General features: G+C 67.9%; 49 protein-coding genes and 1 pseudogene (1 of these 50 cut by a window edge). 27 read left to right on the top strand and 23 right to left on the bottom strand.

From position 1 onward, the window contains the following. Window positions 1-340: 340 nt before the first annotated feature. Both IPI67_14150 and IPI67_14155 read right to left on the bottom strand, forming a co-directional pair. Window positions 341-631 carry an SEC-C domain-containing protein gene (locus IPI67_14150; protein MBK7581341.1) on the bottom strand — a complete coding sequence of 97 codons (291 nt, stop codon included), beginning with the start codon at window positions 629-631 and terminating at the stop codon, window positions 341-343. A gap of 279 nt (window positions 632-910) precedes the next feature. Further along, window positions 911-1,879, bottom strand: coding sequence for a tyrosine-type recombinase/integrase (locus tag IPI67_14155; GenBank protein MBK7581342.1), 969 nt, complete (start codon window positions 1,877-1,879; stop codon window positions 911-913). A 661-nt stretch (window positions 1,880-2,540) separates the two neighbouring features. Between IPI67_14155 and IPI67_14160 the strand changes: the two genes are divergently transcribed. Beyond that, window positions 2,541-3,260, top strand: a complete 720-nt coding sequence (locus IPI67_14160) for a DUF4325 domain-containing protein (GenBank protein ID MBK7581343.1) — start codon at window positions 2,541-2,543, stop codon at window positions 3,258-3,260. A 130-nt stretch (window positions 3,261-3,390) separates the two neighbouring features. On the opposite strand, the gene IPI67_14165 is transcribed toward IPI67_14160, so the two are convergent. After that, a complete protein-coding gene (locus IPI67_14165) occupies window positions 3,391-3,873 on the bottom strand; it encodes a hypothetical protein (GenBank protein ID MBK7581344.1) in 483 nt (160 codons plus the stop codon). A 347-nt stretch (window positions 3,874-4,220) separates the two neighbouring features. On the opposite strand from IPI67_14165, the gene IPI67_14170 reads away from it, so the two are divergent. The 4 genes from IPI67_14170 (at window position 4,221) to IPI67_14185 (ending at window position 9,302) form a co-directional block, all read left to right on the top strand. Then, complete coding sequence (locus IPI67_14170) at window positions 4,221-5,030, top strand: hypothetical protein (protein MBK7581345.1); 810 nt, start codon at window positions 4,221-4,223, stop codon at window positions 5,028-5,030. A gap of 97 nt (window positions 5,031-5,127) precedes the next feature. Continuing rightward, window positions 5,128-5,298: a hypothetical protein gene (locus tag IPI67_14175; protein ID MBK7581346.1), complete on the top strand. Its 171-nt coding sequence runs from the start codon at window positions 5,128-5,130 to the stop codon at window positions 5,296-5,298. 1,283 nt (window positions 5,299-6,581) lie between these two features. Then, window positions 6,582-7,175, top strand: a complete 594-nt coding sequence (locus IPI67_14180; protein MBK7581347.1) for a CBS domain-containing protein — start codon at window positions 6,582-6,584, stop codon at window positions 7,173-7,175. 12 nt (window positions 7,176-7,187) lie between these two features. Further along, window positions 7,188-9,302, top strand: coding sequence for a protein kinase (locus tag IPI67_14185; protein MBK7581348.1), 2,115 nt, complete (start codon window positions 7,188-7,190; stop codon window positions 9,300-9,302). Window positions 9,303-9,486: 184 nt separating this feature from the next. On the opposite strand, the gene IPI67_14190 is transcribed toward IPI67_14185, so the two are convergent. Next, window positions 9,487-10,632, bottom strand: coding sequence for a hypothetical protein (locus IPI67_14190; protein MBK7581349.1), 1,146 nt, complete (start codon window positions 10,630-10,632; stop codon window positions 9,487-9,489). A 121-nt stretch (window positions 10,633-10,753) separates the two neighbouring features. Here IPI67_14190 and IPI67_14195 point away from each other — a divergent pair, with 121 nt between their 5' ends. After that, window positions 10,754-11,365 (top strand): TetR/AcrR family transcriptional regulator, encoded by a 612-nt coding sequence (locus IPI67_14195; protein ID MBK7581350.1) that lies wholly within the window; start codon window positions 10,754-10,756, stop codon window positions 11,363-11,365. A gap of 194 nt (window positions 11,366-11,559) precedes the next feature. Continuing rightward, window positions 11,560-11,859, top strand: a complete 300-nt coding sequence (locus IPI67_14200; protein MBK7581351.1) for a DksA/TraR family C4-type zinc finger protein — start codon at window positions 11,560-11,562, stop codon at window positions 11,857-11,859. Between the two features lie 47 nt (window positions 11,860-11,906). On the opposite strand, the gene IPI67_14205 is transcribed toward IPI67_14200, so the two are convergent. Beyond that, window positions 11,907-13,370, bottom strand: coding sequence for a phosphodiester glycosidase family protein (locus IPI67_14205; GenBank protein ID MBK7581352.1), 1,464 nt, complete (start codon window positions 13,368-13,370; stop codon window positions 11,907-11,909). 544 nt (window positions 13,371-13,914) lie between these two features. Between IPI67_14205 and IPI67_14210 the strand changes: the two genes are divergently transcribed. From IPI67_14210 to IPI67_14230, 5 genes are all read left to right on the top strand, one after another. Further along, window positions 13,915-15,108, top strand: coding sequence for a hypothetical protein (locus IPI67_14210; protein MBK7581353.1), 1,194 nt, complete (start codon window positions 13,915-13,917; stop codon window positions 15,106-15,108). Between the two features lie 1,783 nt (window positions 15,109-16,891). Continuing rightward, the gene (locus IPI67_14215) at window positions 16,892-18,436 is read left to right on the top strand and encodes a hypothetical protein (protein MBK7581354.1); all 1,545 of its coding nucleotides are present in this window, start codon (window positions 16,892-16,894) and stop codon (window positions 18,434-18,436) included. Window positions 18,437-18,652: 216 nt separating this feature from the next. Then, entirely contained in the window at window positions 18,653-19,123 is a 471-nt protein-coding gene (locus IPI67_14220; GenBank protein MBK7581355.1) for a hypothetical protein, read from the top strand. Next, complete coding sequence (locus IPI67_14225) at window positions 19,120-19,551, top strand: hypothetical protein (protein MBK7581356.1); 432 nt, start codon at window positions 19,120-19,122, stop codon at window positions 19,549-19,551. The genes IPI67_14220 and IPI67_14225 overlap by 4 nt, the downstream gene beginning before the upstream one ends. 199 nt (window positions 19,552-19,750) lie before the next feature. Next, on the top strand, window positions 19,751-21,106 hold the full coding sequence (locus IPI67_14230; GenBank protein ID MBK7581357.1) for a hypothetical protein: 1,356 nt from the start codon (window positions 19,751-19,753) through the stop codon (window positions 21,104-21,106). A 107-nt stretch (window positions 21,107-21,213) separates the two neighbouring features. Here the strand turns inward: IPI67_14230 and IPI67_14235 are convergent, their stop codons facing one another. Further along, the gene (locus IPI67_14235; GenBank protein MBK7581358.1) at window positions 21,214-21,633 is read right to left on the bottom strand and encodes a hypothetical protein; all 420 of its coding nucleotides are present in this window, start codon (window positions 21,631-21,633) and stop codon (window positions 21,214-21,216) included. 170 nt (window positions 21,634-21,803) lie between these two features. On the opposite strand from IPI67_14235, the gene IPI67_14240 reads away from it, so the two are divergent. Together IPI67_14240 and IPI67_14245 are read left to right on the top strand one after the other, a co-directional pair. After that, window positions 21,804-22,226: a hypothetical protein gene (locus tag IPI67_14240; protein MBK7581359.1), complete on the top strand. Its 423-nt coding sequence runs from the start codon at window positions 21,804-21,806 to the stop codon at window positions 22,224-22,226. A gap of 315 nt (window positions 22,227-22,541) precedes the next feature. After that, window positions 22,542-23,195, top strand: a complete 654-nt coding sequence (locus tag IPI67_14245; protein MBK7581360.1) for a hypothetical protein — start codon at window positions 22,542-22,544, stop codon at window positions 23,193-23,195. Between the two features lie 85 nt (window positions 23,196-23,280). Here IPI67_14245 and IPI67_14250 read toward each other — a convergent pair whose 3' ends face one another. The 5 genes from IPI67_14250 to IPI67_14270 form a co-directional block, all read right to left on the bottom strand. Then, window positions 23,281-24,300 carry a hypothetical protein gene (locus tag IPI67_14250; GenBank protein ID MBK7581361.1) on the bottom strand — a complete coding sequence of 340 codons (1,020 nt, stop codon included), beginning with the start codon at window positions 24,298-24,300 and terminating at the stop codon, window positions 23,281-23,283. Beyond that, window positions 24,297-25,046 (bottom strand): hypothetical protein, encoded by a 750-nt coding sequence (locus IPI67_14255; protein ID MBK7581362.1) that lies wholly within the window; start codon window positions 25,044-25,046, stop codon window positions 24,297-24,299. Before IPI67_14255 ends, IPI67_14250 begins: the two co-directional genes overlap by 4 nt. Beyond that, window positions 25,043-25,627 carry a sigma-70 family RNA polymerase sigma factor gene (locus IPI67_14260; protein ID MBK7581363.1) on the bottom strand — a complete coding sequence of 195 codons (585 nt, stop codon included), beginning with the start codon at window positions 25,625-25,627 and terminating at the stop codon, window positions 25,043-25,045. Before IPI67_14260 ends, IPI67_14255 begins: the two co-directional genes overlap by 4 nt. A 48-nt stretch (window positions 25,628-25,675) precedes the next feature. Then, on the bottom strand, window positions 25,676-26,641 hold the full coding sequence (locus IPI67_14265) for a hypothetical protein (GenBank protein ID MBK7581364.1): 966 nt from the start codon (window positions 26,639-26,641) through the stop codon (window positions 25,676-25,678). A gap of 175 nt (window positions 26,642-26,816) precedes the next feature. Next, entirely contained in the window at window positions 26,817-27,392 is a 576-nt protein-coding gene (locus IPI67_14270) for a hypothetical protein (protein ID MBK7581365.1), read from the bottom strand. Between the two features lie 225 nt (window positions 27,393-27,617). On the opposite strand from IPI67_14270, the gene IPI67_14275 reads away from it, so the two are divergent. Next, window positions 27,618-28,409 carry a hypothetical protein gene (locus IPI67_14275; GenBank protein ID MBK7581366.1) on the top strand — a complete coding sequence of 264 codons (792 nt, stop codon included), beginning with the start codon at window positions 27,618-27,620 and terminating at the stop codon, window positions 28,407-28,409. A gap of 7 nt (window positions 28,410-28,416) precedes the next feature. Here IPI67_14275 and IPI67_14280 read toward each other — a convergent pair whose 3' ends face one another. Further along, entirely contained in the window at window positions 28,417-29,298 is an 882-nt protein-coding gene (locus IPI67_14280; GenBank protein MBK7581367.1) for a hypothetical protein, read from the bottom strand. Window positions 29,299-29,559: 261 nt separating this feature from the next. Here IPI67_14280 and IPI67_14285 point away from each other — a divergent pair, with 261 nt between their 5' ends. Beyond that, entirely contained in the window at window positions 29,560-30,195 is a 636-nt protein-coding gene (locus IPI67_14285) for a hypothetical protein (GenBank protein ID MBK7581368.1), read from the top strand. Window positions 30,196-30,386: 191 nt separating this feature from the next. On the opposite strand, the gene IPI67_14290 is transcribed toward IPI67_14285, so the two are convergent. Beyond that, entirely contained in the window at window positions 30,387-30,854 is a 468-nt protein-coding gene (locus IPI67_14290) for a nucleotidyltransferase (protein MBK7581369.1), read from the bottom strand. Window positions 30,855-31,397: 543 nt separating this feature from the next. On the opposite strand from IPI67_14290, the gene IPI67_14295 reads away from it, so the two are divergent. Continuing rightward, window positions 31,398-32,732, top strand: coding sequence for a hypothetical protein (locus tag IPI67_14295; protein ID MBK7581370.1), 1,335 nt, complete (start codon window positions 31,398-31,400; stop codon window positions 32,730-32,732). Further along, window positions 32,729-33,883 (top strand): hypothetical protein, encoded by a 1,155-nt coding sequence (locus tag IPI67_14300; protein ID MBK7581371.1) that lies wholly within the window; start codon window positions 32,729-32,731, stop codon window positions 33,881-33,883. The genes IPI67_14295 and IPI67_14300 overlap by 4 nt, the downstream gene beginning before the upstream one ends. A gap of 58 nt (window positions 33,884-33,941) precedes the next feature. Here IPI67_14300 and IPI67_14305 read toward each other — a convergent pair whose 3' ends face one another. Together IPI67_14305 and IPI67_14310 are read right to left on the bottom strand one after the other, a co-directional pair. Further along, complete coding sequence (locus tag IPI67_14305) at window positions 33,942-34,370, bottom strand: hypothetical protein (GenBank protein MBK7581372.1); 429 nt, start codon at window positions 34,368-34,370, stop codon at window positions 33,942-33,944. Further along, window positions 34,367-34,816 (bottom strand): SRPBCC family protein, encoded by a 450-nt coding sequence (locus IPI67_14310; GenBank protein ID MBK7581373.1) that lies wholly within the window; start codon window positions 34,814-34,816, stop codon window positions 34,367-34,369. The genes IPI67_14305 and IPI67_14310 overlap by 4 nt, the downstream gene beginning before the upstream one ends. 115 nt (window positions 34,817-34,931) lie before the next feature. Between IPI67_14310 and IPI67_14315 the strand changes: the two genes are divergently transcribed. Then, window positions 34,932-36,704, top strand: a complete 1,773-nt coding sequence (locus tag IPI67_14315; protein ID MBK7581374.1) for a hypothetical protein — start codon at window positions 34,932-34,934, stop codon at window positions 36,702-36,704. Between the two features lie 46 nt (window positions 36,705-36,750). On the opposite strand, the gene IPI67_14320 is transcribed toward IPI67_14315, so the two are convergent. Beyond that, the gene (locus IPI67_14320) at window positions 36,751-39,090 is read right to left on the bottom strand and encodes a hypothetical protein (GenBank protein MBK7581375.1); all 2,340 of its coding nucleotides are present in this window, start codon (window positions 39,088-39,090) and stop codon (window positions 36,751-36,753) included. Window positions 39,091-39,212: 122 nt separating this feature from the next. Here IPI67_14320 and recC point away from each other — a divergent pair, with 122 nt between their 5' ends. Together recC and IPI67_14330 are read left to right on the top strand one after the other, a co-directional pair. After that, window positions 39,213-42,539 carry an exodeoxyribonuclease V subunit gamma gene (recC, locus tag IPI67_14325; GenBank protein ID MBK7581376.1) on the top strand — a complete coding sequence of 1,109 codons (3,327 nt, stop codon included), beginning with the start codon at window positions 39,213-39,215 and terminating at the stop codon, window positions 42,537-42,539. After that, window positions 42,536-42,955 (top strand): annotated as a pseudogene (locus tag IPI67_14330) (UvrD-helicase domain-containing protein). Before recC ends, IPI67_14330 begins: the two are co-directional and overlap by 4 nt. Window positions 42,956-43,120: 165 nt before the next feature. Here the strand turns inward: IPI67_14330 and IPI67_14335 are convergent. Then, window positions 43,121-43,660, bottom strand: coding sequence for a hypothetical protein (locus IPI67_14335; GenBank protein MBK7581377.1), 540 nt, complete (start codon window positions 43,658-43,660; stop codon window positions 43,121-43,123). On the opposite strand from IPI67_14335, the gene IPI67_14340 reads away from it, so the two are divergent. The 4 genes from IPI67_14340 to IPI67_14355 all read left to right on the top strand — a co-directional run bounded on the left by IPI67_14340 (window position 43,602) and on the right by IPI67_14355 (window position 48,865). Further along, complete coding sequence (locus IPI67_14340) at window positions 43,602-44,243, top strand: UvrD-helicase domain-containing protein (GenBank protein MBK7581378.1); 642 nt, start codon at window positions 43,602-43,604, stop codon at window positions 44,241-44,243. The genes IPI67_14335 and IPI67_14340 overlap by 59 nt on opposite strands. After that, complete coding sequence (locus tag IPI67_14345; GenBank protein ID MBK7581379.1) at window positions 44,164-46,269, top strand: PD-(D/E)XK nuclease family protein; 2,106 nt, start codon at window positions 44,164-44,166, stop codon at window positions 46,267-46,269. Before IPI67_14340 ends, IPI67_14345 begins: the two co-directional genes overlap by 80 nt. Further along, window positions 46,266-48,197 (top strand): exodeoxyribonuclease V subunit alpha, encoded by a 1,932-nt coding sequence (gene recD / locus IPI67_14350; protein MBK7581380.1) that lies wholly within the window; start codon window positions 46,266-46,268, stop codon window positions 48,195-48,197. Before IPI67_14345 ends, recD begins: the two co-directional genes overlap by 4 nt. Before the next feature lie 119 nt (window positions 48,198-48,316). Next, a complete protein-coding gene (locus IPI67_14355) occupies window positions 48,317-48,865 on the top strand; it encodes a right-handed parallel beta-helix repeat-containing protein (GenBank protein ID MBK7581381.1) in 549 nt (182 codons plus the stop codon). Between the two features lie 14 nt (window positions 48,866-48,879). Here the strand turns inward: IPI67_14355 and IPI67_14360 are convergent, their stop codons facing one another. The 3 genes from IPI67_14360 to IPI67_14370 form a co-directional block, all read right to left on the bottom strand. Further along, window positions 48,880-52,659 (bottom strand): DUF4215 domain-containing protein, encoded by a 3,780-nt coding sequence (locus tag IPI67_14360; GenBank protein MBK7581382.1) that lies wholly within the window; start codon window positions 52,657-52,659, stop codon window positions 48,880-48,882. A 185-nt stretch (window positions 52,660-52,844) separates the two neighbouring features. Then, window positions 52,845-53,936, bottom strand: a complete 1,092-nt coding sequence (locus IPI67_14365; protein MBK7581383.1) for a hypothetical protein — start codon at window positions 53,934-53,936, stop codon at window positions 52,845-52,847. A 14-nt stretch (window positions 53,937-53,950) separates the two neighbouring features. Next, entirely contained in the window at window positions 53,951-54,586 is a 636-nt protein-coding gene (locus tag IPI67_14370) for a hypothetical protein (GenBank protein ID MBK7581384.1), read from the bottom strand. A gap of 237 nt (window positions 54,587-54,823) precedes the next feature. Here IPI67_14370 and IPI67_14375 point away from each other — a divergent pair, with 237 nt between their 5' ends. Then, window positions 54,824-55,570: a hypothetical protein gene (locus IPI67_14375; GenBank protein MBK7581385.1), complete on the top strand. Its 747-nt coding sequence runs from the start codon at window positions 54,824-54,826 to the stop codon at window positions 55,568-55,570. A 9-nt stretch (window positions 55,571-55,579) separates the two neighbouring features. On the opposite strand, the gene IPI67_14380 is transcribed toward IPI67_14375, so the two are convergent. The 3 genes from IPI67_14380 to IPI67_14390 all read right to left on the bottom strand — a co-directional run bounded on the left by IPI67_14380 (window position 55,580) and on the right by IPI67_14390 (window position 57,175). Next, a complete protein-coding gene (locus tag IPI67_14380) occupies window positions 55,580-55,981 on the bottom strand; it encodes a CBS domain-containing protein (GenBank protein ID MBK7581386.1) in 402 nt (133 codons plus the stop codon). Between the two features lie 298 nt (window positions 55,982-56,279). Continuing rightward, complete coding sequence (locus IPI67_14385; GenBank protein MBK7581387.1) at window positions 56,280-56,441, bottom strand: hypothetical protein; 162 nt, start codon at window positions 56,439-56,441, stop codon at window positions 56,280-56,282. Beyond that, window positions 56,438-57,175: an endonuclease/exonuclease/phosphatase family protein gene (locus IPI67_14390; protein ID MBK7581388.1), complete on the bottom strand. Its 738-nt coding sequence runs from the start codon at window positions 57,173-57,175 to the stop codon at window positions 56,438-56,440. Before IPI67_14390 ends, IPI67_14385 begins: the two co-directional genes overlap by 4 nt. A gap of 106 nt (window positions 57,176-57,281) precedes the next feature. On the opposite strand from IPI67_14390, the gene IPI67_14395 reads away from it, so the two are divergent. Then, window positions 57,282-57,373, top strand: partial view of a serine/threonine protein kinase gene (locus IPI67_14395; protein ID MBK7581389.1) — the 5' portion only. Its footprint extends 1,135 nt past the window's final position; the window shows 92 of its 1,227 coding nt (coding positions 1-92); it begins with the start codon at window positions 57,282-57,284; its stop codon lies beyond the right edge, outside the window.

Genomic DNA, 57,373 nt, shown 5'->3' on the forward strand with positions numbered 1-57,373 from the left:
GAGGCTTTCGAGCAGCGCGGTGGTGCGCTTCTGAGAACCTAAGCCCGCCAGCGGACGACGTAGCGTGCGATCGTCGGGTACGATGATGCGCTCGGCCGAAGAACTCGGAGGGCAGTGCATCCAGCGCCCATGCCCGGAGTCGGGTCGAAAGCTCGTTTGACAGCGCCAGGAGCGCGTGCGCACGGTTGGTCGAAGCCCCGACCGCAGAGCGGCGCGCAACAAAGCCGAAGGGCGAAGCAGGCTTCGTATCCTGGCCCGGATGTACGAGGTAATCGCCCCTACGAAAGGAATCGCCTCGGTGAACAGTGACTCAGGCGGGTCATCAAGGCGTAGCGCTTGCCTAACTTCCCGGGACGCGCGTAGCGCTTCCCGTAGGTCTTGCACCTGGTAGGATGTCGTTGTGCCTTTGGACGCCGTGGCAGCCACTCGGATCGCATGTTCCAAGCTCGAAACGTGATGGCAGTTCTCCGGGTGCGCGAGCAGGCCACCCAAAGCGCTTAGGGCGGTGATGGGCGAAAGCGGCGAGGCCCAACGCACCAGCGCGTCCGGTGCTTCGGGCGCGCCGCAGCACTTTGTACTTGCGACCTGATCCGCAGGTGCACGGGTGGTTCCGGCTTTTCCCCGAAGGCATCCTCTTCTCAGCGCACCGCTTCTATGTGGAGGCGGGTTTCGAGCGCCAGGGACCCGCGACCCCGAGCCGCAACGCGAGCCCCGTGCACACCACCCCGCACAGCCACCCGCGAAACGGGAGGGAACATCCAGGCCGCGTCCTCGCTAACCTGTGGATTTGTAACGGGTCGACACGACCGTCACCGCTCGACGTCACCTTGCCAAGGTGGACGTCGAGAGTTCGAATCTCTTCTCCCGCTCAAGCAAAGCAGAAAAGAATCAGCCGGTTGGCGTGGATGCGCTAGCCGGCTTTTTCGTTTTTGGCACCACCTCCACGATCCGAAGCACCACCTGAAGCACCACCTACTGTGGGAAACGCACCACTTTGGTGCACTCGATCACTACCCGAGTCGACCCCGCGCGCTCCGAACAAGCTGATGACGCGCCCGATGCTCTCCCGCTGCTCGTCGGGTTGGACCGTCGAGTAGTGGTGCTGCATCCGCTCCGTGAGGTGCCCCGAAATGCTGCGCGTAACGAGTGACTCGACCTTTGCAGCTCGAGCCAGATCGTTGAACGTGCGGCGCATCCCGCTCTGCGTGAACGAGTACCCCAGGCCGATGGCTTCCGAGACCTCGGCGAAGGGCTTGTTGAGCACCGTCGGTGACCGATAGCCACCCGTTACGGACGGAAAGAGCAGCTCGGACTCCGCTTGCTGCGGGGTGACGAGCTGCGTGCCCACGTGCCACTCCAGGACGTCCAGAACTTCCTGCGGCAGATCGATGGTGTAACGGGTCTTCTGCTTGGTGGTGTTCAGGGGCGTATCGCCGAGCGTTTGTGAGCGGCGGACCAGGAGCCGGCGCTGCTCCCACAGGACGTCCGGGGTCGGCCCCGTGCGCCTGAGGGGTCGCAGTGACGACGGGCGCAGGCCCGTCGCCAGCCCGAGGTAGGTCATGGCGTAGTGCGCCGGGTGGAGCTCCCGGAGCGCTGCCATGAACTGCGGCACCTGCTCGCGGTTGAGCGAGTTCGGTGCCTCCTCGGGGTAGGTGACGTGCTCGGAGGTATCGAAGTCCGGCACGCCCTCCGTGAAGGCCTCGGGGAGCTTGAACCGGCGCTTGGCCTCCTGCGCAATGACGCGCAGGACCGAGAGCCAGCCGTTGGTCGTGTTGGGCGAGTAGTCGCCCGCGACGATCAGCTCCACGACGCCCTCGCGCCACTCCAGCACGTGCTCGCTCCGGATTTGATCGACGAAGCAGTCGCCGAAGCCGGGCACGTGCCGAGACTCGTCGGCGGTAACGGTCCCTGTGGAGACAGCGAACCCGGTCGAGCTTCATCTCTTCGAGGTCTACGCGGCGCTGGCAATGGCACGCCGAGGTGGAACACGTTCCGGACGCACGAGACCCACGGTCGAGACCTCATTCCGTGGGACGCTGTGGAACGGCAGGGAAATACGCGGCAGCTTCGGGACAGGTTAGATGACCGAAGTCGTTGAGCTCCAATGCGTTCGACCACTCCCTTTCCCCGATCAGTTGCCTGGTGGCTTCCTTGCGCGACGATTCGGGCATGGTCGATTGCGGAGTGGCCGACGCCGGAATCGGGATCCCTGGCGCCCTGCGCCAGAGCCTTCGGCCCGACATCCCGGGCGGTCAACAGACCGACACGGAACTGCTCGTGCAAGCCGTCACCAGCGGGTTGACGTCCAGGAGAGAGCGAAGCGGCGGGCTCGGCCTCGGAAACGTCCGGCAACAAGTGGTGATGAGGGATGACGTGATGACGAAACGAAGCCTTTCGGCCGCAGCATCGTTCGGGCCGGGTCTTCGCGTTCGGGGCGAGGAACCAGGATCCCGGCTCAGAGGGACGACCGTTCACGCACGCTTCGACCCGAGGCGACCCTTGCATGCCGCGACGGGCCACGAGCTGGTGGAGGTGTTCTAGTGCCGCGCCTCGAAGTGGAAGCAATCTGCGGTGCAACGCGCGTGTCCCGTGCGGATGGTGCCAAGCTGCGCCGGGCCATCGAGAGTGTGTGGGACACCGGCGAGATCATCGACGTTGATTTCGGCGGAAGTGCGATCGCATCCGTCTCGTTTCTCGATGAAGGCGTTGGCCTTTTGGCAAGACGGTTTCCGCTGGAAGTGCTGAAGCGTCGGCTGCGCATGATCAGGCTGTCGGAGCCTGACCGAGCGCTATTGAATTCGATCTTGGTCTCACGAGCCAGGGAGCGAGACACTCATCTGTGGCGCGGAGCTCTCGGGGCGGAGGAATGGGTCGCTGACGTGCTTTGGGATGACGGTGCGCTGCTTGGGCTTCGCATCTGCCGCGCGGCCGGCGACGCCACCGGTGGAGACGAGAACGCCTGGTGGGACTACCAAGCGAAGCACTTCGCGGGCTGGGATGCCCCGCCACAACTGCGTCCGGAGATCGAACGGGCTCTCGAGGCGCGTGAGGTCGCGATTGAAAACGCTCGTCGTCGGTTGCTGGCGTTGGCCGCAGAGGCCGCATCATCGAGTGGCAGTACGAGCGCGGAGCAGATCGTAACGCTCGAGCTCGAGACCTTGGACGATGTCGAAGCAGCCAGGCGCCTCGCGCGACAGGGCGCGGCGATGGTCACGGGGCACAGCTGCGTCATCCGAGTGAAGGCTTCCGCGGCAGAGTGATCGCCACACTGGTGGTCGGTAGATGGGCTCAAATCAGACATCTGAAGCGCCGGGGCGACCGCGGGTCGGGCCGCCGCTCTGGCCGCGGGGGCCAGGCCAATCTCATGGAGGCAGTGGCCGCCATGCGCGGTCAAAGCTTTTTCGATGTGGAGGAAGTGGCGGTGCTGGCCCGCGCGCACTCGATCTGCGCACGTAGCTCGTCGGGGCGACGCACCATCACCGCGATCGAATCCGCGCCGGCGTCGCCCTCGAATCGCACCTTGACCAGACGGAAGGGCGTCGCCTTGCCCAGGTGCGTCCGCGTGAACGAGACCTCGACGATGCGCTCGAGCGGGATGACGACATCCCGTTCCGGCAAGTACTGGAAGAAACAAAGTTCGGCCGGTGCGAGCGCCAGCGCTCCGTTGCCCCGGAGCTGGGCGCGCCCCCAGGACTCCACGCCGAAGCTGTTGGCGGAGTAGTCGCAGCTGACCAGCGCGTGCTCGTCTGGGTACCGCGCGCGGACGCGCTTGGACAGCGGCGCTCGCATGGCCCCCACGACCAAACGCGGGATGAGCGCCAGCATGGCGAACAGCGCGGCGACGGCGCCGACGATGACCAGGGCGATCCACATCAGATGAAGTCGAAGACGCGGGGGTTCGGGGGTTCCTGACAGCTCGACCCCGGGGCCAGCCGCCGCGAAAGCAGAGCATGAGCCAGTTCGTGCGCGCACGGTGGAAAAAGTGAAGGGGAGAGTGCAGCTGCGCGCCGCCGACCTGCACCGACGGGCTGAAGAACGGCGAGGATACCGTGGCAACGTCGACTTCGGCAGCGGTAGCAAGACGACGGGCGAGGGAGGCTCGGGCCTCCGACGCAATTCCTGCCCACGGCACGAGCGCCCGGAAACAGTCGACCCCCTCGCGCCAGGCAAGTAGCCTCGTCCGCGTCGTGGCGTTTGTCGCGAGCAGAACAGGAGGGGCCATGGCCAGCGAAGACGGAAAAGAGCGACGCGATTCGAAGCCGGACGCGGACGAACCGGATCAGACAGAAGCCAAAGCCGACCCTGCCAAGGCTGACGAGCCCAAGGCTGACGAGGCTGACAAGCCTGTCAAAGCCGACAAGCCTGTCAAAGCCGACGAGCCTGACAAAGCCGACGAGCCTGACAAAGCCGACAAGCCTGACAGAGCCGACGAGCCTGTCAAAGCCGACAAGCCTGTCAAAGCCGACGAGCCTGACAAAGCCGACGAGCCTGACAAAGCCGACGAGGCTGACGAAGCTGAAAACACCGACAAGGCTGACGCGCACGAGAACGAGGCCATCGACGGCGGCAACGGTGAAACGAAACCCGCGCCCGCGAAGCAGGCGAACAAGTCCAAGTCCAAGGGCAGCAAAGCGGCCGTCGCGCGCAAGGCTGAGCCAAAGCCGGAGCGCTCCAGCGAGGAACGACCTGTCGACGCGCGCCCAAAGCAGGACGAGCCGGCGGCGTCGTCGAGCATGTTCTGGATCGCGGCCATCGGTGTGGCAGTCCTCGCAGGTTGGTACTTTCTGCGAGACCCGGAGCGACCGGCGAGCTCGACCCCGACGGCCACGCCCACGGCCGAGCCAAGCCCGGCGCCGGAGCGTCCGACGCTGGCACCGGCTGAAGCGCCCCCGTCGAAGCCGACGCTCGACGTGTCACCAACCGCTAGCGCGCCCCCTCCGGCCGCTCCTGACGCCGCGGCCGCCGTCGCCATCGACGCTGCGGCGGCAAAGGCGGAGGAACCTGCCCCCAGCGCAGCCGGCCGGAGGTGAGGAGTTCGATCGCAGGGCCGCGTTGAAGGCGCTGGCCGCGAACGGTGTGAAGGCCGGACGGTGTCGGTCGGCGGAAGCCCCCTCCGGCGCCGCAACGGTGAGCGTCGTATTCGACCCGAACGGCCAGGTTCAGAGCGCGAAGATCAACGCCGCCCCCTACGCCGGAACCCTGACCGCCAAGTGCGTCACCACGAAGATCGCCGAAACCACGGTGACACCGTTCAGCGGTGGGCCTCAGACCGTGTCGATTCAGGTTCAGCTCTACTAGCCAAACCACGGCGAACCGTGCGCCCTGTTCGAGGCGAGCTGACGTTACGCATCTGGCGCGTCGGCTCGTTCGCGACTCGACGGGTGGTGGAGGCGGAAGCACCGACGGTCGCCTCGCCCGGGCGCGTCCATCGCGTGACCTCGCTCACGGCACAAGCGTGAAACCGTACTCGAAATCGCGCGAAGCTTGAGCGACCTCGACGTTCTCGATCTTCACCTTGTCTCGCCGCCAATCGCGCGCGACGCGAAGGCCGGCACGCCGACCGTCCATTGGCTGAAGGTCGAAGGCACCAGTCCTCGCCCAGAGTGGCCGTCACCGGGCTCGGTTCGCTGGACCGAGCCCGTGCATGCCGCGCGATCTGCGAGCATGACGCGAGCCGTCGCCAGCACGCGGGCAGCGGAAGGTCGCTCGTGAGTGGCCGCGGCGCTAAGGCGCGCAGACGCCTTGGCGTATGGTCATGGGGCCGATGGAGGGCATGCACGCACGTGCGCCGGGCGCGTGCGCGACCGGCCAAATCTGCGTCGGCGGCGTCTGCGGCATCCAGTGCGCGGGAGGAACGAGCAAGTGCGCCGGTACGGTGCTGGACCTCTCCGCTGTCGTAGCTCCCCTTCTTTTTGCCGCGCGCTTGGCGCGCTAACCCGCGTAGCCTCAGCCGATAAAACTCAAACGCCGACCCAGACCAGACCGACGTCGTGCCGCAGCAAAGCCGTCGTTCACAGCAGGGGGAAGCGGGGAGGGCGCGCGGCATCGGGGGCTCGTCTGCGAGATGCTTAGCATGACAAGCTTTGCGTGGCTCGCGGGCGGCGCCTTCGCCGTTCGTTTTTATTCATGAGGCTCGCGGCGCACCCGGACGCCAACCCCGCGCCGAGTCGAACCCTCAGCGGGGCGTCATGCCAGCGACGAGGCTCTGCCCGAAGACGCTGTAGCCGCTGGCATGCAGCCGCCTCGCGCGCGGCAGCTTCGACACACGCGCCCGCGCGACCGGCACGATCGTTGCTGCGATGTGCTCATGATCTCCGTATCTGCGCGAAGACAGGAAGAGAGCTGGGGAAATTCGCCCCGAAGCGTCGCCCGTGTGAACCAGAGCGCCCCCCCGCCGTCCGTGCACCCGTGAGCAAACGACGCTCGTGTCGACACGCGAAATCCGGTCAGTTCTTTTCGCTCGGGGTTGCGTGGCCCGCGCGAAGTTCTAGACTTACTGAGCGCGCTTGCTCAGCCAAGTGCCTTCGAGAATCGCTTCACATCAACCTGGCTCGATGGTGCCAGCCACTAAAGGGGTGGTGATGGATAACGCGATACGACCAAGGGCGGAGCACGCCCGCCAAGTTCAGCTCGCCCGAGCGTCGCAGCCCGCGACCGAGAGCGGGCCCAGCGTCTCTCGTCTGATGTGCCGCGATCCGGTGCTGGTCGACTTCCGCATGCGAGCCGACGTCGCGCGCCGACTGCTCCGGGCTCGCGGCGTACACTTTGCGCTGGTTGCCCGGGACCGCCGCTTGTTCGGCGTGGTGTTCGGGGAAGCGCTGGAGGCTGCTCGTCCGTTCTCGTCACTGGAAGAGATCGCGAACCGCAATCCGCCGCGGCTGCTCGAAACCGACACGCTGGAAAGGGCGGCGAAGTTCGCCCTCGAAACCGGCGCGGATGGTCTGCCCGTGATGGCGGAGAACGGGGAGCTCGTGGGGGTCTTGACCCGGCGTCAGCTGCGGACTGCCGGGTTTTTGCCGGGCGAGCGCGGAATCGATTTGTGCTCGTCGTGCGGCAGCACCCACGACTTGGACGCGTCCACGGAGGGCGCGCCCGCGTTCTGTTTGGAGTGCCTGCGGGCAATCCCGAGCGACACGCTCAACGAGGTGTACGGGACGCTCGGCGGCAGCGGCTGAGGGGACCCCGCGATGAAGCCTGTTGTCGCCCAAGCCACACCCTTCCGGGTCATTCAAGGAGGTGCCGCCACCGGGGCGGAAGTGTCGGGCGGACTGGTCGGCAGCTACCTCGGAGAATACCGGCTGGTCGAGTACATCGGCCGCGGCGGCATGGCGGACGTCTACGCCGCGGTGCGACAGGTCGCGCCGGGGGTCACCGGGCGCTTCGCGCTCAAGCTGTTCCTGCGCAAGCTCGGAGAAAAGGAGCGCCTGACAGACCTGTTCTTTCACGAGGCCAGGCTCAGCACGATGCTGTCCCATCCGAATCTGGTGAAGGGCTTCGACCTCGGAGTCGCGGATGGCTCTCCCTACCTGGTGATGGAGCTCGTCGATGGCGTAGCGTGCGACGTGTTTCAAAGCTGGGGCGGCGCGCATCCGCTCCCGGCACCGCTCGCGCTGATGATCGTCAGCCGTGTGCTTGGTGCCCTCGACTTCGTCCACAACGCCGCGGATCCCGCGGGTCGGCCCCTCGGCATCGTTCATCAAGACGTGTCCCCGGACAATGTTTTGGTCGGGCGCTTGGGAGAGGTGAAGCTCGGCGATTTTGGCGTCGCGAAGAGCGCGCTCGGCCCCAGCCTGCCGGCTCCGCGGCTGTTCGGAAAGATCGGCTACATGTCGCCGGAGCAGGTCGGCGGCCAGCCCACGGACGCGCGAAGTGATCTGTTCTCCGCCGGCGTCGTGATGGCGGAGTTGCTGCTGGGCCATCGGCTGTTCGACCGCGACAGCGAGCTGGAGCTCCTGGTCCAGGCGTTCGATTGCGAGGTGGACGACTCCCTGGCCGAGCTGCAGCCGCGCGTCCGTGCAGCCACTACCGACGTCCTGCGACGAGCGTTGGCTCGCGATCCCGCCGCGCGCTTCCAGACCGCCAAAGAGTTCGAGCGAGCCGTTCGCGAGGCCGCGATCCAGCTGGGTGACCTCCCGACCGAAGTGGACTTGATCGTGTGGTTGTTGGAGCGCGGTCTGGTCGGCAAGGCCAGCGGAGTGCGAATCGCCGCCAATGCCCGGGGCCGAACGGCAGCGGATGTCGAAGGGAAGATCGACGCCGCACGGCTGATGGTGATGACCGCGCGCGCGAATCCAACCCTCGGGTGCGCCCCCGAGCGGCTGACCCTCCGCGTCAGTCCCTCGACATTCACGGTGCTCGAACCCAACGGCAGGGTTGCGGGCGGTCTCTCCCTGGCCCAATTGCTGGGCCACCTGGCGACTGGCCGCTTCCGCGCGGGCGCGGAGGTCTGCGAGCTCGGTGGGCCACCCAAACCAGCCCGCTCCGTGGCAGCACTCCGCTTCACCGCCAACGCCCCTGCTTATCAGTTCGACGATGCGGCGGAGCAACGCGTGGCGTGGCGCATGCCCTTCGAGCGCACGCGCTTGCCGTCGCTGCTCTTCAGCTTGGCGCGCACCCGCGCCACCGGGCTCTTGGCCCTGAAGGCCGGGCCGCGGCACAAGCGGGTTTATTACCAGGACGGCTCGCCTTGTTTCGTTGCCAGCACCGAGCCTTCGGAGCTGTTCGGCAGGGCGGTGCTCGCGGCCGGGATCTTGGATGAAGACCAGCTGGACGAGGTCGTGGCCTGGGCGGCGCAGCAAGGTCGACGCCTCGGAGACGCCCTCGTTGCGAGCGGGCTCGCGGCGGCAGGTCCAGTCCTCCGACTCTTGGTCGCGCAGTTCGAGCAGCGCTTCATCGAGATTGGGAACTGGGTCGAGGGCAGCATCTCGTTCACGCCCGGCTTGCGGCCGGGGCTGCGGGCTCCCAGACGGATCGGCTCAGCGGGGTCGTGGCCTGCTGCCGTCGTCCGACGCTGCTACTCCGACGCGGAGGTCGAAGCGTTGGTGAACCCGCTCCGGGGGCTGCCGCTGGTTTTGTCGGGGAAGCCCGAGGAGCACGACCTCGGGCTGTTGGCGCATGAGCATACCGTACTCGCGCGGCTCGAGGAGCCGTGCGAGCTCGAAGCTCTCGAACAGAGTCTGTGTAGAGACGGAACGGCAACCCGCAGCCAGGCCCAGCGCGCGCTATTTTGGGGACTCAGCGCGGGACTGGTCGTGTCGACGAGCCCCAGCGAAAATGTGGGGTTCATCACCAGCTCCTCGTGACGGCCTCTCCCTGCGCGAGCGCTCGCAACCAGGCCCGCGTACCCTCGACGCATGTCCCGCGTTCTCTTCGCCGTGGCGTGCTCGGCCATCTTTGCGATACGCCCGCGTTCGACCGTCGCTGCGCTCGCCAAGGCCCAAGGCGACGCCACCACGGTCGCGGCGCGAAATTCGCCGGGGCGCCGCGTCAGCGCGCCGCCCGCCGCCGCCCCAATGCCACGAGCCCGAGGCCGCCGAGCAGCAGCCATGGGTTGCTGGCGTCACCCCGAGCTCCGCGCACGCTGCAGCCGCCGTCGGGCTCCGGTGAAAATACACCCTCCTCGGTCGCGCCATCGCCTTCTTCCTCGACGCCCTCGGCCGGATCTCCGCCAGAGCCGGCCGCCGCACTGTCGCCCGCGCTGCCGCCGGATTCGCTACCGCCCGACCCGGCTCCAGCGTTGTCGCCGCCAACAGAACCGCTTCCGCCCGAGTCGCTTCCACCAGACCCGGCTCCACCCGACCCGCTTCCACCCGTGCCGCCCAGTGTGTCCTTCGGCGCCGGTGCGACCAGGGCGTCGTGCATCACCAGATAGATGGACGGGTTGTAGAAGAACTCGAAGTGACCGACGAAGCCATTGCACAGGCCGATGTTCTTGGCGCCGGGAATGATCGACGACTCGTACGGTTGGATGTACTCGTCGGTGCAGCTGTAGATGGAAGTGAAGGACACATCCTGGGGCAGGGGAGCATTGTTGACCGCGTTCAGGAACTTGCTGCCCGGTGATAGGTCGTGGAGCGCGGGCCACCCGGCGATGGTCGCTGCCATCGGCGCTTTGGCCACGCCGTGCTGCGGCGAGATGAAAGTCACCATTCGCGATACGTTCTTGTTGCCGCCAAGCGATTGAATGTAGTGGCGGGCGATCACGCCTCCGGTGCACTCAGCAAGAATGTCGATGGTGTCTTGCTTGTAGTTCACCTTGAGCTTTTCGATCACTTCACCGAGCCACTTGGTATTCTGCTCCAAGTCCCCGCTCAGCAGATCCGGTGGCTCGTAGACGACCGGAACGAAGCCATCGCGCTGGAGCCTTGCCTCGATCGGCTCGAACCATTTCGCCGGAATCGTCACTCCGGTGATCAGCAGCACCACGCGCGGCGTGGTGAGCTTGGGCGGGCCCGGCTCGAGCTGGTCGATCACGAGCTCGCTCTCGTATTTCTTCAGGAAGGCGTTGCCCCAATAGTGGGGGTCTTTGACGTTGCCCGGGGGCAGGTCGTCGCAGGCAGTCGAGGCGAAAATCATCATCGTGGCGGCTAGAATCTGCTGTCCGGTCTTCATGGTGTTGCTCTCATCTTTCATGAATGAATATTCAGTCAGGAATTGTGAGAGGTCTCTTTATGGATGAAAAACATCCATGTCAAACCGATTTTGTGCCGCCTGTTGACAAGTTTTTAAAATCATTCGAATATTCATTCAAGAAATGTCTACCCCAGCCAAGCGCGGTCGGCCCCCCGACCGCCCGGACCGACGCGAGTCGGTGCTCGACGCGGCTCTGCATTGCTTCGTGGATCGCGGCTTCTACGGCACGGCGATCCCCGAAATTGCCAAGCGCGCTGGCGTGGCCGCCGGCACCATCTATCACTACTTCGACAGTAAAGAAGTGCTGGTCAACACGCTCTTTCGCACCTGGAAGATGGCGATAGCTCAGCGCGTCTTCACGAAGTTCCCCCACGAGGCCGGCGCGCGCGAGCAGTTCCGCGTCATGTGGCACGAGATGATCGCCTTCGCACGCGAGAACCCCAGCGCCTTCGCCTTCATCGAGCTACACAACCATGCGTCGTACCTCGACGACGAGAGTCGCGCCGTCGATGGCACCCTGAAAGGCTTCGCTCGCAGCGTAATCCAGCAGGCACAGACCGACGGCCTGCTCAAGCCGCTCGACGCGACCGTGCTGATGGAGCTCGTGTTCGGCGCTTTTGTGGGCATGATGCGGGCGCACTGGGAAGGTCGCTTCGAGTTGAACGATGACGTGATCGCTCAGGCCGAACAAGCCTGCTGGGACACGGTGCGCGCGCCGCGCACCCCGGAGTAAGCCGGCACCCCTGCGGGGCCGGGTTTCGGATCAATCATGGGCTGTCTTGTCGGGCCCGGCGCTCGGCCTCGAGTCTCGGTCGGTCTCCTCGGCGCGGCCTTCGTCACCGCGCCAGCGGATGGCGCCGCAGCGGCAGTGAACGGAGCGGCCACGTGCTACGTTTCCTGCTCACGACGAGCAGAGAGGAGTGTGCCATGGCTGTTGGCTGGGCTCGCGACGGGGCAGTTCAGGAGCAGATCGACGCGACGGTGGAGAGTGAGATCGCTCGCGTCCGGAGCCGGCGACCGGTGACCGAGAGCCTCACTCACTGTGAGGACTGTGGCGAGGAGATCCCGAGGGCGCGGCGCGAAGCCGTTGCGGGCGTGCGCCGCTGCGTTCAGTGCCAGACTGACCACGACAACCAGCAAGTTGCGCTGAGCCCGTACAACCGGCGCGGCAGCCTGGCCACTTCGCGCGTCCGCGCGATGATCACGGGCCGGCACGGCCGCACGTGAAGTGTCGCGGCCGGCGTCGGTGCTGCCGGGTTTGGCAGTCGATGCGCTCAGAGCGTGTCGCGAGCTGATGCTCGAGAACGCCCTGCTGCCCGGCGGCCTGATCTCCGCCACGCCATCAGCGCGAGCACGAACGACAGCAGGCCTTGCCCCGGTTGCGTCGAGCGGGGCAGGGGGCGCGTCGCGCAACCTTCACTGCCATCGCTCATCAGCTTCGTGCGCTGGCCGCTGCTCGGAGTAGTGGCGTCGCCGCCCTCCCCGAGCGACGGCTCGCCAGCCCAGCCGCCCGCACCCCCCGTCTCCGACTGTGGCGGCTCGGCGAGGTCGACGACCGTGACCTTCAGCCAGTTGACGTCGTCCTTGGGCCCGCCGGAGTCGGAGAACCACGTGACCGCTTCCTGTACCAAGTTCAGGTGTTCGACATACTCGCCAGGCTCGTCCGGCGCCTGCAAGGTGAAGCTGAAGCGGCCGACTGCGCTCGGTAACACGTCCTGGTCCAGCACCGCGAGGCGGTTCGGGCTCGGCCAGCTCGAGTGGGCGAACACAGCCTCGTGATCCCGCGGCTCGCTCGTGCCGAGCTTGGTCACGCCGGCCTTCCAGGTGGCTTTGCCGGTGTTCTTGTATTCGAGATATCCGGTGGCCTCTTCTCCCGGTGAGAGCGTCATTTTGGTGCCCCCTGGCCAGCCTCCGGCGCCCACGAACTCTGCGCGATAGTCCGGGACAGGACAGTGCGCCGCGGCGCCGTTGCCCCCGGCGAAGAGGGCCAGGTGGTTCCCCACCGTGCGCTCGCCGGTGCTGTCCGACGGTTGACTGATCACGCTGCCACCCAGCCACATCGTCGACGATCCCCCGCCATCGAGGTTCATTCCGTCGTTGGCCCCCAGCTCTTTGAGCAGCGCCGAGAGCTCGTCACAGGTGTAGCCGAGCTGGTTCGCCTTGCGACCATCGACCACGGTCATGACCAGCTTGCGTCGGTCGGCGGACAAGCCGACCGCGGTGCGCGGGTGGCGCGCGGTACACAATGGGTCTCCGTTGTTGTCGCGCTTCACGCCGCCCCAGAGCACGGTGGGGTGACCGCTCACCAGCTCTTGGGCCCACGCTTCGGGACCTCCGCCGGCTTCGTGCGGGTAGATTTCGGCGCGATTCGCGCCGAAGGCGAGCGGCGCGACGTAGCCGTGGTCGCTTCCGCCCCAGACTTGGCCGGCATGCGCCGCCGGACCGTTGGTCGAGTAGTCGGTGAAGCTGAAGAAGTCGCCGTTGATGGCGGCTTGCGCGCCCACCGCCGCGCCAAAGCTGGACGTCTTCTTCTTGCGTTCGCCGGAGGCGGTGCCGCGCAACGAGATGCCCGGCGTGCAGAGATCGACCACGAGCGCGTTGATGTTCTGCGTACTGGTCTGCCGGTGGAGGCGCTTCACACCCGGGAACGGCTCAGACCAGGAGTCGGCGGCGACTGCGGGCGAGCGCACGAGCACCACGCAGGCGACGGCAAGGAGAGCGCGGAGCCACTGGGTCACGCAGAGCACACGAAGCAGATCCCATGCCCACGGTGGTTCGCGCGGATTTGCCCGCAAGCCTTGGGTTCGGCCCGCCAGCTTCTGGTTGGCAGGTGCCAAGCGCGAGTTGCGCTTCCGCGCGACATGCCCTGGCGGCGGCCCTCGTGGACGACACCAGGTCCGTCGCTTGGTCGAGGGTCCATTGACGCGGTGGCCCGCCGATCACGTCGGCGCTGCGGTTCGCTCTCGGCAGCGCCGGAGTTCTCGCCTAGGAAGGGTGTCACACTCGGCCGGGGACCTGCGATGAGACCTGGTTCGACGGCTGAGCCACCGCGCTGATAGGAGATTGGGGACCTTGATGAGAACGACAGGGCTCATGCTGTGTTGCGCGCCGGCACTCTTCGCCGTCGGTTGGGTCTACGCTTGCGCTCCATCGCGCCCTCCCAGCCCGGGCGCGTCTCGGCAAGCGGTGCGTACGGAAGCCGCTGGTAGCCCCACGGCAGTGCGGGAGCCGCCGCCCTCGCCGCCGGTCGCCGAGCAGCAGCCGCCTGAGCCACCCGACCGCGTGCAATTTCTCGCTGATGGCACGCTGGTCGTGACGAGCAAACACTTCCTGTCGGCCCGCACGCCCCGGGGCGAGTCGAAGCACGTGGAGCTGCCCGAGGGTGAGGTCAATGTCGTGGCCTCGCCGGAGCTCGCGGGAGTCATCCTCGCCCGCGCCGAGCGCCTCACTTTCCTGACGACGCCCGACCTCGTCGTGGCCTATCAGGGCCCCGGCACGCTCGTGAGCGATCGGCCCGCAATCCACCTCGAGAAGGAACGTGCGGTGCTCGTGCAAGGTAGCTCGTCGCTGCTGCGACTCGACGCTTCCCGGGTACCGGCGGATGCCCGGCTGGAAACAGTCGTGGCAGTGGCGGACGGGAAACGCCTGAGCCTGACGTTCGTGAGCGACGGACCGAACGACGTCGAAGTGGTGACCGCGTTGCTGTTCGACGCGCAGCGCGGCACCGCGGTGGGCCCTGGCTTACCATTGCGCTTGTACCCGACGACCGCGCCCCGGGCGGCGTACACTCACGATCTCGGCTTCACGCTCGGCAAGGCGGAGGTCGTGCGCTGGGATCTGCTCACCGCTACCGCCCAGCTCCGCGCAAAGGTACGCTGCGCGCCCGATCTCGAGCTCGGCAACCCGACACCGAACTCGACCGGGGACCTGCTCCTCGTGACGTGCGGTGATGAGGGCATCGTACTGAACGGAAAGACGCTCAAGACTCAGCGGCGCATTCCCCGCATCCTCCCCGGATGCGACCAAGGCCCGATGCTGGCCGGCAGTGTTCTGCCGGATGGAAAGACGCTGTTCCTGGAGGGTTGCGGGGGTGTGGCCAAGCTCGATCTCAGGTCGGGTAAGTACGGATGTGCCGACTCTCCGGGTCTGCTCGGCGCGCCCTACCTCGATTTTTCTCCCTCGCCGGGGCACTCGTTGCCGCGCCTGCCCAAGGGTCGCGAAAAAGTGCGCGCGTGCAGCCCCGACGGCGCCGCGCAGCTTGCGCCGCTCGGGCACTCCTCGCGCTATCACGTCGCGCTGGCCGAACGCATGAGCGTCGTCTACGACGGCGGAAAGATCGAGCTCGAGGCAGACAGCCAGATGCCGGTCATCTCCCCGGACGAGGCTTCGATCGCCTACGCACGGGGTGACCGGGTCGTGGTCCGTGCGCTGCCGGCCGGCGGGGTGCAGGCGGAGATCAGGATGAGCGGCCCGTGAAGGCGCCGACCCTCACGCCGGCCAGTCCCGCCGATGCGACTACGAGTCCCGAGCTCTCGACACGCCGCCGCGAGCACCTCCACGACGTGACACTGACCGCAGGCGAAGCCGGTTGGGTTCGCGGTGCTCGCCCCGCCGGGGGCGGCGCCCCGCGCGGCGGGGGGGGGCCAAAGGCCCGCCGCGGGGGCGGGGGGCCGGCGCGCCCCCCCGGGCGGCGGGGGGGGCGCGACAAAAACCGCCGCCCAGCCGGGGGGGCGCCCGCGCCGCGTGGGGGGGGCGGGGGAAGGGGCGGGGGTTTTCCCGGGCCCGGGGGGCGGCCGGGGGGGCCCCCGCCCGGGGCCCGGGGGGGGCCGGGGGGCCCGGGCCCCCCCCCCGCCGCCCCCCCTCCCCCCCCCCCCCCCCCCAGGGAACCGCCCCCCACCCCCCCCCCCCCCCCCCCGGCGGGGGGGGGCCCGGGGGGCCCCCCGGGGCCCCCCCGCCCCGCCCCCCCCCGGCCCCCCCGCCGCCCCCCCCCCGGGCCGCCCCGGGGGGGGGGCGGGGGGGGGGGGGGGCGGGGCGGGGGCGGGGGGGGGGGGGGCGGCGGCGCCCCCCCCCCCCCCCCCGGGCCGCCCCCGGGGCGCCCGGGGGCGCCCCGGGGCCCGGGGGCGGGGGGGGGGGGCCGGGGGGGCCCGGCCGGGGCCGGGGGGGGGGGGGGGGGGGGGGGGCGGGGGGGGGCCGCCCCCCGGGGGGGCGCGGCCCGCCCCCCCCCCCCCCCCCCCCGGGGCCCCGGGGGGCCGCCCGGCGGCCCCCCCCCCCCCCCCGGCCCGGGGGGGGGGGGGGGGGGGGGGGGGGGGGGGGGGGGGGGGGGGGGGGGGGGGGGGGGGGGGGGGGGGGGGGGGGGGGGGGGGGGCCCGGGCCCCGGGGGGGGGGGGGGGGGGGGGGGGGGGAGAGAGCGAAGCCGTCAGGACGGCCGCCGCCCAGGGGGGGGGTGGCCCGGCGGGCCGGGGGGGGGGGGGGGGGGGGGGGGGGCGGGGGGGGGGGGGGGGGGGGGGGGGGGGGGGGGGGGGGGGGGGGGGGGGGGGGGGGGGGGGGGGGGGGGGGGGGGGGGGGGGGGGGGGGGGGGGGGGGGGGGGGGGGGGGGTTGGGGGGGGGGGGGGGGGGGGGGGGGGGGGGGGGGGGCGGGCCCCGGCGGGGGGGGGGGGGGGGGGGGGGGGGGGGGTTGGGGGGGGGGGGGGGGGGGGGGGGGCCGGGGGGGGGGGCCGGGGGGGCCGCCCGGGGGGGGGGGGGGGGGGGGGGGGGGGGGGGGGGGGGGGGGGGGGGCGCCGGGGGGGGGGTGGGGGGGGGGGGGGATCGGGGCGGTGGGGGGGCGGGGGGGGGGGCGGGGGGGGGGGGGGGGGGGGGGCGCGCGGGGCGGGGGGGGGGGGGGGGGGGGGGGGGGGGGGGGGGGGGGGGGGGGGGGGGGGGGGGGGGGGGGGGGGGGGGGGGGGGGGGGGGGGGGGGGGGGGGGGGGGGGCGGGGCCGGGGGGGGGGGGGGGGGGGGGGGGGGGGGGGGGGGGGGGGGGGGGGGGGGGGGGGGGTGTGCTGCTCCGCCGTGGCTGCTTGCTCGCGCCCCACCCGCCATGCCGGCGTCGTGTATCCGGCACTCACCAGCGACCGAGACGCGAGCTGAGCCCCGCTGTGTGTTCCGCAACCACCCATGGCCCCCGGGCGCCCGGGCCACCCGCCCGAAGGCCCTGGGGCCGGGATCTGCGCTCGAGCTGGATGAATTGCGCCGCCGAGGCGTTCGGGCGTAGGCAGGTAGAGCATGCTGAGAAGTATTTCCCGCCGGCGCTTCGGCTTCGCGGTCTTGGCCCCGCTGCTGCCCGTGAGCGTCTCGGGTTGCCGGCGACGCGGCTCCGCACCGGAGTTCCACGACGCAAAGCCTCGACCACCTGACGCGATCGAAATCGACGCGGCCATCGGGGTTGGACCGTTTCAGCGCTTGTCCGGCGTGCAAGGCTCCCCGGCGCCCATCTTGGACGGCGAGCCCACGCGCGTGATCGAGTTTCGCACCGCGGGCATCCAACGTTCGCGCTTCCCGCAGGACTGCTTCCCGAACACGCTCACCCTGGGAGGGATCTTCCCCGACGAAAACGCCGATCCCGACAGCGAAGCGAGCTACCATTTCGAGGCCATCGACAATCACGTGCGCGCGGCGCGGGACGCCGGCGTCCACGTCTTGTGGCAATCGTCCTACGACGTCGGTCGCACCGATCGCTGGGAGGGCGTGAACCTCGGTGGACGTCCGCCCGCCAATCTCGAGCGCTGGGGCAGGGTCGTCGCGCGCTGCCTCGAGCACTTCAACAATGGTTGGGGAAGCGGCTTCGAGCGTTGCGTGGACGCGGTCGAGTTCGTGAACGAACCAAGCGGGCTCGGTGGCTTCACCGGCCCCGACGCCAAGCGTCTCGGGTCGGCCTTCCTGGCGTTCCTGGACACTATCGAGCGCTACAACCGCGCTCACCCGGACAGCGCCGTGCGCGCCGTGGGGCCGGGGATCCCGCTGTCGCTCGCGGAGTGGCCGGACTGGCAGCCACGCTTCGACAAATCGCTCGCCGAGATCACGAAGGCCGGCAAGAGCTGGCCCGTGTTCAGCTTCCACACCTACGGCGACGACGTCTCACCCAAAGCCAACGAGGGCCTGGCGCGGGCCTTCCGTACGATGCTCGATCGGCACGGCATGCGCCAAACCGAGCTCTGGAACACGGAGTGGCAGGCGGGAGATTTTGTAAAAAAGCACCTCTCGGTGACCCCGGCCCGAGCGGCGAGGGCCACCGAGCTCGAGAAGAAGCAGTTCGCCAGCGCTCTGGCTGCCTACGTCGTCGCGTGCAAGCTCCGCTGGCAGGGTGTCGTGAGCGGGTCCTGCTACTACCGGGCGAATGAGCGAGCGTTTCCTCCGGGGCACAAGTCGCCGTTTGCAAACGCTCGATCCGGCCGGGGCGGCTTCTTCGGTTCCGATGGGCAGCCGGGCACCCTCGCCCTTCAGGAGCGACTGATGGGGCTGGTCGCCGATGCGACGCCGGAGCGCTGCAAGACCCAATTCGCCGACGACGGGCTCCTGGCGGTGGCCGGTCTTCGCTCAGCGGACGGCAAGAAGCTGTCGATTCTGGCGTCGAGCTTGGCGGTGCAGTCTCGCGAGCTGGCCATCCACGTGCGGGGACACGCGACGCCCGCCGGTGCGCCGGCGCGCCTGACTTTGCTCGACGGAGATCTCGGCAGCCGCGATCTCCCGGCGTCACCGTCCAAAGACGGCAGCGTCTCCCTCGCCGTGACCATGCCGCCTCTCAGCACGATCTGGATCACGATCGGCTGAGCCGGTAGTGTACGAAAACTGGTCCGCCGCGAAATCAAGCCGCGCCCCGGTAGTAGTGGCTGAGGGTTCCGCCGAGCCGGTCCCGACATCGAATCGTCCGCGCGCCCCCAAATCGCCGGCAATTTCCTGGGCTGGGTTTTCGAACACTACGCGGTGGCGCAAAATATCGCGCAACCCAGCGAGCGCGGTGTCCGAGCACCTCGCATGCCAAATCCAGTGGGATCCCGCGCTGTCGATCAGTTCCGGCTCCGCCCCGAAGCGGAGCCACTTCCCCGAAAAAAACCGGACGCCAAGCAGGAACAGGCTCCCGTCCTGCCGAAGGCCGTGCAGCTGCTCGTCGATCAGAACCGGAAGGCGAGCCGCGCCGCGAAACCGGTTTCCGACGCTTCGGCGATCGCTCGGGAGCTCTCGCGGCAGGCTGGCATCGAAGCCCGTGCCGAAGCTCCCAAGCCCAAGCTGCAACCAATGCCAGCGGGGGCGCGGCCGCCCGCGGCCGCAACACCGGCACAGCCCGACTGTTACCTTCAGGGTGCGAAGGCCAGCGGAACGTGCGGCACGGCGGTGCTCGTCACCGGTGCGGGCGTTGCCACCGGGCCTGCCGATCTCGTCGCGCTCGGAATCGGTGGCTTCATGTGTGGGAATGAGCTGCTCGACTACTATCGTTGCTTGCAGGTCATCAAGCCATGAGCTCTACGATTCAATTTCTGATTGGCGTTGCGCTGGGAGTTGGCTTGGTCGAGCTCCGTGAGCGCCTCCCCCGCGGGGACATCGCGGAGGTGCTCGTCATGGCGTCCGTCGTCGCCCTCGTCGGGGGTCCGTCGGACGGGATCCCGGTGGGCTGGCTTCGAATTGCGCTCTTCATCTACGTCGTCGCACGCTTGCTCACAGCGAGCGCGCCCAGCACATCTCCGGGCCAGTCCGACGGACGTCAGCACTTGGTCCCGTTCCTGCCGAGCCTGGCGGTGGGCGCGAGTGGCGTGTTCACGGTGGCCGCCTGGGGCAAGCTGGCGATGGGGCTGGGCCTGGCTGGCGCTTTCATCGTGTACGGCGGCCCGCGTGTGCGTTCGGCGGTCGCGTTGTTGATGCTCGTCCAAATACTCGATCGGTTCGTGTGAGCCGCCGGCGGTGACACGGTGGTTGTTCGCCCGCGGAAGCGCGATGGACGGTGAAGTTGGCAGGGCTGGCGTGCGCTGGGCGCGAGGACTTCGAAGAAGGCGTGGCGACGTTGTCGACACTCGAACGCGCCCGTGGGCCGCGCTCTCAAATCGGCGCCGACCGTGACCAAAGCGCACCGCGTGCTACGCTCGATGTGGGATGCGGGAGGCGCTGTTGCTCTTTGCCGGGGTCTGCGGAGTCGGGTGTTCGTGCGACATGGGCGGGAACCAAGGTGACAGCGGTTGCGGTGCCGGATTTCCTGGCGCCGACTCGAGTAGCTATGGGGGCTACGGGGCGAGCGGCGGCAGTTTTGGCGGTTTTGGCGGCTCGTTTGGGGGTACTTCCGCGAGCGGTGGGGACGCCAGCACTTGTTCGCCGGACGCCGGCGTGGCGTTCACGACCGACCCGGACGGGGGGTGTGTGCCCAATGGCTGCGTCTTCGGCTTCGGAGACTGCAACGCGGGCGCCGCCACCGACGGCTGTGAGACAGACCTGAGTTCGAGCTCTGTTCACTGCGGCGCCTGCGGGCAGAGCTGCGAAGAAGAAACCTGCTCGTTCGGCTCATGTCATCAACCCGAACAGATACTCTGGGAGGTGGCCTCCGAGGTCACGGCCATGGCCGTGCTGGCTGGGGATCTCTACTTCGCATCGACCGGCAAGTGGCCACGGCTCGGCGTCGTGAAGGCAAGCGGCTCCGAGTCGTATCTCGCCCCGCTCAGCGAGCCGGTAGTCCGAATCGAAGTGCATGGTGAGCTGCTCATTTTCGAGTCCGAGTGGGGTCTGGAGACCTTTGACCTCGCCCAACACAACCAGGCACACGTCCTCCCGAGTCCGCTGTTCGACGCTTGGGCGAGCGACGGCTCGAGCCTCTTCACTGCAACCGAGCTGGGCGGGGCGACCGCGTGGGATGGCGGTTACATCGCGTCCGATGCCGCGTTGGGCGATGCGTCTGTAGAGGACGCGGACGTTGATGCGCCTGCGTCCGATGCTGCCTCGGACGCACAGACTGAAACCCACGTGGTGTTCGAGACCCGTCCAGTCGCCGGCGGCCAAGCGCAGGCGTTCTGGGAGGAGGGCGGTCATGCCGGGGCGATGACCGTCCACGACGACACGCTGTTTGCTGCCCTCGGTTCACCAGGAAGGTTGCTTGCTTTCTCCACGAGCAATCTTCAACCCGCGCTGCTCGCTACCGGCGACTTTCAAGCGTCTGCGATCGGAGTAGACGCCGGCTACGTGTATCTGGCCGACCAACCCGGCTCGCGCATTCTGCGCGTCAGTACGTCCGGAGGTTCCGTCGAGACGCTGACGAACCTCCCCCGCGCCGCGTTCGACCTGCGCGTTGATACCGGTACGCTGTGGTTCGTGCTGCCTTCGCCCGCGGAGCTCTGGGAGCAGCGCACGGTCAGCCCGAAGTTGCTCGCGGGCCTCTTGCGTGAGCAGACGCCGTTCGCCGTCGACGCCACTCACGTCTACTGGTCGTCGCCCGGGGTCGGCGTCTTTCGGATCGCGCGCTGAACATCCGCGCGCCCGCGAGCGCCTCGACCGAGAGCGCTCTTCGTGTGATTGTCGAGGGCACCCCTGACGAGCACGCATGTGCGATGCATTGGGGGCGGTGAGGGACACTACGCTTGCGTCGAGTGGCGCGGTCGCCGCCGCGTGCGGAGCTCCTGCGCGGTCGAGCGCACGGCGATGGCCCAGGCGGATCGGTACGCGGACTCGAACGGCAGGTCGCCGTCGACCGCGGCCTCCACCACCTCCTCGAGCAGCGCGGCTTCGAGGTCGGGCGAAGCGACCGGCAGGCTGACCTGCACGAACACGCCCACAGCGGGTCCCACCAGGTCGACGCACACGCGGGTCTCGCCGGAGCCTCGCTCGACGCTGAGCAGCGCATGCGCCCCGTCACGCAGCCAGATCATCCAGCGGTCGCGTTGGGGAGACACGAGCCATCCCAAACCCGAGCTACCGCGAACGATGGAGCGGGGCTCACCCATGCTGCGCCAGATTGCCAGCTCGCGTACGGCAGGCCGAGCGAGCGTGGCCACGAGAAGTAAGAGACGAAGGCCGCCGGCGCGTCGCCGCCCCGGCTGCAAGGCCAAAGCTTACCTCTCGGTCCCGCGGGCGCCACCCGAGGTAACCCGCCTCCACACGGAGACCCGAGCCTGCCGGGTGTCGGGCGGATTTGTGCGCGCGCGTGATAGGCTGGTTGCCCGCGATGGCGTTGTGGCGGTCGTTTCTTGCTGTGGTGGTTGTCTCGGCATCCGCTGCGGCCTGTGGCAGCGCGTCTGCTGTCGCAGTCGAGCATGCCGCGCGGGACTTCGGCTGTCCGGCGCGGTCGGTTCGCGCTCAAGAGCTGGAGAGCGACCGCTACAAGGTCGCGGGGTGCGGTGACTCCGCGATCTACGAATGCCACGTTGACCAAGGGTGTTGGCGCGAAGGGTACCAGGCCGGTGCGGCCAAGGAGCGCGCGGCGCGTGAGCTGGATTGCCCCGCAAGCGCAATCAACGTGCGGTGGGTTCAAGAGGAGACCTTCCGCGTTGACGGTTGCGGACAATCCCGCGTGTACTCCTGCGACGATGGGTCGTGTGTGCCAGAAGGCAGCCAGAAGCGCGACCTGACCGTCATCGTCGTGCACTAGCCGGCGAATCGAACAGCCGTCCTTCCCGTGTTCGATGGCGCTGACGGTCGACGTGACCGCGATGCCAGCGGCCGGCATGAAGGTCTTGGGGACGGAGAGCGCCGTCGTTCGAGGAACCTTGACCATAGGGACTCCGTCCATCACCTTCTGCACGAGATGGCCCGGCTGCGAAGTCGATCTGCGGGATTGATGCTGGCGTTCGGCGCAATTTGGCTACTCCGGTGCAGCGGGAACACGAGCCCCGATCACCGCGACACGGGGACGGACGCGAACGTTTCGGATGCTCCCGACGACGCGCACTGCGAGTGTTCAGCGATGAACGCCCTGTCCTGTTATTGCCAGGAGCTGTGGTGCCCGGTGTACGAAGCCGCCAAGGAATGCAGCGGGGCGCGGATCTCGATTCGGACTGGTTGCGGCCACGAATGGGTCCAGCGGGGGCATCCGAAGTGGGGATATGGGTACGGTATCTACGCCTTCGACGCGATCTCGCACGAGCTCGTTGGCGTGAAGTCCGAGAACGAGTCGCCGGTCGGACCGTGCAAGAAAACCGCGTATCAAACCGACGGGTTCATCGACCCATGCAGCGCCGCAACGGAGTGCATCCTGTGCGGGCCAACCTACGACGAAATTCCGCCTTGTGCGGATGCCGGCACGCCGGACGGTTCTACCGATGTCGACGCCAGCGCGGTGTGCAAGGGTCTCGACGAAGAAGCGTGCCTGAGCGCCGCGGGGCCGGGAAAGTGTACTGCGCTCTACGGTGCGAAAGTCCCGGGTGGCACCAAACAGTTCGTGGCGTGTCGGTCCGAATGCATGGGCGGAGCGGTCGTTTCGTGCGGGATCGATCCAGCAGGTAGCTGCTGGGTTTTCCCGGACACCTGCGTCCCCGAAGGTTGGACGTCGGTCTTCGAGTGCAATCCCGACGGCGCGCCCGCGTGTGTGGGCGCGCTCGATGCTGGATGGGCCGGTTAGTTCCGGCGGTCACGTTGCTGGTGCGGTGGCGTCGTCGACTCGGCGAGAGCTCTCGCACTTCGTGCACTGCGGCTGTGCCCGATTGCTACTGACACGGTGGAGGCCAGCAGTTGCCCCCCGTGGGGAGATATTGCGAACAGATGTCCACGACCTTGCCGCCCGCGAACTCCGCCAGAGCCTGACAGGTGGGCTGGCCCAGGAGCTTTGGATCAGACCCGCATAAACACACGTCCTTTCCGCCATTGGTGTACTGGAAGCAGCACTCCAACCGGTTCGTGCATTCTCCGTCAGCCGCCCGCTTCGCGGCGTCCGCGCAGTCCGTCGCGTAGGAGTTCCCGTACCAGCCCAAGCCGTCGAATTCCTGGATGAGCTCACCGTTGACCATGCAACTGCACTCCAGGGGAAGGCCCGGATTTGCAGAGCAGCTGATACCGAAATGGTTCTTTCCCACCGTGCAGAACAGCTCGCAGGGTCCGGAGATCAGGGTGTTATAGCTGCAGGTGGTGTAGGTGCCAGTCACGTCCTTCCAGGGGCCTTTCGTATGAACACAGTCACCGAACGCGAGCTTCTCCGCATGGCACTGAATCACCTCGCCGCCGTTGAATTGCCCGATGCCCACGGCTGAGCACTCCGGAAGCGTGTCGTAGGTCGCGTTCGTTCCGCAGATTACCCATTTCTTCCACTCGGCGTCGCAGGCTGCGCCAAGAACGAGATACCCTTGGAGCAGGTCTTGTTCGCATCCGAGGACGAGCTCTGCAGGAGAACATATCCCGCCGGCGTGCCAGCGAGGGCTTGCGTCGCCGCACTGCTTGACCACGTTGGTACAGAAATCGTGGATCAGCTTCGTGCGCTCCACCTGCTCGGGGGTCGGATTGGCGATCGGTACTGCGGGAACCACGTCGCACGTCGACGTTGCGGCGGAGCTACCACCTGATCCGCTCGAGCCAGCGCCTGCGCCCCCCCCGAAACCCGCTCCGGTGCCAGCGTCGGCTGCCGCACCGCCTTGACCCGCGTTGCCGCCGCCTTTTTGGTTTCCCAACGAGGTGACTTGTCCGCACGCAAGTCCCAACAACGAGAGTGCGAGCAGAGCCCGGTGCCAATTCACGGTTGCCGTCCTTTCAGAACCTCGCGAGCGCGGTCGGCGCTCGGCGTCGTGCCGTCTGCCAGGGAAGCCGCAATGCCCTGAGCGGCAGCGCGGTTGCCGCTGGCGAGCTCGGCTTCCATCTCGAGGTACGACGCTTCCTGTCCAAGCTCACCCCGTGGGAAACGCGCCCGGTAAGCGCGCAGTGTGGCGAGCGCTTCGCCAGCCGAGCGCCGGTCGAGCGCAGCCTTGGCGGCGGCGAGAGTGGCCGCTTCGGCGCCCAAGGTGCTCTGCGCCGGAACCGCGGTCGTGCTGCTCGCCGGGACGACGGGATCAGACGCCGCGATGCGCGCGAATCGGCGCACCGGTCGAGGCGGTGGGGTCGGCGCCGCGAACGGCTCGGGGGTCGAAGAGGCAGACACCTCCGGCGCGCCTCCGGGAAGCACCGGGATCGCCTCCGGCGCTTCGCGGGGCAGCGACACCGCGGGCGCGGCGGCAGTGCTCGCTTCCGGTGGATGCTCGAGGGAAAAGAGCGCCGAGGTCGCGACGACGCCTCCAATGGCTCCAGCCGCCAGCCACTGCGCAATGCTCCAGGTGGAGAGCGCAGTCGCTCCGCCAGCACCCGAAACGAGAGCACCGCCAGCGCCGACTAGCCCGGCAAAGATGCGGTCGACCCGTTTGCGATCGGGAAGGTCTTGTCGTCCGCCCCGGAGCAAGCGTGCGCCGAGCGAACTCGGGTCGCCGTCGATCAGGCGCTTGGGTTCTCTCATTTGTGACCTCCGCGGCCCGGACGTTTCGCCTCTAGTCTGGTCAGGCGTGCCGTGAAGTCCTCACGTGCTCGCCGCAACCGCGACGCCACCGTGCCTCTCGGGAGCTCCAGCACCTGCGCGATCTCCTTCGTGGAGAGCTCCTCGATCTCGAACAACACGAACACCGCGCGCAGATCGAACGGCATCCGTTCCAGGAGCTCGTCGAGCAACTCACGGGCCCGGTGGCGCTCCACCAGGTCCTCGGTGTGGGGCAGCTCGATGTCAGGCATCTCGTGCTCGTCCACATCGACGGATGGCTGTCGCCGCCTCGCAACTTCTCGGGCTACGCGCAGCGCTGTCCCGTAGAGAAAGGCGCGCCTCCGGCCCGGGCGGATCGAGGTTTGGCGCTCGATCGCAACGAGCAGGACTTGCTGGGTCGCATCGTCGACGTCGGCCTCGGCCACCCCGAGGCGGCGCAGCAGGCGCCACACGCCCGCCAATTCGTCCCGATCTTGCGCGGTGGCCAGAGCGGCAGCGCCCTCCGCCTTCGCGTCGGCGTCGCCAGACTCGGCCGGGAGCAGGACGTCCGCGCTAGTCACCATGCTTAATGAGGTTCAGCCCTCCCCCTGATCACAAAAAGCGCCGGGCGCTCAGTCGAGGCGCAGCGCGAGATTGACTCCACCGAGCCACCCGACCCACGGGACCCGATGAAACTCGGTTCCGCCGTCCGGTCCCTCGAACACGAAGCTACGGGTGCCTGCGAAAGGGATCCATGGGCCGCCAAAGGCCTCGACTCGCAGCGTCTCGAGCTCGCCTTGGACGCGCAGCAGGGGCCCTGCGGCTCCCCAGGTTGTGTCGCGACGAACGGGTGCGTAGCCGACCGTGTCGAGCCCTTCGCTCTCGACGCGGCCGAGCTCGCCCGCCGCGCACGGTTGCACCGCCCAACGCTGCCCACTCACGAGCGGCCAGACACAGACATCGAGACCCCCGGCGAGCAGGCTGAAGCGCGCTTGCTGCTCCCCGTTGACGACGACCCCGCTGCGCGCATACGCGACGCGGCCCCGCAGGTTCCAGGCGGCGCTCTTGTCACCGAGTCCGAAGAAAGCGTTGCCTCCGAGCAATGGGTCCGGCGCGACGGCCTGCTCCGCAAATCCGCCGGCACCCAGCTCGAGGTACACGTCGCGGCGCTTCGGCGTACGCCGGACCCTGTCTCTTGGTGGCAGCCCGGTCGGCGACGCCCGGACGGTGAGCGGAGCCGCCGTCGGCACAGGTGTGGGAGTCGGCGTCAGCGCTGACGCCGGCGGAGCGGCATGCTGCGTGTCGATGGCCAGCGCAACGACCAACGCGGCCGCGGCGGCTACCTCGCCACACGTCGGTGCATGGAGCTCACGGATCGACTTTACGCCAACGCTGTCCACGAACTCGATCCGGGCCGTCGAACCCGACTCGTCCTGCACGACCTCCACGACGGTCGGCAGATCCAGACCACTGGAATCGCCCCGCAGATGGCTCGCCACTACCGCGAAGAACTGCCGCTCGTCTGGACAACCCTGTGGCGCAGAGTATTCGATCGCGGGTGACGGCTTGGCCAGGGCGACTCCGGGAAAGAACAGCACGCCGGCAAGCAGCCGAGAACGCCAACCGATCCGCGCGTGCGTTCGTGCTCGGTGGCCCATCCCGTCGTGTTTCTACCGCCTTGGGTATGAATGCGAAAGTGGGTCAGCCCGGCGGTCCGTCCGAGGGCGCCGACTTCGTTGCCGCCGGCCTGTTCCAGTTGCGAAACCGGCGCACTCAAGGGGACGGGCCGGCGGAGAGCACGCGATTCAGGTGCACCGGGTAGTCCCCCCACCAGGCGGCGGTCATGCTCCCGTCGAGCTGTCCACCCTGAAGTTCGAGGTCGAAATGGACGTCCGAGACCTCGTTCGCTCTGCACCCGGACACGCTACACGCACAGGCCTGGAAGCCGCCCATGCACAGCCCAAACTGGGCGCAGCTGACCTGCATCGTCTGGTGCGTGTCCGGATGCTCCAGGGAGCAGCTGCCCATCGAGGCGTGCCCCGTCCAGTTAGGCAAGCAGCCGCAACCGCCCGGAGTGCCCGAGTAGGATTCCTGGAGCGGACACCAATCCCGCCACCCGAGATCCACGTGGCCCCACCAGTCGGTACTGCGCCGCCCGATCCGTACGACGAAGCGGAACTCTGCGTGTCCGGGCGCATGCTCGGCGTTCCGCGCTCGCGCCGAGATTTGCGCCACAAATCCCGCAATATCAGGGCAGCCGTCTGCGGCTTCATAGTCGAGCTCGTAGCTCGCGGGCGCCGCGAGCGCGACGTTGGTCACGCCGACCAGGCCCAGCGCGACAGTCAGCAAGGCTGCTCGGTGCCGCAAGACCCACGCAATCTCGCTCGCTCGCGGACCCAGGTCAAATTGAACCCAGCGTGACCAGGAGGACAGCTCCTCCCGAAGAGATGGTCGCGACTGCGCGCTGTTCCGAGCGGCGCTGTGCCGGTTCGCGACATGCCGCTCCGCGTGAAGGCGACGGCTGGCGTGTCCCGTTGCCCGGGCGTATCCTCCGGGCGAGGCGCGAGAATCGCCATGAGAAACGCAGTCGCGATCTTGATCACGCTCGGGCTCTTCGGTTGCGCCGAGCCGCCCGACGCGCCCGCGAGTACCGCAGGCGCGAGCACTGCCGATGGGTACCTGCATCTATTCAGCCGTTCGCGTTTCGCCATTGGTCCGACGGTGACCGAGACGAAGAGCGAGTTCGGAATGGACAAAGTGATCGGTCCGTGGGGCGTCTTCGCCACGAATCACAACACCGGCAGCGTGCTTGCACTGCCGAATGCTGACGCCCCGTCGCGGGCACGGCCCCCGCTGCCGGGGGGTGCGGACGCGCACAATGCCGAAGTTCGATCGTACTTCGTCGGTACCGGCCTGCCTGCCGCCGAAATCGACAAGGTGACGGTCAACACAACGGCGAGCGCCGCGGGCTCAGGGACCGAGCCGCCGGATTGGAAGCTCGTGGCGTACACGTCGACGCTCAGCAGGCAGTACCAAGCGATCCCGATCGTGGACTCGTTCGCGTGGGCGCAGGTCAATGATCTGGGCGAGGTCGTGACCGAGTCCGTCCACTGGCCCGGGATCCCGAAGAGCGTTCTCACCGAGGCCTCCGCGTTCGCCGCCCAGATCGAGGACCCGGCCTCGAGCCAGGCGTTCTTCGCGACCGTGCCGCCCGGGGGACGGCTGGTGATCCATCACACGCCGGGGACCTGGCCCGGCACGTTCGAGGCCGCCGTCGCGTACGACATCACCACGTTCGGCAAGACCACCCACTACGATTCCGGCGGGGCGAAGTTCGATCTGTCCCAGGAGTCGGGTTCGTTGTAGGGCAACGTCACTTTGAAGCGCCACAGCTCGCCCCGTTCCATGTGAACGACGTCTCGGTCAGCTCGGTGGGTGAGCACAGCTCGTTGGCGCAGACCGCAGCGGGGTTGCAGTGGATCTTCAGTTCGGTGGAAGGCGAACCGCCGGCCATCACAATGCGTCCGGTGCAACCGCTGCTCTCTTGCGACTCCATCTGGAAGTTCACGGACTCCCAACCGGGTTTCCCGCAGGTGAACCAGGGATGCTCGCAGACCGCGCAGGCGGCTTGCGGGCCCGTGGGGTTCGCCGCCACGTACTCCGTCGGCACGCCGGGGTACGCGCTCAGGTTGAGCTTCATCGGCTCGACCGCGAAGCGCACGAAGGCCGGGATGCCACCGCCCTGGAAGCTGTCGATGTTCAGCTGAACCGAGTTGGGCCCGGGGCCATTCATGCTCGACGTATCGACCAGATCCCAGACGCCCCCGCCCGAGAAGTCTTCACGCCGCACGAGCTTTCCCAGCTTCAGGTCCAAGAAGTACCAGTGCCCGTCTTCCGCGAACTCGAGTCCATCGTGAGGCGAATCGAAGATCGAACCACCGCTGCAGAAGAACCAGCTCCTCACGAGCCAAGCGCGGACGCCCGGGAGATCGAAGACGTCAGTCACCGTGCCTGGCGCGGAGCAGCTCGCCGCTGCGACGTTCGGCGCGGGAAATGGTCCTTCGGGCGGCTTGGGGCTCGTCGACACGGCGCCGCTCCCACCGCTCGCCGCCCCGCCCGCTGCGCCGGTCCCGGACGAACCTCCGTACGCGTGGCTGCAGTCGGTGACGGCCTCGTTGCAGTTGCGATCTGTCTTGCCGGAGCAGGCGACGATGCCCACTGCAAGACCGAGCAGCACCACGCGCTTTGCGCTCATGTGTCCATTCTATCTGGGCCCTCGGCGCAGCGCCATGCGATGCGGCGCGAAGGCCGGGGTCCATGCGCCGCGCCCCGCGGAGTTGCTGCGCCGAAACTGCACAGGCGGACCGGCTCCTCCTCGCTCTCGGGACTGCCGTCGACGGGCGTGCCCGGATCGGCGGCGAGTGCACTCCAGGGGCGACGTTCGGCTACACGGAGTACGGACTCAGTCCGCGCGCTCGGGCCCGTGGCACGTGTTGCCTGGTGCTACGCTCTCCGCGTGAGTCGCGAAGCATCGAGTTTGGCAGTTGCGCTGGTCCTGTGCTCGTTGCCGGCCTGCGACGAAACCTCGTCCGCACCGCAAGGCGGCGACGGGGCGGTGACAGGTGGCGCCGGCGCGGCGGCGGGTGGGGCCAGTGCAGGGACGGGCGGTGCGGGCGGGACCGCTGGGACCGGCGGCGGGACCGCCGGGATCGGCGGCGGGACCGCTGGGATCGGCGGGACAACTTGCCTCGACTTCGGTCAATCGTGCAGCACGACCGACCTCTGTTGTTGGGGAGCGCAGTGTCTCGGTGGCCATTGTGAGGCGGACCCGGGGTGCGCGACGGACGGTCAGGAGTGCAGCAATTTCATCACCACGTGCTGCAATGGGTCGGCCTGCGAGGCCGGCGCAAAGTGCGCGTGCAAAAAGCTGGGTACTTCAAGTTGCGGGAGTTGTTTGAGCCAAGGCTGCTGCGGAGATGTCTCGACTTGCACTGGGGCGGTTCCGTGTGTTTCTGACTATGTCTGCATTGCACAATGTCTCACCGATGGCACTCCATTCGTGAGCTGTGTCGCACAGTGCGACCACGGCTCGCCCGAACTCCAGCCCTTCATCAAGTGTGCGGAGACGATTTGCACACAGCAGTGTCAGTGAGCTCAGCTGACCGCCTCGCGTGGCGCGTCCTTGGTCCAACGCGCTGCCTAGTCCCCGTCGAAGCCACCATCTCGGTCAGCTCGGTGGGTGAGCACAGCTCGTTGGCGCAGACCGCAGCGGGGTTGCAGTGGATCTTCAGCCCTAGCTGTCGGCAGCCGCTCGGGCAACCGTGGTGGTGGCGTGCCGGCGCGTCAGATCTGGTCTCGAGACGCGGCGAGCGCGGCCTGGAGCGCGGGCAACACGGCGACATCCTTTGCGCGACCGGCGGCGCGCTTCGAGACGATGATGCGTTCGAGAGGCAGCACTGGGACCGACAAGCCGTCGACTTCGATCCTCTTGGCCGTGAGCGCCTCGGTTTCAAAATCCTCGAGACCCGACAAGGTGAGAACGACATCGAACCGGTCGCCCAAATTTTCGCCCCCCAACATCGGCGGCATCATGCCGAAATTCCCAGGAACCCAAACTCCGCCTGCGCGGCGCGCGGCCTCCCCGATGCCCGCGTCCGCCTTGTCTGCGAACCATAAGTCGACGTCCGCTGTAACGGTGTCCGCTCCCTGCAGCACCGCAGCGCTGACGCCGACGATCATGTAGCGGACGCCATGATCCTCGAGCGCCTCGAGAAAGGTGCGTTCAGCGGCCGTGAACGCGAGGTCGACCATAGGTCAGGGCGCGACGTAGACGCTCTGTCGGGCTGCGCTGGAGGTTACGGAGCGCGTGGAAAACGTCCGAAACGTCGAGCTCAGGCCGTGTTTTCACGATGTGGTAGGCGCGCCGCCACAGCGGTTCCATCTCAGTCACGAGCTGGCGTTGCTCCGGGGTCAACTCGTCGAACTCCACGCTACGTAGCTTCGCACACACCCCGCCCCCGGACAACGGCCCAGGAGACTCGCTGAGCCCCTGTCCTTGTGGGTGGTGAAACCCCAGTCTCGCCGGCAGAGCGTGAACATCCGGCGGCCAGCGTGCCGAGCGCAGCGCGGCGACGTGATGCGCTCGCTGGCGCCCGTGAGGGTACGGCTGCCGGCGCGATCCCGCGTCCATTCGCGAAGTGGGGCCCGTAAGGGGGTTCGATTACGGTGTGCCGGTCAGTGGCCTGGATCGCCGAGCGAGTCACCCAGTTGTCGCACAGGCAGCCACTGACGCCGGCCGAAACGTGCGGGCAGGCGGCGCCAGTACGGAGTGCTACACTCGAACGCGGGTGTGTCGTGGCGTGGGTGCGACGGACGTGTGTGTTTCTGGCGGTCGCGGGGCTCGCGCTCGCGTTGGTGCCCGCGGGTTGTGGCGCTAAGACGGGGTTGCCGGTCTCGGCTCTCGGCGAGTGCGCCGTGCTCACCGCCGATGCGGAGGCGGCCAGCCTCGACGCATTCGTGATGCTGGATTCCTCCGGCTCGATGGCGTTCAAGACCGCCGACGGTGTGTCGAAGGCCGTGGCCATGCGCGATGCACTCGCCGCGTTCATGGATGACCCAGAGTCCCAGGGCATCGGGATCTCGCTGGACTTTTTTCCGGAGATCCACCCAGAGGTCCCCGCTCGCTGTGTGAGCGATGCCGCTTGCGGGCAGATCGGCGCCTGTTACGCCTTCGACAAGCTGTGTTTGCCCAGTCAGGAGAAGAGCTGCGACACCAACGCCGACTGCGCGGGCACGAGCGATCCGAGTGACGCGTGTTACCAGCTCGGGGGTTGCGCGAGCGACGCGGACGCGCTCTGCCTCGCCGGCTTCGACCCATCGGCGTACTGCAAACCCGGCGAGGCCTGCCTGCCGCTCGGCGCCTGCCTCAATCGAGCGTCCTGCGACGTCGCGAGTTACACCACGCCGGTCGTGAGCGGCACACTCCCTGCGGTCCGGACGAAGCTCCTGATCGCGCTGGACACTCGGGACACGGATGGCGCGACCCCCACCTGGCCGGCCCTCGATGGCGTTCACCGCGCCGCCCGCGAATGGAGCGCGAAGCACCCCAAACACAAGGTGATCGTGCTGCTCGCCACCGACGGCTTCCCCACGGTTTGTGATCCCGAAATCGATCCGAAGCAAAAGGAGCCCGCCGCGGGGATCCCGCGCCTGAGCGAGGTTGCCGCCGCCGGACTCGACGCTGGCATCGCGACCTTCGTGATTGGAGTGTTTTCGCCCAAAGAAGAACAAGACGCGCTGATCAATCTGGGAAAGATGGCGCAAGCCGGCGGGACGGAGCAGGCGTTCATCGTCACCACGGACGAACCGGTCGCGACCGAATTGCTCGGCTCTTTGAACGCGATCCGCAAAGCTGCGAGCGCCTGTGAGTACGCCATCCCGTGGCCCGACAACCCGCCCGACCCGGCGGGTGTGGCGGTGCGTGCGGTGAACAACGGCGCTCCGCTCGCGTTGCAGCGCGTCGCGACGCACGCTGACTGCCCGGTTGCGGGGTTCGCTTTCCACTTCGATCAGCAGCTTGCCCCCGGCACATTACCGGGCCGCATCATCCTGTGCCCAGCGACGTGCAGCGCCCTCGGCGGGAGCAGCATCGAGATCCGGGCCAACTGTGTGGATGGGGGCGCAGCATGAGGCGAGGTGTGGGTTTGCTGTGTCTGCTCGTGGTGGGATGCGGCGACGCAACGCAGGACCGCGATTCGGCGTGCCCCGGCTGCCCGCCGAAAGGCGGCACCCCTGAAGCACTGCCGGCGTGCGTGACCCCGCGCGTCTGCGAGCTCCCGGTGGCGATTCAGGCCGAGGGAGCGATCGACCTCGCGGCCATCGCGGGCAACGTCCAGATTGGCACGGGCTTCCTGTCGCAGTACGGCCCGCTCGTTCCTTGGGGAAGCCGAACCTGTTGCAGCGGCGACATCCAGCTGGTCGCCGGCGTGGCGCTCCTCAATGACTCGCTGAGCATCACCGCATCGGGTCCGCTTCCCGCGGGCGCACCGGACAACGAGATGCCGCTGCCGATCTTCGAGCGCGAGGACAAGGTGCGCGGCGTGGTGGTCGATGCCAACCTCGACAAGGTCGTGGAGCTGAACCTCGAGACACAGGAGGTGAGCGCGCCGATGCCTGCGCCGATCGGCGGCACCAACCGCGTCCCCCCTGCGGTGGTCGGAGTTGGACGCGCGCTAGCGGCGTTGATCGGCCCGACGCCGCGCTTCGTGCTGGTCGACCAGACCCTGAGCGAGCGCTTGGTGGATGTTCCGCTCACGGACGCACCGGCCACGGGGCTCACGCTCACGAGGACCTGCAGCGGACTCGTTGCGACCTGGCTGACCAGCAACGGACAGATGCAGGCGGTGGCCCTCGACGACTTCGGCGAGCTTCGCTCCCCCGTGCGCACGCACGGTGGGAACTGGAACAACGACACCCCGCAGCGCACTGCGGCTTGGGATGGCGCGCACGTCGTCGTCGTAGGGCAGCAGGTCGTGGGTGAGCTCGACGTCAACGCGGAGCTCGTCGCGACCACGCCGCTTTCGCGCCCGGTTTTCGCCGCCGTGGGCAGCCGCGACGGCATCGTCGCGCTCGTTGGGGACACGGGGCTCGCTTCGCCGCCGGAGGTAGTCGTCGTCACGCGGGGCTCGGGGGCGTTCATCGTCGCGCTCGGTGCGCTCCCGACCACGGATTCACCGATCACCGGCGGAGTCGCCGCCTACCCGAACACGGTGTACTTCGCGTCGTCGACCTACCTCGATCGCGATCGGATCATCTGGTCGCGTGTGGGGTGCGAGAAGTAGCGAGCCGCCGCCCGCGGCATCAGCGCGAGCCGAGCGCGGCCTCGTCCGTCCTCGGCCGCTACGCGGCCTGCGGGTGGCCGCGGGGGGGGGCTCGGCGCCGAGCGGCCGCTTCGCGAGGGCGGCTCGGCTCGAACGTCGTGATGCTGATCTCATTCGTCAGCCAATCGGGATGGTCGAGCAAGGCCTGCGTGAAAGCGAGCTGCGGCAATCGCGCCAGCGTCGGTTCGTCGGCGGGGCCGGGGGCGTCTGAAAATCCAGCAACCAGCAGCGCGCACGCGCTCGACGCGCCCAGAACGACGTCCGCCACCTGTCGATGACGCTGCAGCAGCTCCGCGCGTTCCTCCGGCGAATCGGCGTAGCGCTTCGAGCCCGGCAGGCTGTGGATGCGCAGCCAACGCGTCCGCAACGACTCTTGGAATGCAAGGCCAGCCGGCGCGAGCTCGGGGAAGTGCGCTTGCCAGTACTCGTCGAAGCGAGACGTCGTCACCCAGCGCTCCGCGCTTCGAGGATCGACTTGAGCCGCGCCAGATCTTTCTGGTTCGCGCGTCGCATCGCGGCCGCCATCATCGGCGCTGCGAGCCTGGAGAAGCCCGACGGCTCACCGCGGTTCCGCAGGGTCATTCGGGTGCTCCGCTCGCCGCTCGCTTCCCAGGTGTAGGTCGTCTCCATCGGAAACGGGCCCTCCGCCGTGCGCATGACCAGCCGCTCGCCAGCGACGAGCTCGACGACCTCGTAGGTGTAGGCGAGGCGTCGGCCGAGGAAAAGGGCGACGAACGCGACTCGCGCGCCTACGCCGACCGGCGGCGGGGTCTGCCACTCCACCGACTTGATGTTTTCGTACCACTCCGGCGCCGTGTCGGGATTGCTCGCGAAGGCGGCGACCTCGTCGCGCGGCAGGGCGATGGTGGTCTCGGTCAGAACGTCGACGGGCACGGGTTCACTTCTGGTGCGCTAGGGGGCTACGCGCCCGCGGTCGACGGTGTTCTAGCAGGTCCCGCACGCGGTCGATGGTCCGAACTGGCCCGGCCGAGTAACATCGCGACGCAGCATGGACGGCAGGACTCATTGTAAGCGCTCGCTGGCGCTGTTTGCGCTGCTTGCGCTGTGGCTTGCCGGCTGCGCGCGCTGTGAGTCGAAGGTGGAGTTCGAGTCGTTCGTGAGTGTGCCCACGGAGCTCCGCGCCGTCGAGAAGCTGGACGACCCGCCGGACGTGACGGTCAAGGTCGAGAAACGAGCCGCGCCGAAGGGCGGAGGCGGCGGCTGTGGCCACAGCCCGGTCTGCATCATCATCATTCCGTTCGCCATCGCCGACGCGCTGTTCCCGGAGAAGCTTCGCATCGCGACCGTCAGCGAAAAGGGCCGCGAGACCTACCACGCCGTGTTCCGCGAGAACGGTCAGTTCGTCCAGGCGCTCGCCTTCGAGGACGGCGTCTGGAAGAAGGTCGCGCTGCTCCAGCTGGTGGAGCTCAGGCGGAACCTCGTGGTCGAGGTCGCTCGCGCAAGCGCCGACGCGGAGGGAAAGCCCGGGAAGTTCGCCTGGAGCTCCCTCCAGAAACAGGTCGACGTGCTCTCCGGATACCGCGCGCTCTTCACGAGTACTTCCGACACGGAGCGCCGACGGCGGATCATTGCCGAGATGTTGACCCACGCGGGCTCGGACGCGTTGCCGGTGGCCAAGGAGCGGCTCGTCGACCCGTCCGAGAGCAGCCTGGTCAAGTCGAGCGCCCTCGGGCTGCTCTGCGACCGCAAAGCGCCCGTGGGTTCGGCCGCGGACAGGACCAGTCTGCTGCACGAGCTCGCTCAGGCGAAGCCGGACGCACAGACCAGCAGCGCCGCGCTCGCCTGTTTCGACCCGAAACAACCCGAGGCGGCCACGGCCTTCACGGCGCGCATCGTGGAAGCGGCGTGCGCCGAGAAGTTCAGCTCCGCTGCCCAGGAGCTGGTCCAGAAGATCGTGACCTGGGGTGTGAGTGCTCTCGCTGAACAAAGCTGGAGGGTGGGCGGCGCGGGCGTGCGCGCTTCGGTCGAGCCCTTCGTAGAGCGCTGCGCAGCCGACGAACGCCGAGCGTTTCTGCGCTTCATGCTCGGATTCGAGCAAGACCAAGCAGAGCTGAGCAAGCTGGTCGCCAGCAAGGACGCCGCCACGGCATCCGCGGTGGTTCGCGGCTTGAACAACGAGAACCCAACACACCGGGCGATCCTGCTGGCGGAGCTCGAGCGTGAGGGCTCGCCCATCGACGACCTCACGTTCGCGCTCGGTCGCGACCGAAAGGAGCCCGACGCAGCGGAGGCCCGTGCCCTGGCCGGGGCGTTCATCCTGCGGGCCAAGGAGCCGAAGGCACGCGGCTCCGTGCTGAGTCGCCTGGAGCAGACGCCGAAGGAGCAGCGGGCGGAAGCCCGGAAGCGCATCGAGCAGAAGCTGACCCACGAATCCGAGCCCGAGCGCGCGGCGCTGCACGCGAGCCTGGTGGTCTTGGGCGATCACGAGCACGAAGCGGGTGCGGCGCGCGCGCTCCGTGCTCGATGTGCCGCCCTCGCGGAGGCCCGAGCACATCCGGCTGGGGCGCCGAGTGCCGCGCCGGCGCCGTCGTCGTCGGCGTCGGCCTCGGCCTCGGGGGAGCGCGCACTGAAGCTGGCGGAGATCGCGTGCGGCAGCAAGCTCCCGTGGAGCTACCGAGAAGTCGAAGACACACCAGGGTTGGTTGCGGTCGTGCTGCGGAGCGCGGGCTGCAGCGAGGGCGAGTTGCTCGAGCTCGCTGCGAGTCGGCTCGATGCAAAGGCGCCGGAGCGCGGTCGGGTGTGCAAGTCAGAGCCCCCCTGATTGTCGACCAAGTTCGGCCGCGCTCGAGCGCCGCCGCGTCGCCCGCTCACGGCAGCAATATCCCGAAGAATGCACTCTTCGTGGCGTCCAGGTTTCCCGTCCCCGGGTCGACCAGCCCGCCGGAGTAGATGCCTGCGATGCCAAGGGCGCTGCCGACCCACGCAACGCCAGTCCCCTCGTCGTTGTACAGGCCGCCGAAGCTCTTGGCGTACAACGTCGCGCCGCTCGTGGAGAAACGCGCGAACACACCATCGTGATTACCAATCCACGTCAGGGGTCCGGTCCCGAAGTTCGCGGCGCCGCCGATGAAGGCTGCGAGCGCGATCTCACCATTCGGGCGCACGGACAGCGCAACCCCGCGGTCGTCCGCGGTCGAGCCGAAACCCTTTGCCCAAGCGGGCGCCAGGGTCGTCTTGTCGAGGGAGAGCAAGACGACGTCCGCTCCGCCTGCGTTCGGGATCAACCCGGTGCCGAAGTTGGTCTGATTGTGGAACTCGCCGGTCACGACCAGCCCCTGAGCGCCGGCCAGGCTGACTGCATGCGCGACGTCGCTGCCGGTATCGCCGAACCCGACGACCTTGGTCGTCGAGCCATCGGCGCCGAGCGCGGCCACGAACATGTCGCTGCTGCCGACGGCGGTGAGCTGCTGGGAACCGAAGCTCGTCGTCGCCAGAAAACTGCCGACCGCGTAGGTGATCTGCCCGTCCGCGGCGACCTCCCGCACCGCGACCTGTCCGCCGTTCTGATGCTCGAATTCGACCGCAAAAACCAGGCTGCCGTCGACGCCGGAGTATCGGGCGACGTATCCTTGGTTGTAGTTGTCGCTCAGCAGTGTGCCGCCAAAATCCACGGTGCCGTAGAAACTGCCGGCCGCGATCACATCTCCGCCCGGAGCCACGCCGCCGCCGTGAACCTGAATGCTCGAGCTCGCCGGTGAATCGATGCAGCGCGACCAGACGTGGTTGCCGTTCGAGCCCGAGTACTTCGCGACCACCAGTCCGCTACCGCAGCTGAGTGTGGGACCACCGAACGAACCGCCGGTTCCCGAGCTTGCCACGATCAACACGTCACCCTTGGAGTCGGTTCCGACCTTCGCCAACGAATCGGAGCCCGTGCCGCCGACGCGCAAGACCCAGATGGGCGCCCCGGCCGGAGTGTACTTCGCCAGAAAGATGTCCTGTCCGTTGGGCTGGAGCTGCACTCCGCCGATCTGCTGTGCGCTGTTGAAATCGCCGCCCACGACCAGGTTGCCCTGCGGATCGCTAGCCAGCATCGGCACTCCGGAGATGGCTTCAGCCCAGGTGGTGGCTCCGGCGGGTTTGCACACCTTCTGCACGCAGTTGCCGCTCGTGCAGTCGGGGTTGACCAGGCAGCCCTGGCCATCCGCGCACGCTGCGCAGTCCGAGCCGCCGCAGTCCGTCGCCGTCTCGTTGCCGTCCTGTTTGTTGTTGCTACAGCTCGCGCTCGAGCAGACACCGAGCACACAGCTGCCCGTCGTGCAGTCGGCGACGGCCCAGCAGCCCTTTTTTGAGCCGCATTTGGAGCAATCCGGCCCTCCGCAATCCACGTCGGACTCGCCGCCGTTCTGCAGACCGTCGCTGCAGGACGGGGTCTGACACTTCAGGTCTGTGCAGACGTGGCTCGCGCATTCGCTCGGCTTGGTGCAGCTCTCGTTGGCGCACGCGCCGCAGCTCCCACCGCAGTCGATATCGGTCTCGCCGGGATCTTTTTGGCCGTTCTGGCAGTTCGGTACGGCACCGTCGGCGCCTGCGTCGTTGCCCGGCGGCAGGCAGGTTCCACTCGCGCACGTCCAGCCATAGGAGCAGTCGACGTTGGCTTTGCACTGGTGCAAACACGAGCCGCCGAGGCAGACGAGCGGCGGCTCGCAGTCCGAGTTGTAGACACAGGTAAGCCCCTCGCCGCTGTCGCTGCTGGCATCGGGTGATACCGGGAGCCCCCCATCGACGAGTTGATCGGACGCCGCACACACGCCGGAGATGCACTCCTGTCCACCAGCGCAGTCCTTGTTCAGCTTGCAGACGGGGTGGCAGTTGCCGTCCTTTGCGCACAGGAATCTCTCCGGGCAGTCGCTGTTCAGATTGCAGCGCTGCTCGTCCTCGAGGAAACACACCTTGAACGGTTGATTGCTCGGCACACATAGCTGGGTGCCCTCGCAGTCCCGCTGCTCTTGGCACTGCTGGTGGCAACGCTGGAAGGCGCAGACCAGGGGCGCCTTGCAGTCGGTGTTGATCAGGCAGCCCTCGGCGAGCTTGCCGCGCTTGAGGGCGTCGGCTTGATCGTCCGAGCCGCAGGCCGACATGCCGAGAAACACGCCGAACAAGGCCAGACCTGTGGCGTAAGCGTAGTTTCCCCGCGCTCGTCCCATGGCCAAAGCATAGAGGCGGGCGAAATCACGTCAACTGAGCGGCCTGCGACCGCCTTCGACGTAGCTCGGACGTAGCCTGACCGACGCCATTGGCGCTGCGTGGCCGCGCTCCTACCATCACCGTGCCCCTCCACGTCATGCCCGTCTTCCAGCTTCATCGCAGCAACCGCCTCGAGCGGCTCGTCGGCGCGCTCGGTGATCTGCTCGCCGAGCCCGTGGGTGGGCCGCTCGCTCCGGACGCCGTGGTCGTGCAGGGGCGCGGCATGGAGATCTGGCTCGGTGGGGAGCTCGCGAAACGCTTCGACGTCTGGGCTTCACGCATGCTGTATCCGCGGGAGCTCGTCGAGCGGCTGGTCAAGACGGTGCTCGGCCCCGACGCACTCGGCGACCCACCGCTCTCGGAAGACCTGCTTGCCTGGAGCATCCAGGGTGTACTGCCGGAGCTGCTCGGGGCGCCCGACTTCGCTGCGCTCGCGCGCTACGTCGCGAACGACCCCCGCGGGATGCGACTCCGAGAGCTGTCGGAGCGAATTGCCACGGTCTTCGATCAGTACCTCACGTATCGCCCGGACTGGCTCCGAGCCTGGGAGCTGGGGGAGCCGGTTGTCGCCGAGCAAGAGAATCGCTGGCAAGCAGTGCTCTGGCAGCGTGTCGCTCGACGCCTGGCTCGCCCCCACCTGGGAAGCGCGGGGGAGGCGCTGATCGAACGTCTGCAGAGCGGCCAGCGGTTGCCTGGACTTCCGCCCCGCGCGCTGGTGTTCGGCGTCTCCACACTGCCGCCGCTGTACGTGCGGGTGCTCGCAGCGCTCTCGCGCCACGTGGAAGTGCACTTCTTCCTGTTTTCAGTGAGCCCGGAGCCTGCGTTGCCAGGGCAACCCGAGCCGCTGAAGAAGGACGGGTCGGGTGAGCGCGCGGAGGATAATTCCCTGTCGAGCTCACTGGGTCGGCTGGGTACCGATTTCGACCGGGTGCTTCGGACCGCCGGCCTCGAGCTCGGCATCGACTGTGTGCACTCCGAGCTCCACGAACCGCCGGCGACTGACTCTCTGATCGGTGCACTGCAGGCCGACTTGTTCCGGCCGCTGGGGCCGTCTCCGCTCGGACTCGTGCAGGGTTCGACCGCGGAGATCTCCGTCCACTCCTGTCACGGTCCGACGCGAGAGGTGGAGGTGCTGCGTGATCAGCTGCTCGCGGTGCTCACGCGCAAAGAGCAACCCATCGCCCCCGAAGAAGTCGTGGTGCTCGTGCCCGATCTCGCGACCTACGCCCCACTCATCGAGGCGGTGACGGCCCGCGACCTCGGTGATCGGGACTTCATCCCGTATCACGTCGCAGCTCGGTCCGAGCGCCAGGGTGCGCCGGTCGTCGACGGCATGTTGCGGATCCTCTCGATGGTGCGCGGACGCGTCACGGCATCCGAGGTGTTCGACCTCCTGGTGCTCGAGCCGGTCGGCGCGCGTTTCGGCCTGGACACAGCAGCCATCGAGAGCCTGCGAGGTTGGGTCGCGCGGAGCGGCGTGCGCTGGGGCATCGACGCCGAACACCGGGCAGAGCTCGGCCTGCCCAACGACGCCGCCAACACCTGGGCCTTTGGCCTGCGCCGGCTGCTCTTGGGCTACGCCATGCCAGCCGGTGAGCGGCGCCTGTTCGAGGGGGTGCTGCCGTTCGACGAGATCGAAGGCAAAGAGGCCGAGCTGCTCGGCCAGCTCGCCTGGTTCTCACGCAGCTTGTTTGCCTGGCTCAGAGAGCTCGAGCGCCCGCGCACGCTCGCGGAATGGGCGGGCACGCTCCTCGAGCTCGGGGAGGCGTGTTTCGACCTCGGACGCGACGGCACGCGTCAGCTCGGGCGCCTGTCGCGCGTGCTCGACGCCGCCGTGACGAATGCCCTCGCTGCCGACTTCGCCGAGCCAGTCGACGTGCAGGTGCTGCACGAGCTCCTGAAGCAGGCTGCCGACGCCGCGGGTGCCGACCGTGGCTTCCTGTCCGGAGGGGTGACCTTCTGCGCCATGGTCCCGATGCGCAGCATCCCCTTCAAGGTGGTGTGTCTGCTCGGCATGAACGACGGTGACTTCCCGCGCTCTCCCCGCCCCATCGAGTTCGATCTGATCAAGAACGGGAGCACGCCATCGCGTCCCGGTGATCGCTCACGGCGCGAGGACGACCGTTACCTGTTTCTCGAGACGCTGTGTGCGGCGCGCGAGCGCATCATCATCACATACACCGGCCAGAGTGTGCGCGACGATCGCAAGCGCATGCCGAGCGTGTGTGTCGCCGAGCTGCTCGACTATCTGGGGGAGCGCTGCCAGCACGAGGGCGCCGCCGACGCCTCCGCAGAGACAGCGGAGCCGCGAGCACGAGCCCGTGCGCGGTTCGTCGTCGAGCACCCGCTTCAGGGCTTCAGCCCGCGCTATTTCAATCACGAAGAACCTCAGCTCTTCAGCTACTCGGAGGCTCATGCCGAAGCGGCCGAGGCCTCGCGCTCGAGTCAGAAGACCCAGCGCCTGTTCATCGAAAGGTCCATGCAGCGGCCGGAGAGTCGCGAGATCGGCCTGGAAGAACTGGTGAAATTCTTCAAGTCACCCCCGGCCTACTTCCTCAATCGACGCCTCGGACTGTACTTGCGACAGGAGCACTCGGCGACCTTTGACCGCGAACCGCTCGAGCTCGATGCGCTGGAGAGCTGGAAGCTCGGCAGCGCGCTGATCGGCTACCTGCTCGACGACTTTCCGCTCGATCAGGCGGAGCAGCTCCTGCGCGGGAAGGGGGAGCTGCCGCTGGGACCCCCGGGAAAGATCCTGCTCGAGCGACTGCACGCCCCGGCTTCGGACATTGCAACACGCGCGAAGGCCGCCCGCGCCGGCCCCGCGCTCGAGCCGCTCGAGGTGCGAGTGGACCTCCCCGACGGTACCCGCGTGACGGGCAGCATCGGCGATCGCTGGGCCGGCGGCGCCGTCAAACACATGTACTCCACGCCCGGGTGCAAGTACCTGCTGGAGAGCTGGACGCGCCACGTGGCGATGTGTGCCGTGCCGGGGGCGAGCGCAAAGACGCAGCTGATCGGACGCGCCGGTGCCAGCGCGGCGGTGGTGGGGTTTGACGCGCTGGCGAGTGACGCTGCGCGAGCGCTCCTCGCCGACATGGTCGAGCTCTACCGGAGAGGGCTCGAGCGGCCGTTGCCGTTCATGCCGGAGACGAGCCACAAATACTTTGCGGGTCATCAGAAGAGCGCCGCTGCCGCGCTCGACTCGGCGATGCAGACCTACTCCGGGGACGAGCACGCCGAGTCACTGCACGACCCGCATCCCGGGCGCGCTTTTTCCGGCTTGTTGCCGCCCTTCGACCCGGACTTCGAGGCCGGAAAAAAGCGGCTCGATGAGACCGACTTTCACGCGCTGGCCATCGCGCTGTTCGGGCCGCTCGACGCCGCTCGGGCGGAGGCGGGGACATGAGCCACGACACCCCGCAACCCTTCGACCCCATCGCGATCGAGCTCTGCGGGACGAACATCGTGGAAGCGAGCGCAGGCACTGGCAAGACCTACGCCATCACCACGCTGTTCGTGCGGCTCCTGCTCGAACGGGGCCTCGATCCGTCCGAGATCTTGGTCGTCACCTTCACCGACGCGGCCACGGCGGAGCTGAGGGATCGCGTGAGGGCTCGACTGCTCGAGGCGGAAGCTGCACTGTGTGCCGCCCTCGCAGGCGAAGCGATCGACGACGAGGTCCTGGCGCGGCTGGCGTCAAAACGGAAGGGCTCGCTGAAGTCCGACATCGCCCGCTTGCGCCGCGCTCTCGACAACATCGACGAAGCGGCCATCTCCACCATCCACGGCTTCTGCCAGCGGGTGCTGATCGACAACGCGTTTGGTACGCGAGTGCCGTTCGGGGCAGAGCTCTGCCCGGACTTGAGCGAGCTGACGGACGACGTGCTGTACGACTTCTGGCACCGGCGAGTAGCGCAGGCGCCGCCGGGGCTGGCGCGGCAGGCGACCGCGCTGGGTGTGGACATCGGGCGGCTGCGAGCGCTGTTTCTAGAGGCGCGGCGCAACCCTCGCATCGGGGTCACGCCGCCGGCGCCGCCGCCGGGCACTCCCGGAGAGATCGAACAGGCGCGGGGCGAGGTGTTGCGGCACCTGGCGGCCTTCGATGGGTTTGCTTTTGTAGAGGAGCACGCACTCAAGGCGGACTTTGGCAGCGGTCCCGCCCTGGCTTTGCTGCTGGAAGGCGCACGCGCGGCCGTCGTCGAGGACGATCCGGCCGTCCGCCATTTTCCCGCCCACGTGGAGCGGTTGTTCCCCGCGTTCGTGTGCGCGCACCTCAAGCAGAAGTGGGCGGGGGATCCGCGGGCTCGGCACGAGGTCTTTGCCGCATTCGAGCGCCTGGTCCGGCTCTCGTGGCAACCCGTGCTCGGCCTCGAGCACGAGCTGCTCGGGGAGCTGCCGGAGCAGCTGTTCGCCCGCAAGTTGCAGCAGGGCGTGTTCGGCTTCGAAGATCTGCCGCTCCGAGTCGCGGATGCAGTGCGAGGAGACACGGGCGCGGGAGCTCAGGGCAGCGCTGCGGCGGCGCTTCAAGGCCGTCTTGATCGACGAGTTTCAGGACACCGATCCCGTGCAGTTCGAGATCTTTCAGGCTGCGTTTGGCGGCAGCGAGCATCCTCTCTTTTTGATCGGCGATCCGAAGCAGGCCATCTACGCCTTCCGTGGCGCGGACGTGTTCGCGTACCTCGACGCGGCCAAGGGCGCCGCGCGCTTCAGCATGGGTGTCAGTTACCGCTCGGACCCGGGGCTGATTGCCGCGGTCAATCAGCTGTTCTTGCCGGCCGGCAGTTTTCTGATCGACGGCATCAACTATTCTGCCATCCAGGCGCGCCCTGGCGCGAAGAACGGGGTGGTCGCGCCGCACGCGGCGCCGGGTTCGGACACGGCATCTCTCGAGCTGCTCTTCGTCGAGCGCAACGACGCGTCCACCGCGGTGAAAAAGGCGGTCGCGCGGCGCACGGCGGCCCGGGTGGTGGCGGCGGACATCGCGCGGCTGCTCGGCGAAAAAGGCCAGCATCCTGCGCCGAGGCGAGCCGGTGCCGATCAGCGCGACGGATCTCGCGGTCCTCACTCGCACCAATGCCCAGTCGCTCATCGTGCAAGACGCGCTGCGTGAGCGTGGCATTCCGTCCGTCGTCATCGTCGACGAGAGTGTGTTCGTCTCCGAAGAAGCGGAAGATCTCCAGGCGGTGCTCGGCGCGGTGCTCGACCCGGGAAGCCGGCTCGATCTGCGGCGGGCGGTCGCCACGTCACTCGTCGGCGTGAGCGGTGACGAGATTGCCGCCAGCGAGGGTGACGCCGGCTTCTGGCACGAGTGGGCGACCCGGTTTCGCAGCTGGCACGATCTCTGGGTCGAGCGGGGCTTCATTCGCATGTTTCGAGCCCTGCTCGCCGACACGGCGGCGGCGAAGCGCTTGCTCGAGCGCGTGGGCGGAGAACGTCGCCTCACGAACGTGCTCCACCTGGGTGAGTTGCTCCACAACGCTGCGATGGAGAGGAACCTGGGTCCTGGCGCATTGCTCGCGTGGCTCGCCGAGCAACGAGCGGGCCGGGGTGCAGCCGTCGAACGCGCCGAGATCCGCCTCGAGAGCGACGACGCGCGGGTGAAGATCCTCACCGTGCACAAGGCCAAGGGGCTCGAGTTCCCCGTCGTGTACTGCCCGTTCTTGTGGGACTCGGTCGGAGGAAAAATGGAAGGGCCGTGTCGTTTCCACGATGCGAGCGGCCGCGCGATGTTGGATGTCGATGTCGACGCCGAGCGCCGCAAGGCCAATGTGGCCCGGGCCAAATGGGAGGGTTTTGCCGAGGAGCTCCGGGTCGTCTACGTCGCGCTCACGCGGGCGCAACATCGTACCGTCGCGCTGTGGGGTGGGTTCAAGACCGCGGGCGCCTCGGCTGCCGCGTGCCTGCTCTTTCCTCCGGGCGCACTTCCGCCGCCGGCGCTGCCCGAGCCCGGGCGCCTGGACAAACAGACCGACGCGCAGCTCACGGCGCCGCTCGAAGCGTTCGCAGCGCGGGTGGGGGAGTCGGTGGCGGTGCGCAGGGTGCCCTGGAGCTACGATGCTCAGCTCGCGCCGTCGCCCGAGACTTTGGGCCCCGTGCTCGAGGCGCGGAAGGTGGAGCACGCGATCCGCTCTTGGCGTCACACCAGCAGCTTCTCGAGCCTCACGCGTCGAGAGCTCGCGGGACAGCTCGACGCGGACGAAGGGCGAGATCGCGATGAGGAGGAGCAAGCCGTCGATGCGGGTTCGTTCCTGGAGGCGGCGGGCGCCGGCGTAGACGATGTTGCCGCGAGTGTCGGCACGCCGAGCGGGCTCACCCGGATCACGCTGGATGGTTTCCCCCGCGGCCGACGCACCGGAGACCTGTTTCACGACCTCCTCGAGCACATCGACTTCGCCAGCGTGACCGACGCGGAGCTCACGGAGCTCGCGGACGCCAAGCTCGACGGGTACGGGCTCAGCCGCAGCTTCGCAGCCGCTGAGGGCGCCGAGCGGCGCGGGCAGTTGGTTCGGGCGATCCGAGAGACGCTGGTGACACCGCTCTCGGATGGTGGGCCGTGCCTGCGGGACATCACACCGGAGCACAAGTTCGCGGAGCTCGAGTTCCGCATGCCCGTTGGAGCGGACACCAGCTCGCTCACGCGCAAGGCGCTGGCCCGGGCGTTTCGCGAACATCCGAGCGATGCTCCAGCTGGGGCCTTGCCGCGGAGTTATGCCGAGCGCGTCGAGCAGCTCGGCTTCCGCGCGCTCAGCGGGTTTCTCAAGGGCTACATCGATCTCGTGTTCGAGCATGCGGGGCGCTGGTACGTCGTCGACTACAAGACGAATCACCTGGGCGATCACTGGGACGACTACCGGACGCCTGCGATGATCGACGCGCTCGGCCACTCGCACTATTTCTTGCAGTACCACCTGTACGCGCTGACGCTGCACCGTCACCTCCGGCATTTTCAGCGGGGGTATTCCTACGCCGAGCATTTCGGTGGGGTCTTCTATCTGTTCGTGAAGGGCATGCATCCCGATGCCGCGGCGGGCAACGGTGTGTTCTTCGAAAAGCCCCCGCTCGCCCGCCTCGAAGCGCTCTCCTCGGCGATCGCCGGCCGCGCCAGGGACGCGCTCGAGCAGGGAGGTGCCGCATGAGCGGCTCAGCACGCGCGGGACGCGGCGCCGAGCTCGGCATGGCGGCGCATCTCGTCGAGCAAGGTGTGCTGTCGCACCTCGATCACGAGCTGGCGAGAGCGCTGCTCGAGATCGCTGGCGAGAGCTCGGAGGAGGTAGCACTGGGCGCCGCGTTCGCGAGCTGGGCCATCGCGCGGGGTCACGTGTGTGTCGACCTGAAGCGCCTGCGCACCCGGCGCTTCCACGACGAAGCGGGTGAGGCCCTGCCGGGCATCGAGTTGCCGGCGCACGAAGCCTGGATCTCCGCGCTCACCGCGAGCAAGCTGGTGGCGGTCGATCCCGTCGAGCCGGGCGAACAAGAGCCTCTCTCGCCTCGCCCGCTGGTGCTCGCGGGTGGCACTCGGCTCTACCTTTCGCGGTACTTCGACTACGAGCGCAAGCTCGCTGCGGCGCTCCTCGGAAAGAGTCGCGTGCTCTTCGGCGATCTGGATGGCGCTCTGCTCTCCCGCGGGCTCGAAGCGCTCTTTCCCCAGGCGACCGCGGGCACCGACGGTCAGCGCCGAGCCGCGCTCTTGGCGACGATGCGCGGGCTCAGCGTGATCTCCGGCGGACCCGGCACGGGCAAGACGTACAGCGTCGCGAAGGTGCTGGGTCTACTCCAGGAGCAGGCGCTCGGCCGCGAGCAGGCGCCGCTCCGGATCTTGCTGCTGGCGCCGACGGGCAAGGCGGCGGCGCGCCTGGGTGAGGCCATCGGCCAGAGCCTCGCGGCCTTACCCGAGGAGCTGCGTGGGCTGATCCCTGCGCAGGCTGCGACCTTGCACCGGGCGCTCGGTTATCAACGGAGCCGGCCCACCCACTTCCGTCACGACCGCGAGAACCCGCTGCCCGCCGACGTCGTCGTCGTCGATGAAGCGTCGATGGTGGATCTGGCGTTGATGACCAAACTGGTCGATGCCGTGCACCCGAACGCTCGCTTGATCTTGCTCGGTGACAAGGACCAGCTGGCTTCGGTGGAAGCGGGCGCGATCTTGGGTGACATCTACGGTGGCAACCCCAATGACGGTTACTCGTGCGGCATGGCCGAGCGCGCGCTCGAGCTGACGGGAGGCACCCTCCCGGTCTCTCCGACTCGGCCCGATGCGGGTCTCCACGATTGCATGGTGCACCTCACGCACGTGCACCGATTTGCCGGCAGTGGGGCCATCGCCGCGCTCGCGGCCGCGGTACGTGCAGGGGATCAGGCCGCCGCGTTTGCGGCCCTGGACGCGCCAGGTGACGAGATCGTGTTGTGTCCGGTCGAGCCTGGCGCTTCGCTCGAGACCGTGTTCGGTCGGCTCGTGGTCGAGCGGTTTGCCGGACTCGGCAGCGCGTTGCTCGCGGACAAACTCGAGATCTTGGCGTCGTTCCGCTTCCTGTGCGCGCACCGGCGCGGGGCCTTCGGAGTGCATGCCCTGAACCGCTTCGTCGCTGACCACCTCACGGCTTCGGGGGTGCTCGAGGCGCGCGCGGATTGGTACGACGGTCGGCCGGTGTTGATCACCGCGAACGACTACTCCCTCGAGCTGTTCAACGGGGACGTGGGTGTGATCTCCGCCGCTCCGACCGCGGCGGCCGGAGACGAGCCGCCGCGGTCGCTGGTTGCGTGTTTCCCCGGCACGGGCGGCGAGGGTGTCAGGAGTTTCGCGCCGGGTCAGTTGCCCCCGCACGAGACTGTGTTTGCGATGAGTGTTCACAAGGCGCAGGGCTCCGAGCTCAGCGAGGTGGCGCTCGTGCTGCCGGAGCGGGTGTCCCCGGTCCTGACCCGCGAGCTGATCTACACGGGCATCACTCGCGCCAAGCAGAAGGTCCGCATCTACGGGTCTCGCGAGGTGCTCGCTCAGGCCATCGAAGCGCGGGTCGAGCGGGCGTCGGGCCTGGGCAATGCCCTGTGGGGAAACCCGCGAGGTTGAAGCTCGGCTGGGTGGGGCCGCCCCTCCATGTGGCGGGGCAGACGCCACCGGGAATCAGCTCGGTCCCGGCAGAATTGCAGCGGTTTGCCAGCGGCACGCGGCTTGCGATGTGGGTGTGCATGGCACGAAATCAACTCGCCTTCATCCGAGAATCCTTGTTCGCTCTTGGCCTCGCGAGTCTGCTCGCCGGCTGCAGCATTCGCACCACGACCAGCGAGCCCGCGTCCGCGCCGCGCGCCCAGGGCGGGTTATCGATGCGTGGTTCGGTGCAGGCGCGCGCGACCGGCGCCGCGTTCGAGACTCGGGGCGCCGACGCCGAAGACGGCTCAGGGAATTCAATCAGCCTGGGCAGCAGCATCGAGTGTCACGGGGTCAATGAAATGACCGTGCAAGACCGGGTGATCGAGACCGGTGGCAACGGAGTCGAAGCCCACGGGGCGTGCAAGCTGACCTTGCTTCGCTGCACCATCCGCGCCGGTGGCGTGGGCCTCGCCGCCCACGGCAGCAGCCAGATCGTGCTCAAGGACAGCAAGGTCGAGGGCGGAACGGCCGCCCTGATGCTCCACGGCGCAAGCCGCGTCGAGACCCAGAACACTCAGTTCAAGGGCCGCATCGAGAAACACGGCATGGCAGCCCTCGACGATCGCGGGGGCAACGCCTGGAACTGAGCGCGTTCAGCGGCTCACTTCGGATTCGTCCACTTGCAGTTGGGGCCGCAGCCGGTCTGTCCGTCGCACTGCTCGCCAAAGGCGCCCTGCACGTAGCCATCGCCACAGTAGGGCGCCCACTGACAGATCACGGTGCAGGTCCCGCCGCCGTACGCCGAACCGACGGGCACGTTGGAGGAGCCGTTGTCGCACTTCTCCGGGCCGTTCTTGATGCCGTCACCGCAGTAACCGGGCAACGTGCAGTCGGGGTTGCACGTCCCGTAGCTGCCGTCGTTCACCCCGTTGTCGCACTGCTCGCCGGTCTCTTTGACGCCGTTGCCGCAGCGCAGGTGGCAGTGGGTGTCGCAGTTGCTGGCAGGGGTGCCGTTGGCGCTGCCCTTGTCGCACTGCTCCGGCGGCTGCACGGTGCCGTCGCCGCAGCTCACGAGCGGTACGAAGTTCTTGCAGTCGGAGGTGCACGAGCCCGCCTGCCCGCTGTTGACTCCGTCGTCGCAGGTCTCGCCGTAGACGGCGTCGACGGCTTTGTCCCCGCAGTACGGCGCCGGCTTGCAGGCGTTGGTACACAGGGTCTTGCCGTAGGCCGTGGCGCTGTTCGCGGCGCCCTGGTCACACGACTCCGGCGGGTTGGTCAGAGTGCCGTCCCCGCAGTAGTTCGCCAGCGTGCAGCCCGGGTTGCAACCGCCGTAGCTACCGTCGTTCTTGCCGTCATCACACTGCTCGGTGCCGTTCTTGATGCCGTCGCCGCAGCGTGGACCCTCGGTGCAGTCCGGGTTGCACTTGCCGTAACCGCCGGTGTTGTTGGCGGCGCCGTTGTCACACTCTTCGCCCGGGTCGGCGGCGCCGTTGCCGCACTTCAGCTGGCAGGTGGCGGTGCATTTGCTGCTGGTCGCGCCGTTGTTGGCGCCGTCGTCGCACTGCTCACCGTTGCCGGCCTGGACGGCATTGTCACCGCAGCGCGGGCCCAGCGTGCAGCCGGGGCCGCACTTGTTGTACGCCCCGGTGTTGTTGGCCGTGCCGTCGTCGCACTGCTCGCCGTTGGAGACGACCGCGTCGCCACAGTAGGGAGCGAAGCCGCAGCCGGGACCACACTGTTTGCTGCTGCCACCGTAGGTGACCGCGTTCGATCCGTCGTCGCAGGCCTCGGGCGGGATTTGCGGAGTGGCGTCCCCGCAGAATGGGCCGCGGGTGCAGTCCGGATTGCACTTTCCGTAGCCGCCGGTGTTGTTGGCGGTCCCGTTGTCACACACCTCGGTGCCCGCCACGATAGCGTCGCCGCAGAAGGTGTTGCACACCGATTTGGCGTGGACGAAGTTGCTCAACGTGAGTTTGTAGTTCGACTCCGTGGTGTGGCGTTCGGCCTGGAAGACCGCGATTTCGTACATGCCGCCGACCGTCAACCCAAGCGTCGTCGCCTGCGCGGCGTTCAGCGTGATGGTCCCGTTCGTGGCGCCGTGCACACCGCCCAGGTCGACGGCGAGCTTGCCGTTGATGAACACGTAGACGTCGTCGTCGCCCGTGAAGTCGAACACCTCGGGGGTCGCCCCGCCTTGATAAGTGAACTGGTAACGGAGCTCGCTGGTGAAGGCGAAATTGTGATTGTTGTAGGTCTGGGCGTTGCCCCAGCCGAGGCCATCGACCGGGAAGAACGCGGCGCTGCTGAACTGGTAGGTGTTGCCCGCGCCCTGGTTCAAGGTCAGCAAGGTGGGGGGGCCGTTGGGTAGACCGTTCGTGGTGTAGACGAGCTTGGAGTAGGTATTCGTCGACCCGGCTCCGGCGCACCCGGTGTCGTGGTACCACCAGCAGAACGATGTGGCGTCGGTGATGAGCTGCGTGGCGCCGCTGCCCGTCGACGAATTGAACACGGGTTTGCCGTCGGCGCCGAGCGCGGCCTTCACCAGGCCGGTCGCGGCGGCGATGTTCCATTGAAAATCGGGGTGCCCGGGTCCAGGGCTGCTGGTGCCGCGATACAGGAAGTCGCGGTAGAGGATCGGGATGTCGAGCTTCGGCGGCGGCGCTTCGATCACCACGTTGCAGCTCCAGCCGCTCTCGATCTGGCAGGTTGCGGAGCAACCGTCACCGCTCGAGGTGTTGCCGTCGTCGCAGGCCTCCTGGGGGAATTTCAGGCCATCTCCGCAGACGGGCGTGCACTGGCCGTTGGCGCAGGACGGCTCGATTTTGCAGTACGGTGAGCAGCCGTCGTAAGGGATCTTGTTGCCGTCGTCACACTGCTCGAAGCCCTCTTTGGTCGAGTCGCCGCAGGTCGTGGCGTGGCACACACTCTTGGTGCCGACGGTCACGCAGGCCCAGCCTTGTTCGAGCTTGCAGGTCGGGCTGCAGCCGTCGTTCGCGACCGCGTTGTTGTCGTCGCACTGCTCGAGCCCCGCGATGATGCCGTCTCCGCACTTCTTGGCTACGCACTTGGCGCCGGCGTTCGGGCAGGTCCAGCCGGGCTCGAGCACACAGGTCGCGCTGCAGCCATCCAGGCTCAAGACGTTTCCGTCGTCACACAGTTCGGTGCCCGCGACCACGGAGTCGCCGCACTTCACCGTCGAGACACACAGTTGACCTGGAGTGGGGCAGGTGTAGAGCGGCTCCAGCTGGCACTGCACACCGCAGCCGTCGCCGGGGTTCGTATTGCCGTCGTCGCAGGCTTCACCCGCCTCGAGCTTGCCGTTGCCGCAGACGGCGATCGGCACACACAGCTTGCCGGGAGTCGGGCAGTTGTAGCCAGGTTCGGCCAGACACGTGGCCGTGCAGCCGTCGCTCGACGCGGTGTTGCCATCGTCGCACTGCTCGAGCCCAGCAACGATGCCGTCACCACAAGTGTTCGGGGGCACCTTGGTGCACGGGCCGCCCGTCGCGGGACAGGTGTATCCGGGCTCCACCTGCGTGCAGTCTGCTGCGCAGCCGTCGCTGGGCGACGTGTTGCCGTCGTCGCAGGTCTCGCCGGGATCCACCTTGCCGTTGCCGCAGACCCAGATCGACACACAGGCCTTGCCCGGGTTCGGGCAGGCATACCCTGGCTCGAGCACACAGATGCCGGAGCAGCCGTCGCCGGGGGTGCTGTTTCCGTCGTCGCAGGTCTCGCCCTTGCTCGACTGAACGGTCGAGTCTCCGCAGTACTCGTTCTTGACGCAGGCCTTGTTCGGCGTGGGGCAGAGCCATCCCTGCTCGAGCTTGCAGGCGGCGTCGCAGCCGTCGTTGGCTGTCGTGTTGCCGTCGTCACACTGCTCACCCGAATTCACTGCGCCATCACCGCAGGCCGCTGTGACCACCGGCGTGCAAGGCTGCCCCGGAGTCTGGCAGGCGTAGCCCTGTTCGACGTCGCAGCTGTCGCTGCAGCCATCCCCGGCCTTGCTGTTGCCGTCGTCGCACGCCTCGCTGCCGCTGATGATGCCGTCGCCGCACACGGCCTTCGTTGGTACGCAGGCCTGACCTGGGACTGGGCAGCTGTAGCCCGGCTCCAGCATGCAGACACCGGAGCAGCCGTCACCCGGGGTCGCGTTGCCGTCGTCGCACAGCTCCGGAGCCTCGACGACGCCATCGCCGCAAATTGCAGCGGCATCACAGCCGACGCAGACGTCCTCGGTGCTGCCGTCGTCGGCATCCGGCCCTGCGTCGAAGACGATGCCGCCGCCGGAGCCACCGCTGCCCCCGGTGCTCGTCGAGCCGCCCGTCGAGCCGCCCGTCCCACCCGTGTCGGAGCTCGCGATCTCTGGGTTACCGCCGCACCCGACCAACGTGAAAAAAGCGACGGGGATCGACAGGCGACGAGCAAGGCGCAGCAACGACATTCAAAGCTCCTTCGGGCTCGGCCAAGACGGGCGAAGTCCAACTCTGCAATCTACACCGATGCGCGAGCGCACGCGTACACGAAAGACCGGCCGACATGTCGGCGAGTGTGGGAGGTGGGAGGTTGGCGCGCTGCCCGAGGTCGCGCGTAGGTCTTGGCCGGCGGCTCAGCTCGCTCTTGCCGGGCTCATTTCGCCATCGGGCCGATGTAGGACTTTGCCGCGACGACGTTGTCGTACCACTTCTTGGTCTCCCCAACCGGGTTCTGCCCCGCGTGGAGCGACAGCTGAATGCGGTCGATTTTCAGCGAGTCGATGTCGCGGAAGCGGAGGTTGCCGAAGTCGGCCAGCACCACGCCGTCCACCCAGAGCGTGATCCGACCGTCGCGTTGCCCCACCGTATTCGCCTTGACCATCAGCTCGTAGGCGTACCAGCGATCGAGATCCGGCGTGAGCTCAGCGTGCGGCACGAAGTCCGCGCCGAAATCGAAGGGCAGGCTGGAGTTCGGGAGCACGATGCCGGACGGGAAGAAGTGATCCCCCCACTGGCTGCGCTGCTCGGGATGATAGATGTACGTGTTGAGCTGACCCGGAGATTTATCCTTGGTCTCCCCGCGCCAACACTCGAAGTCCACCAGGAACTTGTTCTTGCCGTCGGCGGGGACTCCCGGCGTCGCCTGTCCGTTGACGAAGTAGTGGGCCGAGATGCCGCCGCCGTTGTGGCTCGACCCGCTCACATCGAAGCTCTTGTCGAACTTCGAGTACCAGCGCAGGTAGAGCTGGTCGAGCTCGGTGGTCAGCACCTTCTGCACCGCGTTCGAGAGCTCGTTGTTCTGTTTGGGTAGGGTGAACTCCAGGGACTTCTGCCCGGCGAACACGTTGCCCGTTTCGGTGGCAATGCGTGTCTGGGAGACCTGAAAGAAGTTGTCCCACTTTTGACTCAGGTCGCTGGCCTTGGAATGGCTCTCGAAGTCATCCGCGAAGATCACGTCCGGATCGGCCTCGATGCCGACGTCGCCAGGATACTTGGCCGCGATACCGGTCCCGCTCGCGCCTCCGCCTCCGGCGCCTGCGCTCGCGCCTCCACTGCCGCCGCCGGCGCTGCTCCCACCGGTGTTCGCGCCCCCGCTGCCTGCGCTCGAGCCGCCGGCGCCGCCCGTCGTCGACGAGCCGCCGGTCCCGGTCTTGCCGCCGCTGCCGGCTGCGTCGTCGGAGCCGCAGCCGAGCGTCTGCGAGAGCGCGAGCGTGAGTCCCCAGAGTCCGAGCCCGAATCGCATCATTTCTCTCCTCCGCTTCACGCCGAAGGTAACACGTTCGTGCGTCGCGAGCGCTCGCGACCCGGGGCCCGTCTCGCGCGGCGTGCGCCGGCGAGCGCAAACCCAACCAGGAAAATGATCGGCGTGTAGCTCGGGCCTCGTGGCTCGCCGAGCTGGCATGCCCCGCAACCGCCGCGTTTCTCCGGCCTCGCGGGCAAGTTGGGCGTGGTGTCGTCGCGAGAGGCGGGGGGAGCAGGCGAGTCGTTCTTCGTGCTCGCCGCGGGGTTCGGGCTCGCCGCGCTCGCGTCTGGAGCGGTTGCGGTCGGAGCTGCGCTGACTGCGGTCGTCGGTTCGGGGCCGTGCTCGCTCGCGTCGGGCTGACCCTTCAGCGACGAGACCTCCACTCCGGCGTTCGCCTTGCACCAGACCTCGGACCAGGTCGATGTCCCCCGGGTCTTGCAGCGGAGCGCGTAACCCCGAGCGGCATACTGTTTCTGACACGCATCGGCCTCGGCGAAGTACGTGCTGCAGCTCTTGCACTGTTCCCCGGTCTGGCGCGCGTTGTCGATGCTGCAGGGCTCGACGTAGCCCGGAGGCGGGGCCAGATCCGCCCAGATTGAAGGCGCCCACGAGAGGACTGCAGCGAGCGCGTGGAGACCTCTCCGGTTGGGCATTTTCACGCAGAGTAACGCAGGCGGCCTCCCGCCGGATCGTCATGGGCAGCATGCATAGGGGCCGGCCGCCTGCAGCCTGCAGCCTGAAGTCTGTAGCCCCGGCTTTCGCCCGAAAAGGCGAGAGCTGAGTCAGAGCATTTCGAGGTCCAGGTCGCCGTCCACGTCGCCGTCGCCGTCAAAGTCCACGTCAACGAAACCCGTCGCTTCGATGGACTCGAGGGACTAGCCTACGAAGCCGTGACGCTGCGGCCAGTCGTCGGCTTCGTTGGTGTTGCAGCTTGCGCGCTGCTCGACACCTTCTCGGCGCCTGCCGCCGCGGCTGACGCGGTGCCCGTCGAGGAAGACGCCGACGCCATCCTGTCGACCGACAGCTGGTTTCTGCGGCTCGACGTCGGCGCGGCGTACCTCCGGACCACGACGCGCTTCCATCCGGTCGCGGATGACTCGCAGAAGAGTCAGTTCGAGCCCAACGGGGTTGCGCTGACCTTGCAGCTCGCCATCGCTGCGCGGCTGGGGCGTGACGTGACCTTGGGGGGACTCGGCCGCTTGGTCCACTCACCAGCGAACAACTACGAGGGCACGTGGCACGACACGCCGCAGGGCCTGTACTACGGCGCGCTGTTCATCGACCACCGTCTGCCGGCCCGGGTGCTGCGCCTGGGTGGCGGCATTGGCCCAGGGCACCTGTACAGCGTGGATCCCGCGCAGCAAGGCTTCGGACAGTGGGGGCCCGTCGGCACAATCTGGCTGGGGCTGGATCTGCCTTCGAGCTCACGGGTTGCGCTGGGCCTCACCGCAGACGTCACCGGAGCCGCGATGCGGCAGACCCATGAGCTCGCTGGCGCAGCTCATCAGTTCGACACGTTCATGCTGGTCATGGGACTTTCGTTCACCATCCGCATCTCCGAGCCGTCGTGGCCGAAGAGCATGCCGAGCTTGGCGATGACCAGGCCGCCAGCTCACCCGAGTGGCGGCGGCTCGTGAAGCACGCGCTCAGGGCACGGGTTCAAGTAGCTTCAAAGCCAGCTTCACGAAATCGGCTTCGGTGACGATACCGACGAGTTGACCGTCGTCGCCCACCACCGGCAAACAGCCGAGCTTGCTGTTCCACATCAGAAGTCCGGCGTCCGCGATGGGGGTGTCCTCGCGGACCGTGACCAGCTCGCGCACCATGACATCTCGCGCGAACAGACGCTCCTTGATGGTGTGAGTCTTCTGCTGACTGCCGAACTCCGCAACGCTGGCGGCGACCCCCAGCAGGTCGCGCAGCGTGATCAGCCCGACGAGCTTGCCGTCGTCCACGACCGGCAGATGCCGAAAGCGGAAGTGCTGCATGCCTTCTTCGACACCGAGGAGGTTGTCTTCCTCGAACAAGGTGAAGACCTCGCGGGTCATGATCTCGCGGATGAGCGTCGGTTTGGGCATGTTTTCCTGGGACCTTCGCCGTTTTCGTAACCCGATAGCGGCGTTCGATCAACCCAGGCGCAGCTAGACTCGACCCGAGCGCTTTCGCGCAACGGAAACACTGCTGCGACAGGGTTTCTTCGAGGTTACCCCCGGCGCGCGACCTGCCAGAAATTCGCGACTCATCCCAGGCCAGAGGAGGCATCCGCCGGCCTCGCCGGTAGTTCAAGTGGGTTTTCGCCGCTCATGCCGATCGCGATCTGAGCGTCGCAGACTGCTCAACTCGAGGCTAGAGGGGCACGACTTTGCCCGTGATCCCGTCAATCGCGCGGCGGAGCGCCGGCTGTCCAGGGGCGGAGATCTGCCAGGTCGGACCGCCAGGGCGCATCGAATGAGCGAAGTTCAGCTCGATCTGCTCGCCGCTCGCAACCAGCGCCGATTCGCCGCTCACCGCGTCCTCCCGAGCAGCTCGATCTCGACGACCACTGGCAGGTGGTCCGATGCTGACTGCGCGAGCGTCGTCGTCGACACCCCCGCCTTCACGACCCTGGCGTCCCCCCGCACGAACACACCATCCAAGGGTCGCACGGGGAGCCAGGCGGGAAAGGTGTTCCAGAGTCGGCCGGCGCGGCGAAAGCCAGCGGGCTCGAGGTGACGGGGGCCGAGGGTGCCCCAGAGATCGTTCAGGTCGCCGCCGAGGACCACTGGCGTACGGCTGTGCAGTCCGCTGAAGGGGTCGCTCGCCAAAAAGCGCTCCAGCTGCTGACTGCGCTCGGAGCCGGCGAGGCCGAGATGCAAACACGAGACCACGAGCGACCGTGAGTGTCGCCCGACGCGCACGCGCGCTCGCGCCTGGAGCGCGCCGCGCTTCTTGCGGGTGCCAATCGTCAGGTCGACCTCGTGCACGTCGTGCAGCGGCCAGCGGCTCAAGATCGCGTTGCCGTAGCCGCCGCGGGAGAAGCGGTGCTGCTGGAAGAAGGCGGCGTGACGCATGCCCAGCTGCTCCGCCAGTAGCTCCAGCTGTTCATGGTGTCGCGCGCGCGGCAGATCGCGCGCGACCTCCTGCAGCAGGGCGAGATCGGGGGCGAGCTCGGCCAGTGCTCCCGCGACACGCTCGATGCGATACAGGCGATCGAGGCCCCCTACACCCTTGTGGATGTTCCACGTAACGACTCGAAATTGCATCCTCGGGCGGGGTGGCACCCTCTCGGGAGGTTAGCGTAAGCTATCCGCCCCGAACCCGCCCGCCTTTCCCCTTTCCCTTTCGCCGAGTCGCCGCTCCTTCGTATCCATGACCACGTCACCGCCGCCCAACCTGGAAGGGACCGTCGTCGGAGGACGCTACGAGGTCGAACGGCTGTTGGGGATGGGCGGCATGGGCTC

Source organism: Myxococcales bacterium, from assembly GCA_016706225.1.
In the GTDB taxonomy this organism is placed as follows: domain Bacteria; phylum Myxococcota_A; class Polyangia; order Polyangiales; family Polyangiaceae; genus JADJKB01.

Excerpts from the sequence above, each read along its gene's own strand:
- IPI67_14150 (MBK7581341.1), bottom strand. The coding sequence starts at position 631 with ATGCCTTCGGGGAAAAGCCGGAACCACCCGTGCACCTGCGGATCAGGT.
- IPI67_14165 (MBK7581344.1), bottom strand. The coding sequence starts at position 3,873 with ATGTGGATCGCCCTGGTCATCGTCGGCGCCGTCGCCGCGCTGTTCGCC.
- IPI67_14170 (MBK7581345.1), top strand. The coding sequence starts at position 4,221 with ATGGCCAGCGAAGACGGAAAAGAGCGACGCGATTCGAAGCCGGACGCG.
- IPI67_14180 (MBK7581347.1), top strand. The coding sequence starts at position 6,582 with ATGGATAACGCGATACGACCAAGGGCGGAGCACGCCCGCCAAGTTCAG.
- IPI67_14185 (MBK7581348.1), top strand. The coding sequence starts at position 7,188 with ATGAAGCCTGTTGTCGCCCAAGCCACACCCTTCCGGGTCATTCAAGGA.
- IPI67_14190 (MBK7581349.1), bottom strand. The coding sequence starts at position 10,632 with ATGAAAGATGAGAGCAACACCATGAAGACCGGACAGCAGATTCTAGCC.
- IPI67_14195 (MBK7581350.1), top strand. The coding sequence starts at position 10,754 with ATGTCTACCCCAGCCAAGCGCGGTCGGCCCCCCGACCGCCCGGACCGA.
- IPI67_14200 (MBK7581351.1), top strand. The coding sequence starts at position 11,560 with ATGGCTGTTGGCTGGGCTCGCGACGGGGCAGTTCAGGAGCAGATCGAC.
- IPI67_14215 (MBK7581354.1), top strand. The coding sequence starts at position 16,892 with ATGCTGAGAAGTATTTCCCGCCGGCGCTTCGGCTTCGCGGTCTTGGCC.
- IPI67_14225 (MBK7581356.1), top strand. The coding sequence starts at position 19,120 with ATGAGCTCTACGATTCAATTTCTGATTGGCGTTGCGCTGGGAGTTGGC.
- IPI67_14230 (MBK7581357.1), top strand. The coding sequence starts at position 19,751 with ATGCGGGAGGCGCTGTTGCTCTTTGCCGGGGTCTGCGGAGTCGGGTGT.
- IPI67_14240 (MBK7581359.1), top strand. The coding sequence starts at position 21,804 with ATGGCGTTGTGGCGGTCGTTTCTTGCTGTGGTGGTTGTCTCGGCATCC.
- IPI67_14245 (MBK7581360.1), top strand. The coding sequence starts at position 22,542 with ATGAACGCCCTGTCCTGTTATTGCCAGGAGCTGTGGTGCCCGGTGTAC.
- IPI67_14255 (MBK7581362.1), bottom strand. The coding sequence starts at position 25,046 with ATGAGAGAACCCAAGCGCCTGATCGACGGCGACCCGAGTTCGCTCGGC.
- IPI67_14260 (MBK7581363.1), bottom strand. The coding sequence starts at position 25,627 with ATGGTGACTAGCGCGGACGTCCTGCTCCCGGCCGAGTCTGGCGACGCC.
- IPI67_14275 (MBK7581366.1), top strand. The coding sequence starts at position 27,618 with ATGAGAAACGCAGTCGCGATCTTGATCACGCTCGGGCTCTTCGGTTGC.
- IPI67_14280 (MBK7581367.1), bottom strand. The coding sequence starts at position 29,298 with ATGAGCGCAAAGCGCGTGGTGCTGCTCGGTCTTGCAGTGGGCATCGTC.
- IPI67_14290 (MBK7581369.1), bottom strand. The coding sequence starts at position 30,854 with ATGGTCGACCTCGCGTTCACGGCCGCTGAACGCACCTTTCTCGAGGCG.
- IPI67_14300 (MBK7581371.1), top strand. The coding sequence starts at position 32,729 with ATGAGGCGAGGTGTGGGTTTGCTGTGTCTGCTCGTGGTGGGATGCGGC.
- IPI67_14315 (MBK7581374.1), top strand. The coding sequence starts at position 34,932 with ATGGACGGCAGGACTCATTGTAAGCGCTCGCTGGCGCTGTTTGCGCTG.
- IPI67_14320 (MBK7581375.1), bottom strand. The coding sequence starts at position 39,090 with ATGGGACGAGCGCGGGGAAACTACGCTTACGCCACAGGTCTGGCCTTG.
- IPI67_14340 (MBK7581378.1), top strand. The coding sequence starts at position 43,602 with ATGCAGTGCGAGGAGACACGGGCGCGGGAGCTCAGGGCAGCGCTGCGG.
- recD (MBK7581380.1), top strand. The coding sequence starts at position 46,266 with ATGAGCGGCTCAGCACGCGCGGGACGCGGCGCCGAGCTCGGCATGGCG.
- IPI67_14355 (MBK7581381.1), top strand. The coding sequence starts at position 48,317 with ATGGCACGAAATCAACTCGCCTTCATCCGAGAATCCTTGTTCGCTCTT.
- IPI67_14360 (MBK7581382.1), bottom strand. The coding sequence starts at position 52,659 with ATGTCGTTGCTGCGCCTTGCTCGTCGCCTGTCGATCCCCGTCGCTTTT.
- IPI67_14365 (MBK7581383.1), bottom strand. The coding sequence starts at position 53,936 with ATGATGCGATTCGGGCTCGGACTCTGGGGACTCACGCTCGCGCTCTCG.
- IPI67_14370 (MBK7581384.1), bottom strand. The coding sequence starts at position 54,586 with ATGCCCAACCGGAGAGGTCTCCACGCGCTCGCTGCAGTCCTCTCGTGG.
- IPI67_14380 (MBK7581386.1), bottom strand. The coding sequence starts at position 55,981 with ATGACCCGCGAGGTCTTCACCTTGTTCGAGGAAGACAACCTCCTCGGT.
- IPI67_14390 (MBK7581388.1), bottom strand. The coding sequence starts at position 57,175 with ATGCAATTTCGAGTCGTTACGTGGAACATCCACAAGGGTGTAGGGGGC.